Source organism: Streptomyces sp. NPDC044064 (assembly GCF_056434245.1).
Map to the genome: position 1 here is coordinate 1 of NZ_JBWKFN010000051.1, position 47,721 is coordinate 47,721.

Sequence of the window (47,721 nt, forward strand, 5' to 3'; positions counted from 1 at the left end):
CTTCGTGCTGTCTTGATCCTCACCCCGCACTGTCCGCCCCCCCCTCCTCGCCGCCCCCCCCCCCCCCCCCCCCCCCCACCACGGCAACCACCACGAACATCAGCACAAGCACACCGGCCATGATCCGGTTCCGGGTTTTCGGGTCCACGTACCCGAGCCTAACCGGCCCCGCCGAGCGCCCAGCGGGCGACCGCCTCGTAGCGGGGCTGCTCGCCGGGCACCCCGGACCTCGGCAGGTTGCTGCGCACCAGGGCCAGCTCGGCCACGGTCCAGGTGCGGCTCGTGAAGTCGCGGAGGCTCTCGACGTACGGCCGTACGTCCACCGTGTCCCGGCTGCGGGCCACCGTCAGGTGGGCCTTGTAGCGGCGGTGCTCCCCCATCGGCACCCCGGCCTTCCGCGCCGCCGCCTCCGTGCGGTCGGCCAGCAGGCGCAGGGTCTCCAGATCGCCGGAGGCACCCGCCCACAGGGCCCGTCCATGGCCGAACTGGCCGCCGCCGGCCAGCGCCAGCGGGAAGGGCTCCGTGTGGCGGGCCGCGCGCTCCAGCCGGTCCGAGAGGTCCGGTACGAGTTCGTCGTCGACCTCGCCGTAGAAGGCGAGGGTGAAGTGCCAGCCGGGGCGGCCGGTCCAGCGCAGTCCGTCGGCGCCCGGCAGCGCACGCAACACGGCGACCTCGGCGGCGAGTTCGTTGGTCACGTCCTCCGGGGGCAGCACGGCGGCGAAGAGTCTCATGACGTCACCCTCCCAGGGAACGGATCACCGGGCCAGGCGGCTGCCCCCGCACCTCCCGGGCGGGCATGATCAGGTGCATGGAGAAGAACGGGAAGATCAGCATCAGAGCAGGCAGGCCTGACGACATCCCCGTGATCCTCGGCATGTTCGACAGTGCCGTGGAGTGGCTGGTGGCCCAGGGGCGCACCCAGCAGTGGGGCACGACACCCTGGTCGGAGAACCCGAGGGCGGTGGCCATGATCACCCGGTACGTCACCGAGGGCGCCCCGTACGTCGCCGAGTACGACGGTGTCCCGGCGGCCACGCTCACCCTCACCGACGCGCCCGGCGAGTATCTGCGGCCCGCCGACGAGCCCGAGCGCTACATCCACACCTTCGCCTCGGACCGCCGCTTCAAGGGCCGGGGCGTCGGTGCCGCCCTGCTCGCCCACGCGGCCGAGGAGACCCGCCGGGCCGGGGTCTCGCTGCTGCGGGTGGACTGCTACGCGGGCGGCGACGGCAAGCTGGTCTCCTTCTACGAGCGCAACGGCTTCGTGCCGACCGAGTCCTTCAGCGTCACCATGCTCGACGCGGACGACTGGCCGGGGCAGGTGCTGGCCCGGAGGGTCCGCTAGGACCCTCCGGGAGCGGGGACCGCTCAGGCCGCCGTCGCCAGCTGCTCGCGCTCTCTGGGCACGAACCGCACGCGCGGGTGGCCGTGGTGCCAGCCCACGGCCAGGCGCAGACCGCCGATGCGGGCGAGGACCAGGCCGACGGTGGCGGCCGCGGCGGCGGAGATGACGCCGCCGAGGACGAAGCCGACGCGGGGGCCGTAGGTGTCGGTGATCCAGCCGACGACCGGCGCGCCCAGCGGCGTACCGCCCATGAACACCATCATGAACAGGGCCATCACCCGGCCGCGCATGGCCGGGTCGGTGGCCATCTGCACGGCCGTGTTCGCGGTGACGTTGACCGTCAGGCCGAAGACGCCGATCGGGACCATGAGCAGCGCGAAGAGCCAGTACGACGGGGCCAGCGCGGCCACGGTCTCCAGCGTGCCGAAGGCCACCGCGGCGGCGATCAGGACGCGCAGCCGGGCCGTGCCGCGGCGGGCCGCCAGCAGGGCTCCGCCGAGCGAGCCGACGGCCATCAGCGTGTTGAAGAGGCTGTAGGCGCCGGCACCGGCGTGGAAGACGTCGTCGGCGTAGGCCGACAGCCACACCGGGAAGTTGAACCCGAAGGTGCCGATGAAGCCGACCAGGACGATCGGCCAGATCAGCTCCGGGCGCTTCGCCACGTAGCGCAGGCCCTCGCGCAGCTGGCCCTTGCCTCTCGGCGCCCGCTCGACCACGTGCAGCTCACGGGCGCGCATCAGCAGCAGACCGGCGATGGGGGCGACGAAGGACAGGCCGTTGATGAGGAACGCCCAGCCGGTGCCCACACCGGTGATCATCAGGCCGGCGACGGCCGGGCCGACCAGGCGGGCGGACTGGAAGTTGGCGGAGTTCAGGCTGACCGCGTTCTGCAGCTGCTCGGGGCCGACCATCTCGGAGACGAAGGACTGCCGGGCCGGGTTGTCGAGCACCGTGGCGAGGCCGACGGCGAAGGCGGCGACGTAGACGTGCCAGACCTGGACGTGGCCGGTGAGGGTGAGCGCGGCGAGCGCGAGACCCGTGACGGCCATGGCGGTCTGGGTGACGAGCAGCGTGGGGCGCTTGGGGAGGCGGTCGACCAGGACGCCGCCGTAGAGCCCGAACAGCAGCATCGGCAGGAACTGCAGGGCCGTCGTGATGCCGACGGCCGCGGAGGAACCGGTGAGGCTGAGCACGAGCCAGTCCTGGGCGATGCGCTGCATCCAGGTGCCCGTGTTGGAGACGACCTGACCCAGGAAGAACAGGCGGTAGTTCCTGATCCTCAGCGAGCTGAACATCGAGGATCCACGGGGGCCAGGGGTAGTAGGGGTGGTCGGTGCGGGGGCGGAAGGTGCTCCGGATCCCGTACTCAAAAGGGTTCGCCTCCTCGCGATACGTCCTTACAGATGGGCGAGCTTCTCCAGCACGGGGGCGGCGGCGCGCAGTTTCGCCCACTCGTCCTCGTCGAGGCCCTCGACCAGGCCGGCCAGGAACGCGTTGCGCTTGCGGCGGCTCTCCTCGAGCATCGCCTCGGCCTGCTCGGTCTGGGTGACGACCTTCTGGCGCCGGTCCTCGGGGTGCGGCTCCAGCCTGACCAGCCCTTTGGCTTCGAGCAGCGCGACAATGCGGGTCATCGACGGCGGCTGGACGTGCTCCTTGCGGGCCAGCTCGCCCGGCGTCGCCGAGCCGCAGCGGGCCAGGGTGCCGAGCACCGACATCTCGGTGGGGCTCAGCGACTCGTCGACCCGCTGGTGCTTGAGCCGACGGGACAGCCGCATCACGGCGGAGCGGAGAGCGTTCACGGCGGCAGCGTCGTCGCCATGGGTAAGGTCCGGCATGTTCTTTAGCTTAACTCATTACTCTCGCTAAAGACCACCGCGACACGCCCGAATGCCCGTGACGCCCGCCACTGAACCGTCCGCTCACTCGTATGAGTGAGCCAGTTCTGGAAAGTGACGCACCGGGCCGCCCGGTATGGCGACCCTCGTACACATGGGGACCAGTGTGCTCAGCCTGCGCATGGACGGGGAGCTGCTCGAGAGGCTCCGGCACCACGCGGCCAGAAGGGGAATGAGCGTGCAGGACTATGTGGTCCGCACGCTCATCCGGGACGACTTCGACGAGCGGTTCCAGGCCGCCGTCGAGGAGACGGAGAAGTTCTACGCGGGGTCGTCCGACCCCGGGTGATCAGGTCAGGCCGAGGGCCGGCATCAGGTAGTAGAAGAGGAAGACGGCCGAGACGACGTACATCGGCACCGGGATGCCCTTCGCGCGGCCGGCCGCCAGACGCAGCACCACGAAGCTGATGAAGCCCATGCCGATGCCGTTGGTGATCGAGTAGGTGAACGGCATCATCAGCATGGTCACGAAGGCCGGGATCGCGATCGTGTAGTCGGCCCAGTCGATCTCCTTGACGGAGTTCGACAGGATCAGGAAGCCCACCGCGATCAGCGCCGGCGTGGCCGCCTGGGACGGGACCATCGTGGCGACCGGGGTGAGGAAGAGCGCCACCGCGAAGAGGCCGCCCGTGACGACGTTCGCGAGACCCGTGCGCGCACCCTCGCCGACGCCCGCCGTGGACTCCACGAACGCGGTGGTCGCCGAGGAGGAGCTGGCACCGCCCGCCGCGACCGCGAGGCCGTCGACGAAGAGGACCTTGTTGATGCCCGGCATGTAGCCCTGGGCGTCGGTCAGCTTGGCCTCGTCGCTGACGCCCATGATCGTGCCCATGGCGTCGAAGAAGCAGGACAGCAGGACCGTGAAGACGAAGAGGACGCCGGTCAGCACGCCGACCTTGGAGAAGCCGCCGAACAGGCTGAACTGGCCGATCAGACCGAAGTCGGGGGTGGACACCGGGTTGCCCGGCCACTTCGGGACCGTCAGACCCCAGGTCGTCACGTGCGCGACGGAGTTGATGATCAGCGCGAGGACGGTCATGCCGACGATGGAGATCAGGATCGCGCCCGGCACCTTGCGCACGATGAGGGCGAAGGTGAGCAGCGCGCCCAGGATGAAGACCAGTACCGGCCAGCCGTTCAGGTGACCGTCGCTGCCGAGCTGGAGCGGCACGGTGGTCTGGGCGACGTCCGGGATGCGGGTGACGAAACCGGCGTCGACCAGGCCGATCAGCATGATGAACAGGCCGATACCGATGGAGATCGCCTTGCGCAGGCCGAACGGCACGGCGTTCATCACGCGCTCGCGCAGACCCGTGGCGACCAGCAGCATGACCACGAAACCGGCCAGCACGACCATGCCCATGGCGTCCGGCCAGGACATCCGGGGCGCCAGCTGGAGCGCGACGACCGAGTTCACGCCGAGACCGGCGGCGAGCGCGATCGGGACGTTGCCGATGACACCCATGAGGAGGGTGGAGAACGCCGCCGTCAGGGCGGTCGCCGTGACCAGCTGGCCGTTGTCCAGATGGTGCCCGTACATGTCCTTCGCGCTGCCGAGGATGATCGGGTTCAGCACGATGATGTACGCCATCGCGAAGAAGGTGGCGAGACCGCCGCGGATCTCGCGGGCGACGGAGCTGCCGCGCTCGGAGATGCGGAAGTAGCGGTCGAGGGCGCCGAAGGCGGGATGGCCACCCGGCTGTTCGGGGGCGGGGGCCTTGGCGGGTGCCGAGGTGGACATGCGGGACCTCATCACCAACGGGGTTCCCCCGAGCCTCGTTGGAGTTTCATACGAGCAGAAATGGTCAAAGGCAAACGGTTTCAGTATGAACGTATGAGTCTTACATCGCCATCTCCGCGCGTAGACAGTTCAGTCTCGGCATCGCCTCGTAAGCTGTCCCCCATGGCTAAGTGGACCCCCAAGCACGAGGCGCCGGAGCCCCTGGAGGGCCCCGTGGTCGCCACCATCACCGGCGGCACGATCGTGTGGTTCGTCCTCTTCCTGGTCCAGCTCCCCTTCTACGGCTGGTTCGCCGACCACGACCGCACCTGGTGGCTGTGGACCTGCCTGACCGGCGGCGGGCTGGGCCTGATCGGCATCTGGTACGTCCGCAGGCGCGACGCGGCGATCAAGCGGGACGCGGCGCTGAAGGCGGCAGCCGCGGCGGAGTAGCCGGCGGCCCGGCTCTACAACCTGCGCACGACCCGGGTCCTCCCCAGGTCGGAACTTCCGCCCACTCGGCAGGTGAAGGCGCAAAACCGCACGTACCGTCGAATGCATGACCCATATCGACGCGGGCGCCGAAGTCGACCCCGTCCACCCGGTGTCCCCGCCGGGCGCACCCGCGGCCGGTCTGACCGGCGCCCAGGTCGCGGAGCGCGTCGCGCGCGGGCAGGTCAACGACGTGCCGGTACGCAGCAGCCGCTCCATGGGCGAGATCGTCCGGGCGAACGTCTTCACCCGGTTCAACGCCATCATCGGCGTGCTGTGGCTGATCACGCTGTTCGTCGCGCCGATCCAGGACAGCCTCTTCGGCTTCGTCATCCTCGCCAACACCGGGATCGGCATCGTCCAGGAGTGGCGGGCCAAGCAGACCCTGGACTCGCTCGCCGTGATCGGCGAGGCGCGGCCGACCGTCCGCCGGGACGGGGCCGCGGTCGAAGTGGCCACGAACGAGATCGTCCTGGACGACCTCATGGAGATAGGGCCGGGCGACAAGATCGTCGTGGACGGGGTGTGCGCGGAGGCCGACGGTCTGGAGATCGACGAGTCACTGCTCACCGGTGAGGCCGACCCGGTCGTCAAACACCCCGGCGACCAGGTGATGTCCGGCAGTTTCGTGGTGGCGGGCGGCGGCGCCTTCACGGCGACCAAGGTGGGCCGGGAGGCTTACGCGGCCCAGCTCGCCGAGGATGCCTCCCGCTTCACCCTCGTCCACTCGGAGCTGCGCTCGGGCATCTCCACGATCCTCAAGTACGTGACGTGGATGATGATCCCGGCCGCGATCGGGCTCGTCGTCACCCAGCTGGTCGTCAAGAACAACGATCTGAAGGACGCGATCGCCCGCACGGTCGGCGGCATCGTCCCGATGGTCCCGGAGGGGCTGGTGCTGCTCACCTCCGTGGCCTTCGCCATCGGGGTCATCCGGCTCGGCCGCAAGCAGTGTCTGGTGCAGGAGCTGCCCGCCATCGAGGGCCTCGCCCGCGTCGACACCGTCTGCCTGGACAAGACCGGCACCCTCACCGAGGGCGGCATGGACGTCACCGAGCTGAGGACCCTCGACGGCTACGACGAGACGTACGTGCGCAGGGTCCTCGGCGCTCTCGGCGAGTCCGACCCGCGCCCCAACGCCTCCCTCCGGGCGATCATCGACGCCTATCCGGACAGCGAGGAGTGGCGCTGCATCGAGTCGCTGCCGTTCTCCTCCGCCCGCAAGTACAGCGGTGCCGCCTTCAGTGAGGGCGACGGCGAGGCCAGCACCTGGCTGCTCGGCGCCCCCGACGTACTGCTCGCCCAGGGCGACCCGGCCCTGGCCGAGACCGAGCGGCTCAACGAGCAGGGCCTGCGGGTCCTGCTGCTGGCCCGCGCCACCCGCGACCTGGACGATCCCGAGCCGGCCCGGGGCGCCCGCCCCACCGCCCTCGTGGTGCTGGAGCAGCGGCTGCGGCCCGATGCCGCCGACACCCTGCGCTACTTCGCGGAACAGAATGTCCGCGCCAAGGTCATCTCCGGCGACAACGCGGTGTCCGTGGCCGCGGTCGCCGCCAAGCTGGGTCTGTCCGGGTCGACGGTGGACGCGCGCCGGATGCCGGCCGACCCGCAGGGCATGGCCGGGGCGCTGGACGAGGGGACCGTGTTCGGCCGGGTCACCCCGCAGCAGAAGCGGGACATGGTCGGAGCGCTCCAGTCGCACGGGCACACGGTCGCGATGACCGGCGACGGTGTGAACGACGTGCTCGCGCTCAAGGACGCCGACATCGGCGTCTCGATGGGCTCGGGTTCGGAGGCGACCCGGGCGGTCGCCCAGATCGTCCTGCTGAACAACAGCTTCTCGACGCTGCCGTCGGTGGTCGCCGAGGGCCGCCGCGTCATCGGCAACATCACGCGGGTGGCGACCCTGTTCCTGGTCAAGACGGTCTACTCGGTGCTGCTCGCGGTGCTGGTGGTGTGCTGGCAGGTCGAGTACCCGTTCCTGCCCCGCCACCTGACGCTGCTCTCCACCCTCACCATCGGCATCCCGGCCTTCTTCCTGGCACTGGCCCCCAACAAGGAGCGGGCCCGCCCCCACTTCGTCCGCAGAGTCATGCGGTACTCGATTCCCGGCGGGGTGGTGGCCGGAACGGCGACCTTCGTGACGTATCTGATCGCCCGCCACCACTACACCGGCCCCGGCGCCCTGGACGCGGAGACCAGCGCGGCGACCCTGACCCTGTTCCTGGTCTCCATGTGGGTCCTGGCGATCATCGCCCGCCCCTACACCTGGTGGCGGGTCGTCCTGGTGGCGTCGATGGGCGTGGCGTTCCTGTTCGTGCTCGTCGTCCCGGCCCTGCAGAGCTTCTTCGCCCTGAAGCTGGTGGGCATGGCGATGCCGTGGACGGCTGTCGCGGTGGCGGTGGTGGCGGCGGCCGCCCTGGAGTTCCTGTGGAAGTGGGTCGACCGCCGCTTTCCCGGGTGAGCGTCAGACCGTGGGCCACATGCTCTTGCCGGGGGCCAGTCCGCCCTTGCCGTTTCCGGCGAACCAGCTCAGCTGCCCGTTGACCTCCATGTAGGCGATGTCGTCCTTGCCGTCGCCGTTGAAGTCGCCTGCCAGCAGGGGACGGAAGCTCGTCCAGTCCTTGCCGGACCACATCGAGCGGGCCTTGTCGAAGGTGCCGTCGGCCTTGGCCGGGTAGAGGCTCAGGGACCCGTCCGAGGCGGCAGCGGCGATGTCGTCCCGGCCGTCGCCGTTGAAGTCACCGGTCGCGATGTGCTCCTTCTTCCACGTCTTGTCCGGCCACATCGACTTCTTCTGGTTGACCAGGTTGCCGTCGGCGTCCCTCTTGTAGGTGTAGAGGGAACCGTCGGCCCACTGGAAGACCGGGGTGTCGCGGCCCGGGGTGGCGCTGTGCAGTACGGCGGCCGGCAGCGGCTCCTTCCAGGCGGCGTCCGTCCAGAGCTTCTTCCTGGTCCACAGGGGCAGCGGCAGCCGCCTCTGCCCCAGGAACAGGTCACCGCTGTCCGAGATGGTGATCATCTCGAGTCCCGCCGTCTCGTCGAAGTCACCCGCGAGGATCACCCCCGTTCCCGGGCGGCCGAGGGCGCTCAGGTAGGCGCCGTACTCCAGCGTGCCGTCGGGGCGGCTGTAGAAGACCTGGATCGAGTCGTCCTGCATGAGGGCCACGACGTCGGAGCGGCCGTCGCCGTTGAAGTCGGCGGTCGACATGGCGTCCTTGATGTACTTCTGCCGGTTGACCATGCGCACGCGCTGCACCCAGTCCGCGATGTCGTCCACGCGGGTGGCGACGGCCCCGGTACGGGTCTCGTCGGAGTTGAGGCAGCCGCCGCCCCAGGACGCGGTGACCACTGCGGTCAGGTTGCCGCGTGCGTTGAGCACCGGGCCGCCGGCGTCCCCGGCGCACAGGGCGCCGCCGGAGGCGGGCGAGATCGCCAGTGTCGTGGCGTCGACGGAGTCCACGCCGAACGCGCCGGTGTGCGCCTTGCCCGGAGCCCACTCGGTCTTGGTGCGGCCGTAGCCGACGGCCCTGAGCTGGTCGCCCTGGGCCGGTGCCGTCGAGTCGAGCTTGGCCGCGGCGATGTCCGGGAACGGACCGTCCAGCCGGTCCTCGATGCTCGGGTCGTCGATGCGCGCCATGACCAGGTCACGGTCGGGGTGCGGGACCAGCTGCAGCACCGTCAGCTTCTCCGGCGCCGTGGCGGGCCGGTTGCCGTCGGCGGTGACCACGGTCGGGAACTGCGGCTTGCCCGCCGGGATCTTCGTGGCGTGCTGGGGGTCGGCCGCGAAGCAGCTGGCCGAGGTGAGCACCCACTGGGGGTCGACCAGGGTGCCGGAGCAGGCGCGTTCGTTGTCCTTGCCGAAGGCGATGTGCAGCTTGACGGTGAACTGGTCGGCGTCGGTCGCGACCTGGTCACCGACGACGGACTGGGCCGGCGCCGCGCCCATGAGTCCGGCCGCGAGACCGGCCGCCAGGACCCCGGCGGTCCACGCCGTGCGCTTCCCGCGCGAACGGGGGTGTGTCACGTTTCCTCGCATCACAAGACGTGCTCTGCTCACGCAGAGGCCATTCGGGTCCGTGCGGGGTGTCGCGCACGGACGGGGAGGTCGGCGGATCAGCCGGTCACGCGGAGTTCGACCAGCACCGACCTGGCGCCGCCGACGGTGCCCTCACCGACGGACTCGAAGCCGCCCTGGGGCACGTTGACCGTCGTGGTCCTGCCGTCGGCGGTGAGGTCGGCGCTGACCGGATGGTCGGCGGCCTCGACCGCGAAGACACGCGGGAGTTCGAGCGTGAGGCGGCCGGACTTGGCCGTGGCCCGGAAGCAGTACGTGCCCTGACGGCCCACGGAGTCGTCCTTGACGGTGAGCACGCGGATCTGCTGGGCGGCCTGGTCGCAGTCGGCGAGCAGGATGTGGCCGTCGCCCTTCTTCAGCTTGATCCCCTTCTCGGCCAGGATGCGGTCGGCTCCGGGATACCCGTAGTCCTCGACCGCGACGGGCGGGGCCGAGGGGGACGGAGCGGGGGGCGGGTCGTCGGCCGAGGCCACGGAAACGCCCGCGAGTGTGGCGACCCCGGCCACGAATACGGACACCGCTGTTTTTCGGGCATGGAAAAGCACTGAGGAGTCCCTTCAGGAAGGAATTCTCGAAAGAGAGATGACCTCAATTGCAGGCATGCCGACAGCACTGAAGACGTCGCAAAATAACCCCCGCAATTAAAAGAAATGGGGCAGAAGAGGGCCCCGACAAGAGACACCGCTGGTCAGGCAGTGGCAAAGACAGGCCATAGGTTAGTCAAAGATCAGCCACGCGTCAACGCGCAACCTTCACACCTTCACCAAGCAACTCCCATGACGCGTAGGCCAGTTGCCGCCATAAAGCGACAAAGAGGACATCCTGTCGGCCGGTACTCCGGCGCACGGATTCGGCGAGGAAATCCGATTCGATTTGCAAAGATGATGGGCGCTACGCTGCCTTCTCCATTATTCGGCGACTCGCATTCGGGGGCGTCGCCGATCACCGAGACAGGTGTTCAGTGAATCGAAGAACTGACCAGCTCGATAGCGCCGGAAAAGCGGCGCGTCTGATACGCCGAACGGCATTCACCCTGCTCCCCCTGGCCCTCACCGCCGGCCTGCTGGGCGCGGCGCCCGCCGCGGGAGCCCAACCGTCCGTGACGAGCGTCCGGACCGTCGCCCAGGCGCAGACCACCGCCGAACAGCGCGGCCGGGTCGTGGACTACTGGCAGGAGGGCGGCCCGGGCGTCAGGGCGGCGGCCGAGGCGGCACTCACCGGAAGCGACGCCGACGTCCAGGCGTTCCTGGCCGGGGTGGACGACCTGTCCTTCCAGGACGAACGGGTCTCCGCCGCCCAGCTCGCCTCCGTCGGCGGCCCGGAGCTGCTGACCGCCGCCCGCCAGGCACTCGCCGGAACACCGGACCAGCTGCACGAGTTCCTGGACGACGGCTGGGAAGACCCCATGGAGCAGGACAACCGCGTCCGGGTCGCCCAGATCATCGACACCGCCGGCCCCAACGTGCAGAACGCCGGCCGGACCGCCCTCGCGGGCAGCGCCGAGGATGTCCGGAAGTTCCTCGACGAGGGCCAGTACACCCAGCAGGAGGAGGACGAGCGGGTCCAGCTCGTCCAGATCATCAGCGTGGGCGGCACCAACGTGAAGGCAGCCGGACGCCTCGCGCTGGGCGGCAGCGCCGCGGACGTCCGCGAGTTCCTGCGGGTCGGCCAGTTCGTCGCCCGGGACAAGGACGAGGAGCACGCCTCGGTCGCCGAACTCGCCGAACAGGCGAAGGAAGCGGGCCGGCAGGCAGCCAAGGAGACCGCGGCCGCCAAGACCGAGTCCGCCAAGGCGGTCAAGGCCGCCGAGCTGGCCAAGGACGCCGCCCTGGAGGCCCAGGCGGAGGCCAAGGCCGCCAAGAACGACACGGACCGTGCCGCGCGCGCCGCCAAGCGGGCCGCCACGGCCGCGTCCGAGGCCGCGTCCGCCGCACAGCGGGCGATCGACGCGGCCAACGCCGCGAACAACTCGGCACGCGTCGCCGCGAACGCGGCCGCGCAGGCGGCCGCCGCGGCGGCCGGTGCCTCGCAGGCCGCCTCCCGGGCGCGCAACTCCGCCGCCGACGCCGCGGTCGACGCCAAGAAGGCGGACGCGGCGCGCAAGGCGGCCGAGGACGCCGACAAGGCCGCCAAGGGAGCCGAGCTGGCCGCCGACGCCGCCGACCAGGCGGCCAAGGCCGCCGACGCGGCCGGGGACGCCGCCCACTCGGCGGCGAGCGCCGGAGCCAACGCCAAGGCCGCCGCCGACGCGGCCGACGAGGCCGGCAACTACGCGGGCCAGTCGAGCGCCGAGGCCGCCGAGGCGCGCTCCGCCGCGGCCGCCGCGAGGCGCCACGCCGGTGAGGCCAACCGTGCCGCCGGCGAGGCCGAGTCACTGGCGCGCAAGGCGGGCAAGGCCGCACGCGAGGCCCGGGACGCCGCGACGTCCGCGGCCACCCATGCCCGGAACGCCGGCAAGGCGGCCCGGGAAGCGGCCGAGCACGCCGGCGAGTCCGCGAAGGCCGCCACCAGGTCGACGGAACACGCCAACGCCGCGACCGAGGCGGCCAACGCGGCCAACGCCGCCGTGTCCAAGGCCCAGGAGATCTACACGCTCGCCCGCCAGGTCGAGGCCGAGGAACTGCAGGGCCGCACGAACGCCGGCATCGAACGCGCCCGGGACGACAAGGACCAGGACGACGCCCGTACGGCCGCGCAGGCCGCGCTGGAGAAGGCCGCCAAGGACCGGCAGGCCGAGCGGGACCGCCTGGTCGCCGAGGCGGCCGGGCCCGACGCCGACCTCGCCGCCGTCGCCAAGCAGGGCCGCACCCTGGCCGTGCGCGTGATGAAGGGCGGTACGGCCTGGCGACGCGGCGCGGCCGAGGCCGCGCTCGGCGGAACCGACGAGGTCGTCGTCGACTACCTGCGCAACGGCTGGAAGACCGCCGAGCAGCAGGACCAGCGGTCCTACGTGGAGCGCCTCGCCGAGGAGAGCGAGAACAAGGCGGTACGGGACGCGGCCGAGACCGCTCTCGACGGGGACGCCGCCGCCATCGGCGAGTTCGTGGCCAACGGCCAGTACCAGGTGGCCGCCGAGGCCATGCGGGTCGCCGTCGCCCAGGTGCTCGACGGGGCCGGTCCCGTGGTCACCGACGCGGGCCGCAAGGCCCTCGCCACCGGCGAACCGAAGAAGTTCAGCGAGTTCCTGCTCACCACGCAGCACAGCGCGCGGACGCAGGACGAGCGGGTCCGGGCGGCGCAGCTGGTCGACAGCGGCACCCCCGAGGTGAAGTCCGCCGCGCGGATCGCCCTGGAGGGCTCGCCGCAGGCCTTGCACGCCTTCATCGTCTCCGGCCAGTACAAGGCGCTGCGCAAGGACTACCTGTCCGCCACCCACGTGGCCCGGGTGCAGAAGCTGATCGCGGACGCGGCGAAGGTCGCCGCCACCGCACGGCAGAACGCCGCCACGGCCCAGAAGGTGGCCGCGACCGCCCGCAAGGCGTCGACCGAGGCCAACGACTGGGCGAAGAAGGCGAACGCGGCCTACGCCGACGCGCAGGAGTACGCCAAGAAGGCCGACCAGTACGCCAAGGACGCCGAGACGTCGGCGGCCCAGGCGGCGGCGTCCGCCAGGACGGCCCGCGATGCCGCGAACCGCGCCGATCGCGATGCCGCCGACGCGGCCAGGTCGGCGGCGGACGCCACGCTCTCCTCGGAGACCGCCCAGACGGCCGCTTCGAGCGCCTCGTACTACGCCGACCAGGCGTGGAAGTCCGCGGTCGCGGCGGGCAAGGACGCCGACGCCGCGATGAAGGCGGCGACGGACGCGTTCAAGGTCTCGGTGCAGAAGTACCGGGAGGAGGCGGAAGCACGGCGCAAGGCCGCCGTGGAGGCCAAGGAGAAGGCCAAGAACGACGCCGGGGCGCGCGCCCGCGAGCTGTACCGCTGCGGGCAGGCCATCGTCCCCTGCGACCCGGTGGACTTCGCCCGCTGGTGCCAGCACCAGGAGATCTACTGCGACATCCTGGCGCACGGCAAGGAGTTCGGCGATGCCATGGAGCAGCTCTGGAACGTGGAGAAGGAGCTGCTGGGCCTCGGCCAGTACGAGGCCTGCATGGAGAAGAAGGACTTCGAGTCCTGCGGCAGTCTCGCGGTGGACGCGCTGCTCAGCAGCAAGTTCAAGGCCCTGGACCGGATCTACGACAAACTGAAGCTGCTGAAGCGCGGGTGCAAGATCCTGTCCGCCGCCTCGGGCATGGTGCGTACGGCGGCGGTGGCGAAGGCCGGGGCCGGGAAGGGCTGCCTCGAGGGCAAGGAGAACTACGAGGTCTTCGACCCCGTCACGGGCAACTTGATCACCGACATCGACCACTTCGACGATGACGTGCTCTGGGAGCTGAAGGACACCTTCTACGCGGACGACGGGTGGATCCTCAAGAACATCGACGGAAAGTTCGAGAAGTACTTGCGGGCGCGCAAGCAGTTGCCCGAGTACTACCGGAACTCCCCGATCGGGTTCCGGTACACGCACCCGAACATCGATCCGCGGTTCAGGGCAGCGGTCGAGGCCCGTGTGCAGCATCTGCGGGAGCTGTATCCCCACGAGGACATCAGGATCAGGTGGGACCACTGAGCTACGAATTCGAGACGCCCGACCACACCAGGACCCTCTGGGATCCCGCGCTCCGGGTGGGCAAGCTGTACGTGGCCCTCGCCCAGGGCGTCGGCGAAGTCCTGGACCTGCCCACGGGCCTGACGCCCAACGCGCGCGGCGGCGCCTACGTGGATCTGGGGACGTTCCAGGCGTTCACCCAGGGCATGTACGACTCCTACTGCTCCACCACGCACTTCATCCTGCGCGATCAGCTGCGGGGGCTGTTGCTCTCCTCGATCGTGATGCTGGGGAACGGTGGCCGCGCGATCGTCCGTGATCCTGAGCGGGAGGAGGGGCTGCTGGCAGAGCACGACACCTACGTGCGCGGCATGTGGGTGGAGGACTGACCGCACAGTCCCCCGAGGACGGCCGCCCCACCGGCGAGACACCGGTGGGGCGGCCGGTCCCATATGTGCGACCGGAGAGTTACTTCACGTCGACGTAGTCGCCGGTGGCGCTGACCGCCGGGGTCGTCGAGGTGCCCGCGAAGCTGAAGCGCCAGTAGCCGTCGTAGTTCGCGGTGGTGGTGGTCTTCAGGTTGCCGGAGGAGTCCGTGTACACCGTCTTGACGGTGGTGTACGTGCTCGTGCCCGCCTTGCGGAACTGCAGCTTGACCGGCTGGTTGGTGTAGCCGTGGTACAGGTTGTCGTCCCAGTTGGCGCGGGACAGCTTGCCCGTCACCGTGAGGGTCTTGCCCTTGGTGACCGGCTCCGGGCCGGCGTCGACCGTGAGCTTGGAGTAGCGCTGCACCAGGGTGCTGCCGAGGCCGCCATGGTCGTTGTAGCCGACCTTGCTCAGGTCCGGGTTGCTCTGGGACTGACCGTTGAAGGCGACCGCCTCGGCTGCCACACCCCAGGTGCCGGCGTCCGCGCTCTTCGGGTCGGGGTCGGTCGGGTAGATGTCGACCGTGCCGGTGCAGGTGGCGGTGGTCGACGAGGTGGGCGTGCAGGTCGCCGGGTTGTCGCCGTACAGCTCACTGGTCTCGGTGTCGTAGGAGCCCTTGTAGAGGAAGGCGTCCGTGTAGAAGTCGCTCTTGGTGATGTCCACGTCCGCGCCGTGCGTCAGCGTGTACGAGTACGTCGTGCTGACCTTGTTGGTGGAACCGACCTTGATCGCCTTGGCGATCGTGACGTTCGAGAAGCTCACGTTCAGCGTGTAGGGCGTTCCGCTGGTCGGAGCGGCCTGCGCGGCCGGCACGGCGAGAGCGGAGAGGGCCAGGGCGCCGGAGACGGCGGCCACGGTGGCACGAATGCGCATGTGCGTTCCCCTGGGGGAGAAGTGATCGTGGAGTCGGTTGACTCGAGCGATCAGATCCATGAGCGGTGCAACTGGTTGTACGGCAAGAGCGCTTCCCGGCCAGATTTGGGCCGCGCATTGCCAGGCCATGGCACAAGTGAGAGGAAACGTTCCGGCTCCGGAGGCGCAGGGCTCCGGAGCCGGAACGGCAGCGCTTACTTCACGTCGACGAAGTCACCCGTGGCGTTGACCGCCGGGGTGGTCGAGGTGCCCGCGAAGGCGAAGCGGTAGTAACCGTCGGCCGACGCGGTGGTGGTCGTCCTCAGGTCACCCGTGGAGTTGGACTTGACGGTCTTCAGCGTGGTGTAGGTGCTGGAGCCCTTCTTGCGGAACTGCAGCTTCACCGACTGGTCGGTGTAGCCGGCGTACTTGTGCGTCTCCCAGTTGGCCCGGGACAGCTTGCCCGTGACCGTGAGGGTCCTGCCCTTCTTCACCGGCTCGGGCGCGGCGTTGACCGTCAGCTTGGAGTTGCGCTGGACGAGGGTGGTGGCGAGGTCGAACTGGGCGGCGCTCTTCTCGGACTTGAAGTCCAGGGCGAACGCGGCGCCGTGCCAGGTGCCCGCCTGGGAGTTCTTCAGCCGCGAGCTGTCGGAGCCCGACGGGTAGATGTCGATCTGGGACTTGCAGACGGCGGTGGTCGCCGAGGTGTCGACGCAGGTCGCGGGATCGTCGGTACCCAGGTCGTTGTCCGGGGTGTCGGAGGAGCCGCGGTAGAGCGCGGGCAGGGTGAAGAAGTTCTCGGAGGTGACGTCGACGTCGGCACCGTGGGTCACCGTGTAGCTGACCACGGAGGAGACGTGGGCGGTCGTGCCGACCTTGATCGCCTTGGCGATCTTGAAGCCGGAGAAGGAGACGTCCAGGTCGCCCACCGGACCGGATCCGGCGGTCCTGCCGGACGCCTGCTGCGACAGGACCTTCGCGAATTCGGAGCGGGACGGGCCGTCGGCGGCGTGCGCGGCCGGCACGACGAGGGCGGAGAGGGCCAGGGCGCCGGCAGCGGCGGCAACAGTGGCACGAATGCGCATGTGTTTCCTCGGAAGAGTGGATGTACGGGTGTTCCGGTGGATCCGGACTACGGCACTGCGGGCCTACCGGACGTCGACGAGGTCACCGGCGGCGCTGACCGCGGCGGTGGACGAGTTGCCCGCGAAGGAGAAGCGGTAGTAGCCGTCGGCCGTGGCGGTGGTCGTGGTCTTCAGGTTGCCCTTGGTGTCCGCCTTGACGGTCTTCAGCGTGGTGTAGGTGCTGGAGCCCTTCTTGCGGAACTGCAGCTTCACCGACTGGGAGCCGTAGCCGCTGTACTTCAGCGTCTCCCAGTTGGCCCGGGTGAGGGCACCGGTGACCGTGAGGGTCTTGCCCTTCTTCACCGGCTCGGGCGTGGCATTGGCGGTGAGCTTCGCGGCGCGCTGGAAGGAGAACGAGCCGGCCTTGTCCTGCTGGATGAAGTCGTCGTCGTTGCCGTTGACCCACGCGTCGACGTACCAGGTGCCGGCGTTCTTGTTCCTGAAGTAGTCCGTCCTCGGGTCGATGGTCACCGAGGCGGTGCAGGTGGAGGTGGTGGCGTTGACGACGGCGCAGGTGGGCTTGCCGGTCGTCTCGAAGCCGTAGTCGGGACCCTTCAGCGAGAACTCGTCGGCATCCTTGATGCCCGAGTTGTCCGTGGCGGTCACACTCACCTTGACCGTCACCGGGCTGGAGGTGCCCATGGACACCTTGTTGTCGCCGTCCACGACCACCTTGGTGATCTTGGTGTCGCCGTAGCCGCCGTCGGCCTGCGCGGCCGGAACGGCTAGGGCGGACAGGGCCAGAGCGCCGCTGACGGCGGCGACCGAGACGCGAACGCGCATGTGTTTTCCCCACGTTGGTTGTCTGTGGAGTCACGCGACTCCACAGACAGGACGTGGGACAGAAGTGAAAGGTTGTACTACTGGTAAGGAATTGGTGTGAGAGTTGCGGAGGTCAGTCGAACCACCGGTCCCGCGCCAGCTCCTCCGTCCGCGACGGATCCTCCAGCAGGGCCGCCACCTCGAAGCGGCGCGGCCACTGGCCCGCCGCCCAGGCGAGGCCCGCGGCGACGCCCTCCAGGGTGGCCGCGTGCAGGACGCCGTCGCCGGTCATCCGCCAGTCGATCTCCACGCCGTCCACGACCAGTTCCTCGTGCTCGACGTAGGTGCCGGGCGTGCGCGGACCGAGCAGCACCCGCACCGGGTCCGGTACGTCGTGCTCGGTGCCCTCGGAGGTCACCTCGCCGGTGACGGACTCGCTCAGCCGCCGCACCTGGAACAGCTCGGCCAGCTCGGCGGCCCGGGCCGGGCGGACCGGCAGCAGCGGGACACCGGAGGTGAAGGGCAGCAGGTCGGGCGAGTCGACCACGACCGCGTCGGCCGCGTCCACCACCGTCACCCGTCCGTCGGTCACGGCCCGCAGTTCGTCCGGCAGGGTCACCTGCTCCGGGTCCAGCTCGGCCAGAGCGCCGTACAGGGCGTGCAGTTGGGCCGCGGTGACCGGCCGCTCCGGGTCGGCGAGGCGGTCCAGCAGTTCGACGGCGCCGCCGGGCTCGTCCAGCAGGGCGGCCACGGAGGTCCGCACGCCCAGCGCGCGCAGCACCTGCTCGTCGCCGAAGCCGGTCGCGTCGGCCTCGTCGTACAGGCCGCGCAGCAGCGGGTCCCCGCCGGCCGCGAGCAGACCGGCGGGCCGGCGTCCGTCAAGGACCGGGTGCCCGCGCAGCCACCACGCCGTGTACGGGCGGACGACCTCGTGGGTGCCGTCGGGCAGCAGGATCCGCACCGGCTGCGTGAGGGCGTCGCGCAGCGGCGGCCGGGCGAGCAGGGAGAGTGCCTCGGGCCAGTGGTCGTCGTCGACCAGGTCGAGGTCCCGTACGGCGACGAGTTCGGTGGCGACCGGGGGCACCGGGCTGTCGGGGAAGCGGTCGAGGATGTCCTCGCACCACACGTCCACGGCGTCCAGCAGACCGGCGTCGTCCGGCTCGGCGAAGTCTCCCTCGCGGGGCTCCAGTTCGTCCGGGTCGAGGACCACGTCCGAGGCACGCACCAGAGCGAAGTCCGCGAGGACACCACAGGCGGTGAGGGGCTGTTCGCCCCACTTCGCCGCCAGCTCGGCGTCCACCGAGGCCAGTTCGTCCTCGCGGATCACGCGGGCGAAGGGGCTGCCGGGGAAGACGAGTTCGCCCGCCGGGGCAAGTTCGCCGTCCTCGTCGGGCAGCGCGAGGGCCCCCAGCCAGGGCTCGTCACCGGGATCCAGGCCCGCGTCGCGCACCAGGGCGAGGACGGTGTCGGCCAGCTCCTCGGCGTCGGGAGCGTCCTCCTCCCACAGCGCCCCGCCCTCGTCGTCCAGGGAGTTCGCCACGGCGGCCCGCACCTGCGGGGTGGTCAGCACCGCGCGCGGGGAGGCGGGCAGCGCGCCCAGCTTCTCCAGCAGCGGGTGCGCGGCGTCCTCGTGGGCGAGCTTGAGGCCCAGCCGGCCGAGGACGTCCGGGTCGAGGGGCGCGGCGTCCGGGGCGGGGAGCAGGACCTGCCGGGGCCCGATGGTCGTACGGCCGTCCGCGAGGGGCACCGGAAGTCCCGAGAGCCGGTCGGGGTCGACCCCGGCGAGGCTGTCGTAGAGCCGCCACCACCAGTCGGGGTCCTTCTCCAGGCCGGCGAGGCGGTCGACGGCGTCGGCGAGCGGGAGCCGGGCGACCCCGAGGGTGCGCAGCTCGACGCGGCGCTCGAGGCCCGCGGGAAGGAGCGTCGGCAGCACCTCGGCGAGGACCCGTACGGTGTCCGCCCCGGCGCCCTCCACCACCTCCGCGTCCCGTGGCCGCAGTGCCTCCGGAAGCTCTTCGTCGCTCCCGGGGGCGACGGCCGGAGGCAGGAACGCGGTGCGCGGCAGCCGCTCCAGGACCGCCTGTCGCAGCGCGCCGTCCAGCTCGCCCTTGCCCAGCGGCCCGGGTACGAGGTCGATCACGCCCTCCGTCACCGGCCGCCACTCGGCGAGCAGTTCGGTGTAGGAGTCCGCCGCCCGCTGCACCAGGAAGTCGGTCAGCGGACCGGGGGCCGCGTGCCGGCGGGTGGTGTCCAGCGGGAAGGAGGCGATCAGCAAGGCGGGGACGCCGAGAGGCTCGTCGCTGGGGGTGGGAGCGTGCACGACCGGGGTGGTGCGCGGCCGTACCGGGCGGCCGCCGGCGTCGGTCGGCACGGCCCAGGTCACCGACCAGTGCGGGCGCAGGCGCTCCTCCACCGGGCGGTCGGCGAGCAGGTCCGGGGTGAGCGGCCCGTGCGCGGAGACCGTACGCCAGCTGGTGGTCCCCTCCCGCGAGTCCTCCACGACGGTGACGGCGCCCTCGGTACGGCGGCGCAGGGTGCGCGGGGCGTCCTCGCCGACCTCCACCACCACTTCCTCCAGCCCGGGCAGGGCGAGGAGCAGGGCGTCGTCGACGGCGTCGAGGAGGCGTTCGGCGAGGTCGGCCGCGGCGGCGTCCCGCAGGGGCAGAATGACGGCGGTGTCGTACGGCTCCGGGGCGGAGCCCTCGGCGGCGAACGGGAGGCGGAGGAGCGGGACATGTCCGTCGCGGCGGCGGACCTCGTCACCGAGGCCGGGGCTGTGCCGGGCCGTGCCGGCGGCCAGCTCGCGCGCCTCCGCCAGGGCCCAGCGGACACCGCCGTGCCGGCCGACGATCGCGGGCTCGTCGGTGACGGAGAGTACGGCGGCGAAGCCGACACCGAACCGGCCGACGGCGCCGTGGGGGTCGTCCTGCGCGTCACGCTTGGCGGAGGCCCGCAAGGTGGACAGCGACTCGACACCGGTCGCGTCCAGGGGGGCGCCGGTGTTCGCCGCGACCAGGACGCCGTCACGGAGGGTGAGACGCAACCGGCCCGGTGTCCGCGCACGGGCGGCGGCGTCGGCGGCGTTCTGGGCCAGCTCCACCACGAGCCGGTCCCGGTAGCCGCCGAGGACCAGGTCCTCCTCGGCGTTGGCGTCCTCGCGGAACCGGGCGGGGCTGGTGGCCCAGGCGTCGAGCACACCACGGCGCAGACGGGCGGTGCCGAAGGGGTCGGCGCCCTCGGCCGCCGGCCGCACGAACTTGCTCACGTTCACTCTCCTCATCGACGTGAGGACGAAGGTACAGCGAGTGCGGCGGGGAGACCGAAGGCACAGGTCAGGCCTCGGAGACGGGCAAAAAAGGCTCCTGGGCCCTTCGGCCTACGAGTGGCCGAGTTCCGCCGTCGCCTCGTCGCCCGCCTCCGGGACCGAGCCCGAGTCGCGGGCCGGGCGGAGCGGGAAGACGTCGACCTTCATCTCGTCGATCACCGGGGCCGGGGGCTGGGGCGGCTTCGGCATGACCGCGGCCTCCGAGTGGCCGCCACAGCCGTACGCCAGCGAGACCACACGGCCGTCGGCCGGGGAGAACTCGTTCGCGCAGACGCCGAAGGCCTGGCCCAGGGAGCCGCCGATCGGGCTGAGGAAGCCACAGGTCAGACAGGTCGCCGGGGCCGCCTGGGCCATCGGGGTCTTGGGGCCGAAGCCCTCCTCCCAGCGGTCGGCCGCGGTGTGCAGGCCATAGCGGGACAGGACGCGGGCGCGGCGCAGGCCCAGCTCCTGGGCCACCGAGGCGATCGAGCCACGGGCCGGGACCGTCGGCTGGCTGGCGGGCGTACCGGGCGTCACGTCGGCGTCCTCGGCGTCCGCCAGCTCGACCATCTCGTCCGAGACCACGGAGTTCGGCGGGGGCTGCTCCTCGCCCGTGTAGCCGGGCTCCAGGCGGAGGTCCTCCTGGTCGGTCGGGAGCAGGTCGCCCGGGCCGAGGTCGCCGGGGCGCAGGCGCTCGCTCCACGGAACCCACTCGGGGGCGAGCAGGGCGTCGGGGCCGGGGAGGAGGACCACCTCGTCCAGGGTCACGATCTTCGCGCGGGAGGCACGGGCCACGGTCGCCGCCCAGCGCCAGCCGCGGTAGCCCATCTCCTTGCACTCGAAGAAGTGCGTGACGACCCGGTCGCCCTCCGACACCAGGCCGACATGCTCACCGACAACTCCGGGCGCGGCTGCCTCCTCGGCGGCGGCACGGGCGAGGTCGATGGCCTCGGCGCACAGACGGTCGGGGGTGCGGCTTCGCGTTGTCGCTGCGCTCACAGGTATCGCTTCTCTCCTACGCCGTCTGCAATGAGTGCGGCTGCCTCCGGCGGTCAGGCGGACGGAGCGGACCGGGGGACCGCATCGACGTCTGCTTCCGACGCGCGCTCGGGCGCACCTCTGCCATCCATTCTGCGTTATGGCTGAGATACGCACGCTACCCCGTCGTCGGTGGTCGGGGACAGTCCGCCGCTGCGCGGCGATGTTTCCCACCCACCCACCCGCCCCGGCCGACCACGAAGTCACCCCCCGACTTCCACCCCGAACGACGGCGGCACAACCCCACCGTTCCACCCCGACAACCCCGCAAAGCCACCCCGCCATCCAGCCCCGCCCGACCGCGAAGCCACCCCGCCGTCCAGCCCCGCCCAACCGCGAAGCCACCCCGCCGTCCAGCCCCGCCCAACCGCGAAGCCACCCCGCCGTCCAGCCCCACCCGACCGCGAAGCCACCCCGCCGTCCAGCCCCACCCGACCGCGAAGCCACCCCGCATCCCACCCCGGCCCACCACGAAGTCTCCCCGGCATCCCACCTGGGCCCGCCGCAGAACCGCCCCGGCATCCCACCCCGGCCCGACACGAAGCCGCCCCGGCATCCCACCCCGGCCCGACACGAAGCCGCACCGCCACACCTCCGCGGCCGAGCCCGGCCCGGCCCGCCACAAAACCGCCCCCGGCAACAGACCCCAGTCCGCCGTGAAGCACCCCCGCCGTCCCATCCCGGCCCGCCACAAAACCGCCGAGAAACCACGCCCGCGTCCGACTCGCTTGGGTTCAAACCGCACTATCGGGCGGTGTCTCGGGGCACTATGAAGCACGTGGCAGCCGCGGACAGGGGGAGCGTTCGAGGTGGCGGTTCGGGCCGGGTCGGCGGTGCCGTCCGCGCGGTGGGGCGTGCCTTGCACTTCCCGGTGACCGGTACCGCGCGCGGTATCCGGAAGGCCACGCACGCCCATGGTGCGGGCGAGTCGGGGCTGGGCAAGCTGATCGAGCTGCACGCGGTGAACGGCGCCGGCGATGTCATGATCACCCTCGCGCTGGCCTCGACCGTGTTCTTCTCCGTGCCGACCGACGAGGCGCGCGGGCGCGTCGCGCTCTATCTCGCCATCACCATGGCCCCCTTCACCGTGCTCGCCCCCGTCATCGGGCCGCTCCTCGACCGGCTGCCGCACGGGCGGCGGGCCGCGATGGCCGCGGCGATGCTGGCCCGGGCGCTGCTCGCGCTGATCATCTCGGGGGCCGTGGCCAGCGGGAGTCTGCAGCTGTATCCCGCCGCGCTGGGGGTGCTCGTGGCCTCCAAGGCGTACGGGGTGGTCCGCAGCGCCGTCGTGCCGCGGCTGCTGCCGCCCGCCTTCTCGCTCGTGAAGGCCAACTCCCGGGTCACCCTCGCCGGCCTCCTGGCCACCGGCGTGGCCGCGCCGATCGGGGCGGGGCTGCATGCCATCGGGGACGCCTGGCCGCTGTACGGCGCCTTCGTGATCTTCGTTGCAGGGACGTTCCTGTCGTTCTCGCTGCCGCCCAAGGTGGACTCCGCCAAGGGCGAGGACGTGGCCCTGCTCGCCGCCGACGAGGAGCATCTGCACGGGCCGCACCGCAAGCAGACCATCAAGCGACGGCCGGGGCTGCGCACGGTCGGGCCCGCCGTCACCCATGCCCTCGGCGCCAACGCCTCGCTGCGCTGCCTGTCCGGCTTCCTGATCTTCTTCCTCGCGTTCCTGCTGCGCGAGCAGCCGCTGACCGGGGAGAGCGCGGCGGTCTCGCTGGGGATCGTGGGCGTCGCGGCGGGGGCGGGGAACGCGCTGGGTACGGCTGTGGGGGCCTGGCTGAGGTCCAGGGCCCCGGAGATCATCATCGTGACCGTCGTGGCCGTGGCGCTGGGGACGGCGATCGTGGCCGCCCTGTTCTTCGGGGCCTTCCTGGTGGCCTGCCTGGCCGCCGTCGCCGGGTTCGCGCAGGCGCTGGCCAAGCTGTCCCTGGACGCGCTGATCCAGCGGGACGTGCCCGAGCTGGTGCGGACGTCGGCGTTCGCACGGTCGGAGACCCTGCTCCAAGTGGCCTGGGTCTTCGGCGGCGCCATCGGCATCGTGATGCCCCTCAACGGCACCCTCGGCCTCATGGTCGCCGCCGCCATCGTGGCCGCCGGATGGCTGGCCACGCTGCGCGGACTGCTCTCCTCGGCACGCCACGGAAGCAGGCCGCGGGCGCGAGTGGCGTAACGAACCGGGCACGCCGCACCCCACATGGGCGGTGGGCTCCGGGTGCCCGATAGCCTTCGGCCATGACCACGCTGCAATCCGTTGTGCGACGCCGCCGCGCCGTCGCCGCCGCCGGCGCCGTTTCCGCCGGACTGCTCGTCCTGTCCGCCTGCGAGAAGCCGACTCCCGTCGCGACGGTCACCGTAGGCCGGGACTCGGTCAACTCCGAGGCCCTCTGCTACAACGACGGCAATCCCCTGGACGCCAAGTCGCTGGCGAAGTGCGCCAAGAAGGCCGGCGACATCGAATCGATCAAGGTGGACCCGGACCAGACCATCCGCTTCGGCGTCGACCCGAAGATCGCGGACGCCGGCTGGATCCTCCTGGTGAACGGCCGCCAGTTCACCGACGTGAGCAAGAAGACCTACACCACCATCCCGGGCAGCGCGTTCTTCAACGCCCAGTACGGCACCCAGGGCAACAGCAACACCGTCTCCATCCAGATGGGCCAGCAGCCGGCCAAGGGCCTGTGGTCCTTCAAGCTGAAGAAGGCCTGACCACGCCCTCCGTACGCGTCCTCGTAGCCACCGCGGTCCCGGCCGAACGGGAAGCGGTGGCCCGGGCGTTCCCGGAGGCGGGTGCGCAGGTACGGCTGCCGGGGGTCTCCCTCGTTCGGACCAGTGCCGGGCACGACCTGCTGGCCGGCGGTGTCGGGCCCGCCCTCGCCGCCGCCTCCACCGCCACCGCGCTCACCGCCGCCGCCCTCGACGGCAGCCCCTACGGTCTCGTCGTCTCGGCCGGGATCGGCGGTGGTTTCCTGCCCGAGGCCCCGGTCGGCTCGCTCGTCGTCGCCGACGCGATCACCGTGGCCGATCTGGGCGCCGAGACCGCCGACGGCTTCCTCCCGGTCACCGAGCTGGGCTTCGGGACCGTCACCCACCGGCCGCCGCCCTCGCTCGTGCGAGGCGTGTCCGCGGCCACCGGCGCCCGTCCCGGCACCGTCCTCACCGTCTCCACGGTCACCGGCACCGCCGCCCGCGCCACGGAGCTGCGCGCCCGCCACCCGCAGGCCCTCGCCGAGGGCATGGAGGGGTTCGGCGTCGCCGAGGCGGCCGCCGCGCACGGGGTACCCGTGCTGGAGATCCGGGCGGTGTCCAACCCGGTCGGCCCGCGCGACCGCGCCGCCTGGCGCATCGGCGACGCGCTCGCCGCCCTCACCGAGGGCTTCGGGAAGCTCGCGCCCGCATTGGAGAGTTGGAACCCGCATGACCAGTGATGCGATGCAGATCGCGTACTCGCCCTGTCCGAACGACACCTTCGTCTTCGACGCCCTCGCCCACGGCCGCGTCCCCGGCGCCCCCGCGCTGGACGTGACCTTCGCCGACATCGACATCACCAACGGCATGGCCGAGCGCGGTGAGTTCGACGTGCTGAAGGTGTCGTACGCCGTGCTGCCCTACGTCCTGGACGAGTACGCGCTGCTGCCCTGCGGCGGTGCGCTGGGGCGGGGCTGCGGGCCGCTGGTGCTGACCCGGGAGGCGGGAAGCGACCTGACGGGCCGTACGGTGGCGGTGCCGAGCGAGAAGTCGACCGCCTACCTGCTGTTCCGGCTCTGGGCGGCGGACACGCTGCCGGACGGGGTCGGCGAGATCGTCGTCCTGCCGTTCCACGAGATCATGCCGGCCGTGCGGGACGGCAAGGTGGACGCCGGGCTCGTCATCCACGAGGCACGCTTCACGTACCGCAACTACGGGCTGCACAAACTCGCCGACATGGGCGAGCACTGGGAGCGCAGCACCGGGCTGCCGATCCCGCTCGGCGCGATCATCGCCAAGCGGTCGCTGGGGGCCGAGACCCTCGGCCGGCTCGCCGACTCCATCAAGGCGTCCGTCCGGGCCGCCTGGGACGACCCCGAGGCCTCCCGGCCGTACGTGATGGAGCACGCCCAGGAGATGGACCCGGCCGTCGCCGACCAGCACATCGGGCTGTACGTCAACGAGTTCACCGCCGACCTCGGCGAGGACGGCTACGCGGCGATCCGCGGGCTGCTCACCCGCGCGGCGGCCGAGGGGCTGCTGCCGCCCCTCGGTCCGGATGCGCTCGCTTTCCCCTGAGGGTCACACGTCCAACTGGTCGGCGACCGCGCGCAGGAGGCCGGCGATCTTCTTGCCGGAGGCCTTCTCCGGGTAGCGGCCCTTCTCGAGCATCGGCGTGATGTTCTCGAGGAGGGTCGTCAGGTCCTGCACGATCGAGGCCAGCTCGTCCGGCTTCTTGCGCTGCGCGGCCGCGACGGACGGCGTCGGGTCGAGCACGGTCACGGAGAGAGCCTGGTCACCGCGCTGACCGGCGACGACGCCGAACTCCACGCGCTGTCCCGGCTTGAGTGCGTCGACCCCGTCGGGGAGAACCGAGGAATGGACGAAGACGTCACCGCCGTCGTCGCGGGAGAGAAAGCCGAAGCCCTTCTCGCTGTTGAACCACTTGACCTTGCCGGTAGGCACGTCTGTCCTCGTCCTCGTACTTGTCGGGAAAACTACTTCGGAAACGGCTCTGGATAGCACTAGAGCGGGTCGACCATGACCCGCCGACACCAAGGCTAATGGTCTTCGGGCGGGTGACAAGACGTCCCCCGGTTGTTCTCTTGCGCTGGGAACTACCCTGGTCCGGTGCGTGACAAAACCCAAGCGAATTCCGCCGAGCCCGGTGACCGACTGATCCGTGCCGGTGCCGTGGTGTTCTTCATCGGGGCCGTGGCCACCCTTGTCACGGTGGCCCCGCTGTTCCTCGGTGCGAAGCCTTTTCCGACGTACATGTTCGGACTGAGCATGTTCATGGCCGTCGGCTTCCTGGTGGCCGGGGCCGGTGTACTGCGTTCCGTCGCCGCCGGGCGGCGTCAGGCGCGGGGCGCCTCGCGGTAGGCGGACAGCCAGGCGGGGAAGGCGGACAGGTCGTCGAGCACGACGTCCGCCCCCGCGGCGCGCAGTTCGCCACCGTCGCACGGTCCGGTGACCACGGCGACGGACAGCGCGCCCGCCGTACGGGCCCCGCGGACGTCTCCGACGTGGTCACCGACGTACACGGCCGCGCCGTACTCGCGCAGGGCCTCCGCCTTCTGCTCGGCCCACAGGTCGCCCACGAGCACGTCGGGTGCTATGCCCAGGTGGTCGAGGTGCAGCTTGGCGTTCGGCTCGTACTTCGCCGTGACCACCATCGTCCGGCCGCCGACGGCCCGCACCGCGTCCATCGCCTCCCGGGCGCCCGCCATCGCGGGTGTCGCGGCGATGGCGATCGAGGGGTACATCTCGCGGTACAGATCGGCCATGGCGGCGACCTCCTCCGCGGGGAACCAGTTGACCAGCTCCTCCGCGAGCGGCGGCCCCAGCCGGGTCACCGCCAGATCGGCGTCGATGAACGTCCCGGTCCGCTCCGCCAGCGCCCGGTAGCAGGCGTGGATGCCCGGCCGGGAGTCGATGAGCGTCATGTCGAGGTCGAAGCCGACGGTGAGGGCGGGGGCCTGGGTGACGGTCATGGGGGACATTCTGCCGGGTGCCGATGACAGCGGGTCCGGAGGGCTGGGGAGTTCGTTCGGACCCGGGCTGATCCGAACGCCCCCCCTAGCGCCTTCTCTGTGACCGCCAGACCAGGAACAGGGCCGAGGCGACCGCCGCGCCGCGCACCACCCAGGGCCAGGTCTGGGCCACGGCGTCGTTCATGTGGCCCTGGGCGATGGGGGCGCCCCAGCGGCCGGTGCTGCGGCCCCACAGCCAGAGCAGCCCGGACGCGAGGGCCAGGCCGGGGGCGCCCAGTACGGCCCACTTGGTCTCCGCGGGGGTGAGCCGGCGGGAGCCGTAGGCGATCAGCCAGCCGAGCAGCAGCGCGAACCAGTTGCCGAGCACGGCTCCGGCGACCAGCGCGGCGGCGGCCAGCAGGAGGAGGGGGTTGCTCCAGCCGGCGGCGGGGCCCGGGAGCAGCCGGCGGGCGGCCGCCGCGGGCGCGGGCGGCCTGCGGGCGAACAGCCGGCGGCGCGGGGCGGCCGCCTGTTCCGTCGCCTCCGGCGGCTCCTCCAGCCGGGGCTCCGGCTCCTTCTCCTCCGTCTCCTTCTGCGGGCGTCTGAGCAGGTCCGGGATCTCCACCCCGCCCACGAACCCCGGGACGACGTCACCGGCGGGCGTACCGAACGGGCTGCCCTCCACCCGCCACCAGTCGGGGTTCGTCGCGCTGTCCCCCAGCTCGTCCGGGGCGGCGAGATGCGGCGGGGACGGGGCGTCGCGCGGCTCCGGCTTCGGTACCGGCCCGGCGGCACGCGGCCGGGGCACGACCCTGCGCAGTCCCTTGGGCCGTTCCTTCGGCTCCGGCTCCCGCTGTACGGGCACGGCGGCGGGCGCCGACCGCGGCGCCCCCGCGCTGCCGCCCGCGGCCTCGACGACCTCGTCCGGGGTGCCCAGCCCGTCCAGGATGCGCCGCACGGCGGCAGGGCTGTCCACCGCCGCCCTGGCCCGGTGCCGGTCGATCTCGTTGCGCAGCTCGGACACCAGCCGCATCCGCGCGGACGACGGCAACTGCCGCTGCTGAGCGATGTCTCCGACGCGGCTCAGATACTCGTAGACGACCTGATCGCTTTCGATCCCCACGGAAAACCCCTCCGGGGCAACGGCGATGACACCCCGTTGGACGACGGTACCGCGTGGGTGCGGGTGCCCGGCGCCATGACCTCTCATCCTGAGCCTGACCTGCTCACCGGCCGCCGTGGCTGCGAAGCGGAGAGAGGAGACCCGTGTTGACGACCGGACGGAGAGTGCGCCGCGTCGTGCCGGCCCTGCTGACCGCGCTCGCGCTCGCGCTGAGCCTGGGCACGGCTCGGGCGAACCTGGCGGCCGCCCGCCCCGAGGCGGAGGGGAAGCCGCTCCCGGCGCCCCGCGAGGTCCACCTGACCCGACCGAAGTCGATCGACCCGCACGGGCACGCCGAGCCGAAGAAGGTCCACAAGGACCTGGGCCCCCTGCCCACCGTTCCCCGCAGGAAGCTCGCCGAGCTGAAGGCCGCTGCCGCGAGGCACGCCGAGGCGCACCGGCCCGAAGCGACCGGCGGGAACAGCGCCAGGATGCTGGACCAGCCGTCCCAGGGCAGCTTCGAGGGGCTCGGCAGGTCCAACCCCAACAGCCTGCGTCCTGACACGCACGGCGCCGTCGGCAAGGGCCACTTCGTCGAGGTCACGAACGACGGCATCGGTGTGTTCAGCAAGTCGGACGGCACCCTGGTGAAGAAGGTGTCGTTGACAAGCTTCTTCGGCTACGACGCCACGGACGTCTACGAACCCCGGGTCCTCTACGACAAGAGGTGGAACCGCTGGGCCTTCTCGGCGGTGACGTTCCCGTACGAGGCAACGGTCCAGAAGCTGCTCTACGCGGTGTCCGTGACCTCGAACCCGGCCGGCTCGTACTACGTCTACTCGTTCGACGCACCGAAGGACGCGGGCGACTTCTACGACTTCGCGCAGCTGGGACTCGACCAGGACGCCCTGATCGCCACGGCGAACCTCTTCCATGCCTCGGAAACCGGGACGGACTACATCGGCTCCCGCGCCTTCGGCCTGGCCAAGGGCGACCTCTACAACGGCCGCGACACCACCTTCCGGTACTGGGACCTGGGCACGCCCGGCACGATCGCACCCCCCGTCGTGGAGGACGACAACTCGAGCGCCTTCCTGGTGGCGGCCGCTCCGTCGGACAACAGGCTGAGCCTGTTCAAGGCGACGGGCCTGGGCCGCAGCGACGAGACCGTCGAGCAGCGGCCCGACGTGCCGGTGCCGGCCTACACGGTGCCGCCGAGCGCCCGCCAGCCCGGTACGGACGGCCTGCTGGACAGCGGGGACTCCCGGTTCGTGAGCAACAGCACGCAGATCGGCAACCAGCTGCTCAACGTCCACACCGTCGACAACTCGGGATTCCCGACGCCGAGGTGGTACCAGATCGGCACCGACACCGGCACGCTCACCACCGGCGGTGAGGTCTACGAGTCCCCCGACTCGGACGACTTCAACGTGTCGGTGGCCGGCTCCCCCGTGGGCGGCACCATGGACAACCCGATCGGCCGGATGTTCTTCGGCTGGTCCTCGACCAACGCGCTGAGCACCCCCCACCAGGTGCGGGTCAAGAGCGGCGGCCGCCTCGCCACCGACAGCGCGAACGTCATCGGGGGCAACACCCACAGCACGGCCTCGACGTTCTACGACCCGGTGCCGAGCGACCTCGTCGAGTACTGGGGCCTCTACTCGTCCGTCACCATCAACCCCTCCGCGACCGGCACCTGCCCCGTCGGCAGCCGTGCCTATGTCGTGAACGAGCGTCAGACCAGCACCACCGACTGGGGATCGCGCATCGGCAGGCTCGGCTCCTGCTAGCCGGCAGGACCGGCAGCCGCCCAACGGCCGTTCAGGTGGACTTGGGTGAAATGTTCGTTAGGTCGCCAAGTTTCCGAATGTTCTTTCCAACATGCTGAGGACGACCTTTCAGCCGGCCACCCAGGCCGCGAAGGTGAAGAGAGGAAATCTGTCTTGACGATCAGACGGAGGGCGCGCCGCGTCGTGCCGGCCATGCTGGCCGCGCTCGCGCTGAGCCTGGGCATGGCCCAGGCGAACGTGGCGGCCGCTCAGCCCAAGGCGGAGGGGAAGCCGCTCCCGGCGTCCCACATGGTTCACGTGGGCAAACCGAAGTTGGTCAACCCGAGCGGGCACGCCCAGCCGAAGGTCCGCAAGGACCAGGGCCCCCTGCCCACCCTTTCCCGCAAGAAGCTCGCCGAGCTGAAGGCCGACTCCACGAAGCACGGCGCGAAGCACCGGCCCAATGTGGCCGGCGGGAACAGCGCCAGGACGGCGAAGCAGCCGTCCCAGGGCAGCTTCGAGGGGCTCAGCCAGCCCTGCTGCCTCCGGCCGCCGGACACGACCGGCGCCGTCGGCAAGGGCCAGTTCGTCGAGACCGTGAACGGCGCCGGCTTCGGCGTGTTCAGCAAGTCGGACGGCAGCCTGCTCAAGAACGTCTCGTTCGCCAGCTTCTTCGGCTACAGCGCACAGTCGATCTTCGACCCCCGGGTCCTCTACGACAAGCGGTGGAACCGCTGGGTCATCTCGGCCGAGGCGTTCCCGGAGAGCAGCACGGTCCAGAAGGTGTTCTACGCGGTGTCCACCAGCTCGGACGCCACCGGCTCGTTCTTCCTCTACACGTTCGACCCGCCGGAGAACCCCGGGGACTTCTACGACTTCCCGCAGCTGGGGCTCGACCAGGACGCCGTGATCGTCACGGCGAACATCTTCAACTCCTCGCTCAACTACGTCCGTTCGCGCGCCTTCGGCATCGCCAAGGCCGACATCTACAACGGCAACGGCTTCGGCTTCCTGTACTTCGACCTGGGCACGCCGGGCACGGTCGCGCCTCCCGTCGTGGAGGACAACAACGCGAACGACTTCCTGGTGGCGGCCAAAACCGCGGACAACCATCTGAGCCTGTTCAAGGCCACCGGCCTGGGCCGCAGCAACGAAGACATCGTGCAGCTGCCCGACGTGCCGGTGACCGCCTACACGGTGCCGCCGGCCGCCCGCCAGCCCGGTACGAGCAGCCTGCTGGACAGTTCGGACTCCCGGTTCTCGCAGAACAGCACGCAGATCGGCAACCAGCTGCTCAACGTCCACACCATCGGCCTCGGAGGGTTGCCGACGCCGAGGTGGTACCAGATCAACACCACCACCAGCGCGCTCACCACCTCCGGCCTGGTGTTCGAGTCGGCCAACTCGGACGACTTCAACGCATCGGTGGCCGGCTCCCCCGTGGGCGGCACCGGGAGCAACCCGATCGGCCGGATGTTCTTCACCTGGACCTCGACCAACGTCAACACCGGCGTCTCGCACCAGGTGCGGGTGAAGAGCGGCGGCCGCCTGGCCTCCGACCCGGTCAACGTCGTCGGGGGCAACACCCACAGCACGGCCTCGACGTTCTACGACCCGTCGGGCGACTCCGTCGAGCGCTGGGGCGACTACTCCGCCGTCACCATCAACCCGTCCTCGACCGGCACCTGCGCCGTCGGCAACCGCGCCTACGTCGTGAACGAGCGCCAGATCAGCACCACCTCGTGGGGCTCGCGCATCGGCAAGCTCGGCTTCTGCAGCTAGTCGGCAGGACCGAACACCGCTGACACATCCCAGGGCGGAGGGGGTGGCCACCGTGCCACCCCCTCCGCCCTTTCGCGCTGTCCGGGCCCACGCCCCGCTGCCTACAGTGGAAGCGTGCTCCCGCAACGCCGCCGCATCGCCCGGCGGCCGCCGGCCGGCCTGCTCCTCGCGCTCGTGGCGCTGACCGTGCCGGTGGCGCTCGCCGCGTGCTCCGAAGCGGCCTCGAACGGGCCGGGCAGCGCCCAGGAGACCGCCCGCTCCGGGGTGAGGGGCGTCGTCGTCCGGTGGCCGGTCTGCCCGGTGGAGGGCGCTCCCGAGAGCCGGGACTGCCACGGCAGGCCCGCCGAGGCGACCGTGCTCGTGCGGGACCGGTCCTCGGACACCGAGGTGGCGACCGTGCACACCGGTCCGGACGGCCGCTTCCGGGTGCCGCTGCGGGCCGGCGCATACGAGGTACGGGCCCGGACCTCCGGTACCGCGCACTGCGCCCCGGTGGAGTTCACCGTCCGCCCCGACGCGTACACGGAGATCACGATCAGGTGCGACACCGGTCTGCGCTGACCGCTTGACGACGGACCATGTCCTGCACCGCTGCGTCCGGCCGCCCTCCGGGTACCGTGGGCGGGATGAGCGCCCACACGCCCCCGTCGGCTCCACGCTCGCTCGCGGAAGCGCTCCGCTCGCGCGACGACGCTTCCCTGGCCGCGCTCCTGCGCAGCCGGCCCGATCTCATCACGCCGGTTCCCACCGATCTCACGCAGCTCGCCACCCGCGCCGGCACCCGCGCCTCGGTCCTGCGTGCCCTGGAGCGGCTGGACCGGTTCGCGCTGCAGACCGCCGAGGCCCTCGCCGTGGCCCCGGAACCGGCGTCGTACGACGTCCTGCTCGGCCTGATGGCCGGGTACGCCCGGGACGAGACCGTCGCCGCCGCGCTGCCCCGCGCGGTGGCCACCCTGCGCGAACAGGCCCTGGTGTGGGGCGACGACGAACGGCTGCGGCTGGTGCGGACCGCACGGGAACTGCTCGCGCCGTCCGCGCAGCACCCCTCGCCGACCGGTCTCGGCCCGAGCGTGCAGGAGGCCACCGCGGGCATGTCCCCTGGGCGGATCCAGGAGATCGTCGGCACCGCCGGGCTGGCCTCGACGCACGACTCGGTCTCCGCCGTGGCCGCGCTCACCGCCCTGTTCACCCACCGGAAGCAGATGGCCGCCCTGCTCGCGAAGGCCCCGGAGGCCGCCCGCGAGGTGCTGTCCCGGCTGGTGTGGGGGCCGCCGTACGGACAGGTCACCGCCGACCCGGCCGCCCATCTGCGCTGGCTGCTGGACCGCGGCCTGCTGCTGCCCACCGCGCCAGGCACGGTCGTCCTGCCCCGCGAGGTCGCCCTGCATCTGCGCGAGGGCCGCGCCCACCGGGCACCCGAGCCGCTGCCACCGGCAGTCGAGCCGGCCGCGACCCACGGTCCGCAGATCGTGGACGCCACCGCGGCCGGGCAGGCGTACACCGCGCTCGCCACCGTCGAGGAGCTGCTGAAGGACTGGGACGAGGGCGGCCCGGCCGTGCTGCGGGCCGGCGGGCTGAGCGTGCGGGACCTGAAGCGGACCGCCGTCGCCCTCGACGTACCCGAGCCGGTCGCCGCCTTCTGGGTCGAGCTGGCGTACGCGGCCGGCCTGCTCGCCTCCGACGGCGAGGCCGACGAGCGGTACGCGGCCACCCCCGCCTACGACGAGTGGCTGGAGCGGCCGCCCGCCGAGCGCTGGGCCCGGCTCGCCGAGGCCTGGCTGCTGGCCACCCGGACATCGGGGCTGGTCGGCGGGCGGGACGCGAAGGACCGTACGTTGTCCACGCTGGGGCCGGGACTCGACCGGTCCGCCGCGCCCGAGGTACGGCAGCGGGTGCTGACCCTGCTGGCCGGGCTTCCGCAGGGCGCCGCCCCCGGCGCCGAGTCGGTGCTGGCCCGGCTGCTCTGGGAGCGGCCGCTGCGCGGTCCCCAGCGGGACGGCGACGGCGGCGACGACCTGCGCTCCCGGCTCGCCCGCTGGACCCTCTCGGAGGCGGAGCTGCTCGGCGTCACCGGGCGCGGGGCGCTGTCGTCGCAGGGGCGGGCGCTGCTCGGCGCACCGGCGGCCGCGCACCCCTCGGCCGCAGCGGAACCCTCCGGGCCCGGCGACAAGCTCCCCGTCCATCACCGTCCGGGCGCCCTGCCCGAGCCCCTCTCCCCGACCGAGCAGACGGTCGCCACCGCCGCCGCGGCCCGGCTCCTCGCGCCTCTGCTGCCCGAGCCCCTGGACCACGTCCTGCTCCAGGCGGACCTCACGGCGGTGGCCCCCGGCCCGCTGCGGCGTCCGCTCGCCGACATGCTCGGGATCCTCGCGGACGTCGAGTCCAAGGGCGGGGCGACCGTCTACCGCTTCACACCGGCCTCGGTCCGCCGCGCCCTGGACGCCGGCCGGGCCGCCGCCGACCTGCACGCCTTCCTCACCTCGCACTCCCGTACGCCGGTCCCGCAGCCGCTGGCCTATCTGATCGACGACGTGGCACGCAAGCACGGCCATCTGCGGGTGGGCGCGGCCTCGGCGTACGTCCGCTGCGACGACGACGCCCTGCTGAACGAGATCCTCGCCGACAAGCGGGCGGCCGCCCTGCGCCTGCGCCGGCTGGCCCCGACCGTCCTGGCCGCCCCGACGGACCCGGCCACGCTGCTGGAGGGCCTGCGCGCGATGGGCTACGCGCCCGCCGCCGAGTCCGCCGAGGGCGACGTCCTGATCACCCGCGCCGACGCCCACCGCACCCCGCCGCGCACCGCGCCCGAGCCGGTGCCGGACGGGCCGCCGCCGCCCGACGCCACGCTGCTGACGGCCGCGATCCGGGCGATCCGGGCGGGCGACCTGGCCGCCACCGCCCCGCGCAAACCGTCGGCCGGCGCGCTCACGGGCGGCGAACTGCCCCGCACCAGCTCCGCCGAGACCCTGGCCACCATGCAGGCCGCCGTCCTGACCGGCGAGTCCCTGTGGATCGGCTACGTCAACGCCGAGGGCACCGCCAGCCAGCGCGTGATCGCCCCGATCCGGGTCGAGGGCGGTTTCGTGACGGCGTACGACCACACGGCCGACGAGGTGCGGACGTATCCGCTGCACCGGGTCACCGGGGTCGCGGAGCTGGCGGAGGGCTAAGGGCCTGTTCAGCAGTCCTTGACCGGGGCGTCCGCGGGCAGGCCGAAGTGTTCGCGGGCGGCGGCCTCCAGGCCGGTCGACGGCACGTCGTCCGCGGGGCCGGGCTCCGCGAAGAGGCTGAAGTGCTCTTCCACCCACTTCCCGTGCCCCGCGCCGTCCGGCGGCTCCTCCCGGGACAGGACGCGGTAGCCGCCGGCCGCGCCCGGATCCCGCTTCAGCCGCAGGACCTGCGGGCCGGCGCCGCCGGAGCACTCCACAAGAGCGCCCTTCCGCTCCCCGTACTCCTCGCACAACGTGGTCACGCCCGCCCGGACGACGCCGTCCTTCTCGTCGAGGACCCGTGCCTTCGCCCCGCAGAACCACCGCGCCCGCAGACCGGGCTGCGTCTCCCCGTACCCGTCGCCCTTCGAGTCCGCCACCAGCCGCGCCTCGATCACCGGCCGCACCTCGCCCCACAGGCGCTGATCGACACCCGGCGGCCACACCGCCCACGCCCCAGCTGCCACCAGCACCACCGTGGCTGCCAGGCCGGTCACCCACCTGCGTACCGACATCGCGCCCCCGTTCCTCCCCGGACCGCGCCCGACGCCGGTCCCGCGGTAGGAGACCCGTGCCGGGGGCCCATGGTTGCGGCGCCCCGCCGCGATCATCCGCTGATAGGGCACACTGGACGTTTGGCCGCGCAGAAGGGAAGTGCGTAGGTGAACGGACCGCTGATCGTCCAGTCGGACAAGACCCTGCTCCTGGAAGTCGACCACGAGCGGGCCGACGACTGCCGGCGTGCCATCGCGCCGTTCGCCGAGCTGGAGCGGGCGCCGGAGCACATCCACACCTACCGGGTCACCCCGCTGGGCCTGTGGAACGCGCGGGCCGCCGGGCACGACGCCGAGCAGGTCGTGGACGCGCTGGTGCAGTACAGCCGCTACCCGGTGCCGCACGCGCTGCTCGTGGACATCGCCGAGACGATGGACCGGTACGGGCGGCTCACCCTGAGCAAGCACCCGGCGCACGGACTCGTCCTCACCACCACCGACCGGCCGGTGCTGGAGGAGGTGCTGAAGTCCAAGCGGATCGCCCCGCTGGTCGGGGCGCGGCTCGACCCGGACACCGTGGTCGTGCACCCCTCCGAGCGGGGGCAGATCAAGCAGACGCTGCTGAAGCTGGGCTGGCCGGCCGAGGACCTCGCCGGGTACGTGGACGGCGAGGCGCATCCGATCGAGCTGCTCGAGGACGGCTGGGCGCTGCGTCCGTACCAGAAGCAGGCCGTGGAGAACTTCTGGCACGGCGGCAGCGGCGTGGTCGTGCTCCCCTGCGGCGCCGGGAAGACGCTGGTCGGCGCCGGGTCGATGGCGCAGGCGAAGTCCACCACCCTCATCCTGGTCACCAACACCGTCTCGGCCCGGCAGTGGAAGCACGAGCTGGTGAAGCGGACCACGCTGACCGAGGACGAGATCGGCGAGTACAGCGGGACCCGCAAGGAGATCCGCCCGGTCACCATCGCCACGTACCAGGTGCTGACGACCAGACGGAAGGGCGTCTACCCGCACCTGGAGCTGTTCGACTCCCGCGACTGGGGTCTGATCGTCTACGACGAGGTGCACCTGCTGCCCGCGCCGGTCTTCAAGTTCACCGCGGACCTCCAGGCGCGCCGCCGCCTCGGTCTGACCGCGACCCTCGTGCGCGAGGACGGCCGCGAGTCCGACGTCTTCTCCCTCATCGGGCCGAAGCGGTTCGACGCGCCCTGGAAGGAGATCGAGGCGCAGGGCTACATCGCGCCCGCCGACTGCGTCGAGGTCCGGGTGAATCTCACCGACTCCGAGCGGCTCGCCTACGCCACCGCCGAGACCGAGGAGAAGTACCGCTTCTGCGCGACCACCGAGACCAAGCGGAAGGTCACGGAGGCGATCGTGCGCCGGTTCGCCGGGCAGCAGATCCTCGTCATCGGCCAGTACATCGACCAGCTCGACGAGCTGGGTGAGCATCTGAACGCCCCGGTGATCAAGGGCGAGACGTCCAACGCGCAGCGCGAGAAACTCTTCGACGCGTTCCGCGAGGGAGAGATCAGCGTGCTCGTGGTGTCGAAGGTCGCCAACTTCTCCATCGATCTGCCCGAGGCCACGGTCGCCGTCCAGGTGTCCGGCACCTTCGGCTCCCGCCAGGAGGAGGCCCAGCGACTGGGCCGCGTGCTGCGCCCCAAGGCCGACGGCCACCAGGCCCACTTCTACTCGGTCGTCGCCCGCGACACCATCGACCAGGACTTCGCCGCCCACCGCCAGCGCTTCCTGGCGGAGCAGGGGTACTCGTACCGGATCGTGGACGCGGACGAGATCCTGGCGGAGGGCTAGGCGGGGCGGCGAAGAGCCGGGGTGTGGAGGGGCACGGCCTAGAAGAAGGCGTGCTCCTCCATCCAGCCGTAGGTCTTGCCGAACTTGCCGTAGTACCAGGAGCCGCCCTTGGCGGTGCAGTACACGCGGACCTTGTTGCCCATGTACACGGACTTCTTGACCCGGTACCCGTTGCCGGGGCCGGTGTGCATGTCGGCGTGGTCGTACAGGACGACCGTGTAGGTCGCGTCCTTGATGTTCTTGGTGCAGCCGGAGGAGCCGACCGCCGAGGCGCTGGGAGCGGCCATGAGGGTGGCGCCGACGGCGAGCGCGGTGGCGGCGGTCAGTCCGCTCACCGCCCTGCGGAACGGAAGCTTCGAGAAGGGCATGCCTGTTTCCCCGTTTGCTCGGTCGAATGGATCGGACAACGGCTGATCATGTTGGCACACGCCCCCGACAGCCCGAGCGCCAGGATCGGGTAAGGGGCCGCCAACAGCTGCTGCCACCAAGGCAGTTCGAGGTCGAGTGGGCCCTCGTGGGGCACCAGCCACATCGTGCGGGCGGTGAAGACGAGGGTCACGAGCCCGGCGGTGAGCGTGCGGCCCTCGGCCAGCAGCACCGCGAGGAGCGGCACGCACCACACCCAGTGGTGCGACCAGCTGATCGGGCAGACCAGCAGGCCCGCGCAGGCGGCCAGCAGGATGCCGTGGCTCTCCCGGCAGGCACGGGCGGCCAGCCGCAGGACGATCACCGCCACCAGCGCCGCCGGGAGCGCCCAGGCGAGGCCCGGCGCGGGGGCGCCCAGGGCCCGGGCGACCAGCCCCCTTAAGGACTGGTTGTCCACGATCCACGCCTTGCCCACCCGGCCGGTCTCGTACAGGCGCCGGCCCCAGAAGTCGGCGCTCGCGGCGGGCAGCAGCAGGAACCCGAGCAGGGCCGTGGCCGCGAAGCCGGTCACGGCCCTGGCCGCCTCGCGTTTGCGTCCGCGCAGGAACAGATGGACCACGAACACGGCGGGTGTGAGCTTCACGCCGGTCGCGAGGCCGAGGGCGAGACCTTTGGCACGGGCGCCCGGGGGCCGGGTGAGGTCCCACAGGACGAGGCAGGCCACGGCGAGGTTGACCTGGCCGAACAGGAGCGTCTGGAAGACCGGCTCCAGCCAGAGGGCGAGGGCCGCGCATGTGCAGAGGAGGGGCTTGGACGGGGGGCGGCCGGCCAGGCGGGCCGAGAGGGTGACCAGACCGGCGAGCAGGAGCGCGTTGCCCGCCAGGAAGGCCGCCTTCAGCGCCGGGACGGGGAGCCAGGCGGCCGGGACGAAGAGGATCGCCGCGAAGGGCGGGTAGGTCGCCGGGAGCCGCCACTCGGTGACCGTGAAGCCGTACAGGTCGCCGCCGTGGGCCGCGGCAGCGCCCTCGGCCCGGTAGACCAGCAGGTCGGCCATCGGGGCCCGCTGCAGGACGCACAGGGCGGTGAAGGAGCAGAGAGAGACCGCGAGCAGGATCAGGGACAACAGGGCAGGGCGGGACGCCACCGTCCGTTTCGGCACGGAGGTGACACTATGCCGCTACTTACGGTGTATGCCCGCTTCCTCGCCGTACTCGCCGAGGATCACCACGCCGAACGCGGCCTCGACGAACACCTTGACGGCACGCAGGGCGTTGCCCAGGGGGTGGCGATGAGGGCCGTCCATGGCCGTGGCACCGGACGGGGGGCGGTCAGAGGCTGGATGGATGGTTGCTGCGCTCATGTCTCCATGGTGGAACCTCGACCCCAGGTCACGCATCGGTCTCGAGAGCCAGTCCCGGAGGCCTCCGCGTAGGTCTCCGGGTGGACCCCCACCCCTACGCCGGACGGCCCACGTCCCCTAGGGGGCACGACCTCCGGAGGACGCCACACGGAAATTCGTTGGCCTCCTCCCGGCCACCCCACCTACAATCTCCGCTCTTGCCCGCCTCCCTACGGAGTGCCGCCGCCCGGACGGAAACCGGGCGGCCCCCAGTCGCGCCACGAGCAGATCCGGAGGCACCCCCTTGTCCACGCCCGCCCACGAACCGCTCGACGACCCGCTCGCCCGGGAGCGCGGCCACCTCTCCTCCTCCCGGTCCGCACTGCGCGCCATGCGCGAGGACGTCGAGGCGCTGGACATCCGCGACGTCACCGCGAACTGGGTCAACGCCGAGGTGCTCGCCCGCCAGATCGACGACCGCATCAAGGCGCTCGCCGACCTCAGCGACACCCCCCTCTTCTTCGGGCGGCTCGACTACCTGCACGCCCCGGGCGCCGACCAGGCGGAAGGGGCCGAGGGCGAGAGGTTCTACATCGGGCGGCGGCATGTGCACGACGGCGACGGCGACCCCATGGTCATCGACTGGCGCGCCCCGGTCTCGCAGCCGTTCTACCGCGCGTCCAAGAAGGACCCGATGGACGTCGGGCTGCGCCGCCGCTTCGGCTACACCGGCGGCGACCTGACCGCGTACGAGGACGAGCACCTGTCCGACCCGGCCGAGGCGGCCGCCACCAGCAAGCTGCTCCAGCAGGAGATCGAGCGGCCCCGCGTCGGCCCCATGCGGGACATCGTGGCGACGATCCAGCCCGAGCAGGACGAGATCGTCCGCAGCGGGCTCGGCGGGACCGTGTGTGTGCAGGGCGGCCCGGGCACCGGGAAGACCGCCGTCGGCCTGCACCGGGTCGCCTACCTCCTCTACGCCCACCGGGAGCGGCTCGCCCGCACCGGCACGCTCGTCATCGGCCCGAACAAGTCCTTCCTGCACTACATCGAGCAGGTGCTCCCGGCGCTCGGCGAGCTGAGCGTGCAGCAGGCGACCGTGGACGACCTGGTCGCCCATGTGGAGGTGCGCGGCACGGACGACGCGGTCGCCGCCGTCGTCAAGGGCGACGCCCGGATGGCCGAGGTGCTGCGCCGGGCCCTGTACTCCCACGTGACCATGCCCACCGAGCCGGTCGTCGTGGTGCGCGGCTCGCGGCGCTGGCGGGTTCCGGCGTACGAACTGGAGGAGCTCGTCCGTGAGCTGCTCGACCGGGACATCCGCTACGGCGCCGCCCGCGAGGCCCTGCCGCAGCGGATCGCGCACGCCGTGCTGGTACAGATGGAGCGGGCCGGCGAGGCGCCGGACGACCGGGTGCAGGACGCGGTCGCCCGCAACAGCGCGGTGAAGGCGGCCGTGAAGGCGCTCTGGCCGGCCGTGGACCCGGCGAAACTGGTCCTGCGCCTGCTGACGGAGGCCGACTTCCTCGCCGAGCACGCCGGGGGAGTCCTGGACGAGGACGAGCAGAAGACGATCCTGTGGGCGAAGCCCGTGCGCAGCGTGAAGTCGGCCAGGTGGTCGGCGGCGGACGCGGTGCTGATCGACGAGGCGGCCGACCTGACCCGGCGCACGCACTCGCTCGGGCACGTCGTCCTGGACGAGGCGCAGGACCTGTCCCCCATGCAGTACCGGGCCGTCGGCCGCCGCTGCACCACCGGCAGCGCGACCGTCCTGGGCGACCTGGCGCAGGGCACGACCCCCTGGGCGACCCGGAGTTGGGACGAGGCGCTGGCCCACCTGGGCAAGCGGGAGGGGGTCATCGAGGAGCTGACGGCGGGTTTCCGCGTCCCCACGGACGTCATCACCTACGCCTCCCGCCTCCTCCCCCACATCGCCCCCGGCCTCACCCCGGTCGCCTCGGTCCGTGAGAACCCGGGCTTCTTCGAGGTCCGTACCGCGACGGAGACGGCCGAAGTGATCGCCGCCTGCACGGAGTTGCTGGGCAACGAGGGCTCGACCGGCCTGATCGCGGCCGACGCGCGCATCCCGGCGCTCGCCGAGGCCCTGACCGCGGCCGGGATCACCTACCTGGCCCCGGGCGAGGAGACCACCCGCGAGACCCGGCTGACCCTGGTCCCGGCCTCCCTCGCCAAGGGTCTGGAGTACGACTACGTGGTGCTGGACGAGCCCCAGGCCGTGGTGGACGGCGAGCCGGACGAACGCACAGGCCTGCGGCGCCTGTACGTGGCCCTGACCCGAGCGGTGTCGGGCCTGATCGTGACGCACGCGGCACCGCTGCCTGCACAGTTGGTCTGAGCCGTGGCCAGGCGGGGTGGGTTTCACTCACCCGCGCCGGCGGGGCGCCCCAAAGGGGCGCGGGGCCGCATCGATGTGCGGCTCCGCCGCGTGGGCGCGGCCAGCCACAACGCACCTGCACCCGGCGCTCGACCTGCCCCCGAACGGCGCTACTCCCCGTCCAGCACCCTCCGCCAGTCCCGCACGGCCCCTTCGACAACCGGTCCTGCCCACCCCGCGGAGCGAGCCGCGCCCCCGATGTGGAAGGCGTCGATGCCGGCGTGGCGGAGGGCCGGGACGTGCTCCAGGCGGAGGCCGCCGCCGACGAGGATCGTCTGGTCGTAGCCGGGCTCGCCCCGTCGGCACACCTCGGCGACCAGGGTCGGCAGGCCCTCGTCGACGCCGGCGGCGGAGCCTGCGGTGAGGTAGGTGTCCAGGCCGGGCAGGTCGGCGAGCTGCTTGCGCAGGGCGTCGCGGTCGGCGGCGCGGTCGACGGCCCGGTGGAAGGTCCAGCTGCAGCCGTCCAGCGCGGCGACGACCCGCTCCACCGCGTCCAGATCGACGCCCCCGTCCGCGTCGAGGAACCCGAGCACGAACTGGTCGGCGCCGGCCTCCCGCAGCTCGCCCGCCACCCGGACCAGACGCTCGACGCCCTCGGGGCCTCCGGCCGCGAACCCGTCCGCCAGCCGCAGCATCACGCGCAGGTCGATGTCGACGGCGGCCCGGATCCCGGCGACGGTGGCCGCCGACGGGGTGAGCCCGTCGGCCGCCATCTCGGTGACCAGCTCCAGACGATCCGCGCCTCCGGCCTGGGCGGCGACCGCGTCCTCGACGTCGAGGGCGATCACCTCCAGGACTGCACGCTTGCTCATGGCACCCCATTCATCGGCGACTACAGGTCTAGTCCAATTCAAGACTACGCCGGGTTCCGTACCCGCCCGGACCGCCCCTCATCCGAAGATGTTCAGTTCTTCCTCAACCGCACCCGCCAGCGTCCGCCCGCGAGCACAGCAGCGGTGTCAGTGCGTCCCGCTCGGCCTCCGGCAGCCGGCCGGGGAGTTCGGGATCCCGTGCTTCCTCTGTGCGAGTCATGGGCCCACGCCAGGGGCGCCGTCCGCCGCGCGTCACGGAAGAATGAGCACATGGCCGACCTCGACGCCCTGCGCCTCCGCTTCGCCCGCGCCCTGGAGGGAGCCCGCGCCCCCGGCGACGGCCCCGACCCCGCGCCCTACGCGGACAACCTCCTCACCCGCTGGCAGGAGCCCCAGCGCCACTACCACACGCTCGACCACCTCACGGCGGTCCTGGACCATATCGACGTGCTGGAGAAGTACGCGGACGACCCGGACGTGGTCCGGCTGGCCGCCTGGTTCCACGACGCGGTGTACCTGCCGGACCGCTCCGAGAACGAGGAGCGCTCCGCGCACCTGGCCGAGCGCGCCCTGCACGAGGCGGGGCTGCCGGAGGCGAAGACGGCCGAGGCGGCCCGGCTCGTCCGCCTCACCGTCACCCACGACCCCACCGACGACGACCGCAACGGCCAGGTCCTCTGCGACGCCGACCTCGGCGTCCTCGCCGCGCCCCCGACGAGGTACGCCGCCTACACCGCCGAGGTCCGCGAGGAGTACCACTTCGTCCCCAACGACGCCTTCCGCGAGGGACGTTCGGGAATCCTGCGCCAACTCCTCGATCTGCCGGGCCTGTTCCGCACGCCGTACGGGCGGGAGCACTGGGAGGCGACGGCGCGCTACAACCTGGCGGGCGAGCTGGAAATGCTGTCGACCTGACGGAGGCCGCACCCTAGGGTTCGCCCATGCGACCGATAAACGGGGATGACGTGACCGCTGCCGTCGAGGGCGCCGTGGCGGTGCTCGGCACGGCGGTGGAGCGGGACTGGAAGGCTGTCCGGGCCGGAGGGCTGGAGTGGAGCTGCCGGGAGACGGCCGACCACCTCGTGGATGCCCTGCTGGGCTACGCGAGCCGGCTGGTCGTGGGCGCCCAGGACTGGCTTCCCTTCGAGGTCACCGTGGACGAGGACGCCCACAACGCCGGTGTGCTGGACGTGATCCGGTCGACCGGCGCCCTGCTCGCCGCCACCGTGCGCACCACCCCGCGCGAGGTCCGTGCCGTCCATCCCTTCCCCTTCGGCAGCGCCGACCGCGAGGGCTTCGCCGCGATGGGTGTCACCGAGGTGCTGCTGCACACGTATGACATCGCCGAGGGACTCGGGGTCGCCTACGAGCCGGCCGAGGAGCTCGCCGAGGCCGTCTTGACCTGGCTCTTCCCGCATGTCCAGCCCGGCCCTGCGCCCTGGCCGACCCTGCTGTGGGCGACCGGCCGCGGTGAACTGCCCGGCCGTGCCCCGGTCACCGAGTGGCGCTGGCGGAACAACCTCGTCATCCCCGCCGAGCGCCTGACCCTGGTCGGGGTCCGCCCGGCCGCCGCCCGCGACCTCCGCCTCGGCGGCGACGGCGGCTTCGAGTGGATCGAGGGCGGGCCCTTCGAGGGCACCCGGGAGGCCTCGACCCACCTGGTGAAGGCGTATGAATCGGGCGTGCACCGGCCCGAGTTCGGCGTCTTCGCCCTCGTGCGCCACGAGGACGGCCGCGCCATCGGCGGCATGGGCTTCCACGGCGTCCCGGACGAGGAGGGCCGGGTGGAGGTCGGCTACGACCTGGTCGAGGGCGCCCGCGGCCAGGGCTATGCCACCGAGGCCCTGCGCACGCTGACGGAGTGGGCGCTGGCCCGGGACGACGTCGACACGGTGTTCGCGACCATCGACGGGGACAACCTCCCCTCGCAGCGCGTGGTGTCCCGGGCGGGTTTCGTCCGGGCCACCGTGGAGGAGGAGCGGACGGCGCAGCAGGAGAACGACGGGGACAGCGCGCTGCAGCTCCACATCCGGCGGCGGTGAGCGCCACGCGCGTCCCGTGACCCGGTTCAGTCCCGCACCGAGGGAGCCGGCCGCCCCTTGGGGCGGCGCAGCCCCGCCTCGGTGATCCTGCGGACCAGTTCCTTGGAGCCGATCTCCACCGCCCCGGCGGCCACCACGTCCGCGTAGCGGTGCGACGGGATGTCGTAGTGGTCGCGTTCGAAGGCCCGCCGGGGTACGCCCAACTCCGCCGCGAACACGTGCAGTTCCTGGAAGGACACATCGCTCACCAGGTGCGACCACATGCGTCCGTGGCCGGGCCAGGACGGCGGGTCGATGTACAGCGTCACGGGAGCCTCACGAGGACCGCGTCCCGCCCGTGGCCCGTCCCAGCGAGCCCACCGCGGCCACCTTCACGCCCGCCTTGCTGCACACCCAGTGCGGGTCGGGCCCCAGTTCCGGCTCCACGTCCAGCGCGTGCGGATCGCCCGAGCCGCACACCGGGCACAGCGGCCAGCGGCCGTACCGCTCCAGGAGCGCGTCCTGGACGTCCTGCGCGATCAGCCCGGCCACGTACTCGACTCCGTCCGGCCACTGCTCGACCCACCAGCGGCGCTGTGTGACGGAGTCCTCGACCAGGGAGACCACGTCGGCCTCGGCGACGTCGCCCGCGACCAGGTCGGCGAGCACCAGCGCGCGGGCGGCGTGCAGCGCCTGCTCGAGCGGGGACAGCGGGGACAGAGACTCCATGGTCCCATTGTGCGCACTCTTGACCGGGAGACTGAAACGAAAATATCTTTCATTGGTGACCCAGGACGTGAAGGAAATTTTCGGAAGTCCGGGCGGCTCCCTCGCCGCCAAGGTGCGCACCCTCGCCCCTTCCATGACCCGGTCCATGCAGCGCGTCGCCGAGGCGGTCGCGGGCGACCCGGCGGGATGCGCGGCCCTCACGGTCACCGGCCTGGCCGAACTGACCGGCACCAGCGAGGCGACGGTCGTGCGCACCGCCCGGCTGCTCGGCTATCCCGGTTACCGCGATCTGCGCCTCGCCCTGGCCGGGCTAGCCGCGCAGCTGCAGTCCGGCCGGGCGCCCGCGATCACGACGGACATCGCGGTGGACGACCCCATCGCCGACGTCGTCGCCAAGCTCGCCTACGAGGAGCAGCAGACCCTCGCCGACACCGCCGCCGGGCTCGACACCGCCCAGCTGGGCGCGGCCGTCACCGCGCTCGCCGGCGCCCGCCGCACCGATGTGTACGGCATAGGCGCGTCCGGCCTGGTCGCGCAGGACCTCACGCAGAAGCTGCTGCGGATCGGGCTCATAGCCCACGCGCACAGCGATCCCCATCTGGCCGTGACCAACGCGGTGCAGCTGCGTTCTGGTGATGTGGCCATAGCGATCACCCACTCCGGGTCGACCGGGGACGTCATCGAACCGCTCCGGGTCGCCTTCGAGCACGGGGCGACGACGGTGGCCATCACCGGCCGCCCGAACTCGCCGGTCACCCAGTACGCCGACCACGTCCTGGCCACGTCGACCTCCCGGGAGACCGAGCTGCGGCCGGCCGCGATGTCCTCGCGGACGAGTCAACTGCTGGTGGTGGACTGCCTGTTCATAGGGGTGGCGCAGCGGACGTACGAGAGTGCGGCGCCCGCGCTGGCCGCGTCCTACGAGGCGCTGGCGCACCGGCACCGCACCCATCCCAGGTGAGTGAAGAGCACGCGAATCGGAGAGAGCCACCCCCCATGACCTCCCATGACCTGCGCAACGAGCTGGAGTCCCTCACCACGGAGGCCTTCCGGCCGGAACTCGCCGAGATCGACCGGCTGCCCACCCTCGACATCGCCCGCCTGATGAACCGCGAGGACACCGGCGTGCCCGACGCCGTCGGTGCGCGGCTGCCGGAGATCGCCGCCGCCGTCGACGCCGTGGCCGAGCGGATGGCCCGGGGCGGACGTCTGGTCTACGCCGGCGCGGGCACCGCCGGACGCCTCGGCGTGCTGGACGCCTCCGAGTGCCCGCCCACCTTCAACACCGACCCCGCCCAGGTCGTCGGTCTGATCGCGGGCGGCCCCGAGGCCCTGGTCACCTCGATCGAGGGCGCCGAGGACTCCAAGGAGCTGGCCCGCAGGGACCTGGACGCGCTGAAGATCGGTGCGGACGACACCGTCGTCGGCATCTCGGCCTCCGGCCGTACCCCGTACGCCATCGGCGCCGTCGAGCACGCCCGTGCGCTCGGCGCGCTGACCGTCGGGCTGGCCTGCAACGAGCACAGTGCGCTCGCGGCCGCCGCCGAGCACGGCATCGAGGTCGTCGTCGGGCCCGAGCTGATCACCGGCTCGACGCGGCTGAAGGCGGGCACGGCCCAGAAGCTGGTGCTCAACATGCTGTCGACGATCACGATGATCCGCCTGGGCAAGACCTACGGGAACCTGATGGTCGACGTGCGCGCCTCCAACGACAAGCTCCGGGCCCGTTCCCGCCGTATCGTCGCGCTGGCCACGGGAGCCTCGGCGGAGGAGATCGAGAAGGCGCTCACCGAGTCGGGCGGCGAGGTGAAGAACGCCGTCCTGACCATCCTCGCCGGCGTCGACGGCCCGACGGCCGCCCGCCTTCTGGAGGAGTCCGGCGGTCATCTGCGTGCCGCGCTGGCGGTCACGGGCACCTGAGCCGCACGCTCGGGGCGTGCGCAACGACCCCGCCTCCATCGCAGCCGCCGTCCTCTCCCGGGTCGGCGGCCCCGCCAACGTCACCTCCGTCGCCCACTGCATGACCCGGCTCCGGCTGGACGTCGCCGATCCGGCGGCGGTCGACGGGGAGGGGCTGCGGGGGCTGCCCGCAGTGCTGGGGGTCGTCGCGGACGGGGATTCCTCCCTGCAGGTCGTGCTGGGACCGGGGGTCGTCGTCGAGGTCACGGCGGCCGTGCGGATCCAGGTCGACGAGGTCACCGCGACGGCCATGGCCACCGCGCCCCCACGTGCCGCGGCCGTGCGGACCCCGGCCGGCGAGGGCACCGCGGTCGTGCGGCCCACGGCCGGTGAGCCACCGGCCGGTGTCGCCGACCAGCTGAAGGAGCGGCTGCGGCAGCGCAACGCCACCCCCTTCAAGACCGCTCTGCGCCGCATCGCCGCCGTCTTCGTGCCGCTCATCCCCGCCCTGATCGGCTGCGGCATCCTCGCCGGGATCAACGGGCTGCTGGTGAACGCCGGATGGCTGCCCGGCCTGACCCCCGCCCTGGCCGCCGTCGCCTCCGCCTTCATGGCGCTGATCGCGGTGTTCGTCGGATACAACACCGCGAAGGAGTTCGGCGGCACGCCGGTGCTGGGCGGTGCCGTGGCCGCCGTGGTCGT

Annotated in this window: 43 protein-coding genes; 22 read left to right on the forward strand and 21 right to left on the reverse strand. The window is 71.9% G+C overall.

Translation table 11 applies throughout. From position 1 onward, the window contains the following. Window positions 1–158: 158 nt before the first annotated feature. Complete coding sequence (thpR, locus tag AC07DS_RS44355; protein WP_479154405.1) at window positions 159–731, reverse strand: RNA 2',3'-cyclic phosphodiesterase; 573 nt, start codon at window positions 729–731, stop codon at window positions 159–161. Between the two features lie 77 nt (window positions 732–808). On the opposite strand from thpR, the gene AC07DS_RS44360 reads away from it, so the two are divergent. After that, window positions 809–1,345, forward strand: a complete 537-nt coding sequence (locus AC07DS_RS44360; RefSeq protein WP_479154406.1) for a GNAT family N-acetyltransferase — start codon at window positions 809–811, stop codon at window positions 1,343–1,345. 23 nt (window positions 1,346–1,368) lie between these two features. On the opposite strand, the gene AC07DS_RS44365 is transcribed toward AC07DS_RS44360, so the two are convergent. Next, complete coding sequence (locus AC07DS_RS44365) at window positions 1,369–2,640, reverse strand: MFS transporter (RefSeq protein ID WP_479154407.1); 1,272 nt, start codon at window positions 2,638–2,640, stop codon at window positions 1,369–1,371. Between the two features lie 102 nt (window positions 2,641–2,742). Further along, window positions 2,743–3,180, reverse strand: coding sequence for a MarR family winged helix-turn-helix transcriptional regulator (locus tag AC07DS_RS44370; protein ID WP_055708584.1), 438 nt, complete (start codon window positions 3,178–3,180; stop codon window positions 2,743–2,745). Window positions 3,181–3,334: 154 nt separating this feature from the next. Between AC07DS_RS44370 and AC07DS_RS44375 the strand changes: the two genes are divergently transcribed. Beyond that, window positions 3,335–3,529, forward strand: a complete 195-nt coding sequence (locus AC07DS_RS44375) for a ribbon-helix-helix protein, CopG family (RefSeq protein WP_468813409.1) — start codon at window positions 3,335–3,337, stop codon at window positions 3,527–3,529. Here the strand turns inward: AC07DS_RS44375 and AC07DS_RS44380 are convergent, their stop codons facing one another. Next, entirely contained in the window at window positions 3,530–4,981 is a 1,452-nt protein-coding gene (locus AC07DS_RS44380; protein WP_479154408.1) for an NCS2 family permease, read from the reverse strand. A 162-nt stretch (window positions 4,982–5,143) separates the two neighbouring features. Here AC07DS_RS44380 and AC07DS_RS44385 point away from each other — a divergent pair, with 162 nt between their 5' ends. After that, the gene (locus AC07DS_RS44385) at window positions 5,144–5,413 is read left to right on the forward strand and encodes a DUF2530 domain-containing protein (RefSeq protein ID WP_479154409.1); all 270 of its coding nucleotides are present in this window, start codon (window positions 5,144–5,146) and stop codon (window positions 5,411–5,413) included. Window positions 5,414–5,519: 106 nt separating this feature from the next. Further along, on the forward strand, window positions 5,520–7,916 hold the full coding sequence (locus AC07DS_RS44390) for an HAD-IC family P-type ATPase (RefSeq protein ID WP_479154410.1): 2,397 nt from the start codon (window positions 5,520–5,522) through the stop codon (window positions 7,914–7,916). A 3-nt stretch (window positions 7,917–7,919) separates the two neighbouring features. Here AC07DS_RS44390 and AC07DS_RS44395 read toward each other — a convergent pair whose 3' ends face one another. After that, window positions 7,920–9,479 carry an FG-GAP-like repeat-containing protein gene (locus tag AC07DS_RS44395; protein ID WP_479154411.1) on the reverse strand — a complete coding sequence of 520 codons (1,560 nt, stop codon included), beginning with the start codon at window positions 9,477–9,479 and terminating at the stop codon, window positions 7,920–7,922. An 89-nt stretch (window positions 9,480–9,568) separates the two neighbouring features. Next, window positions 9,569–10,048, reverse strand: coding sequence for a hypothetical protein (locus AC07DS_RS44400; RefSeq protein WP_479154412.1), 480 nt, complete (start codon window positions 10,046–10,048; stop codon window positions 9,569–9,571). A 581-nt stretch (window positions 10,049–10,629) separates the two neighbouring features. Between AC07DS_RS44400 and AC07DS_RS44405 the strand changes: the two genes are divergently transcribed. Both AC07DS_RS44405 and AC07DS_RS44410 read left to right on the forward strand, forming a co-directional pair. After that, window positions 10,630–14,142, forward strand: coding sequence for an ALF repeat-containing protein (locus AC07DS_RS44405; protein ID WP_479154413.1), 3,513 nt, complete (start codon window positions 10,630–10,632; stop codon window positions 14,140–14,142). Beyond that, a complete protein-coding gene (locus AC07DS_RS44410; RefSeq protein WP_479154414.1) occupies window positions 14,130–14,510 on the forward strand; it encodes a DUF6086 family protein in 381 nt (126 codons plus the stop codon). The genes AC07DS_RS44405 and AC07DS_RS44410 overlap by 13 nt, the downstream gene beginning before the upstream one ends. Window positions 14,511–14,589: 79 nt before the next feature. Here the strand turns inward: AC07DS_RS44410 and AC07DS_RS44415 are convergent, their stop codons facing one another. From AC07DS_RS44415 to AC07DS_RS44435, 5 genes are all read right to left on the reverse strand, one after another. Further along, on the reverse strand, window positions 14,590–15,420 hold the full coding sequence (locus AC07DS_RS44415) for a hypothetical protein (RefSeq protein WP_479154415.1): 831 nt from the start codon (window positions 15,418–15,420) through the stop codon (window positions 14,590–14,592). Window positions 15,421–15,614: 194 nt separating this feature from the next. After that, window positions 15,615–16,484 (reverse strand): hypothetical protein, encoded by an 870-nt coding sequence (locus tag AC07DS_RS44420; RefSeq protein ID WP_479154416.1) that lies wholly within the window; start codon window positions 16,482–16,484, stop codon window positions 15,615–15,617. A gap of 63 nt (window positions 16,485–16,547) precedes the next feature. Further along, complete coding sequence (locus tag AC07DS_RS44425) at window positions 16,548–17,306, reverse strand: calcium-binding protein (protein WP_479154417.1); 759 nt, start codon at window positions 17,304–17,306, stop codon at window positions 16,548–16,550. Between the two features lie 112 nt (window positions 17,307–17,418). Continuing rightward, window positions 17,419–20,550 (reverse strand): sacsin N-terminal ATP-binding-like domain-containing protein, encoded by a 3,132-nt coding sequence (locus tag AC07DS_RS44430; RefSeq protein WP_479154418.1) that lies wholly within the window; start codon window positions 20,548–20,550, stop codon window positions 17,419–17,421. Window positions 20,551–20,661: 111 nt separating this feature from the next. After that, window positions 20,662–21,588, reverse strand: a complete 927-nt coding sequence (locus tag AC07DS_RS44435) for a DUF3027 domain-containing protein (protein ID WP_479154419.1) — start codon at window positions 21,586–21,588, stop codon at window positions 20,662–20,664. A gap of 808 nt (window positions 21,589–22,396) precedes the next feature. Between AC07DS_RS44435 and AC07DS_RS44440 the strand changes: the two genes are divergently transcribed. From AC07DS_RS44440 to AC07DS_RS44455, 4 genes are all read left to right on the forward strand, one after another. Next, on the forward strand, window positions 22,397–23,803 hold the full coding sequence (locus tag AC07DS_RS44440) for an MFS transporter (RefSeq protein ID WP_479154420.1): 1,407 nt from the start codon (window positions 22,397–22,399) through the stop codon (window positions 23,801–23,803). A gap of 62 nt (window positions 23,804–23,865) precedes the next feature. Beyond that, a complete protein-coding gene (locus AC07DS_RS44445; RefSeq protein WP_479154421.1) occupies window positions 23,866–24,339 on the forward strand; it encodes a DUF2771 domain-containing protein in 474 nt (157 codons plus the stop codon). After that, window positions 24,312–25,058, forward strand: a complete 747-nt coding sequence (locus AC07DS_RS44450) for a futalosine hydrolase (RefSeq protein ID WP_479154422.1) — start codon at window positions 24,312–24,314, stop codon at window positions 25,056–25,058. The genes AC07DS_RS44445 and AC07DS_RS44450 overlap by 28 nt, the downstream gene beginning before the upstream one ends. Beyond that, window positions 25,048–25,896 carry a 1,4-dihydroxy-6-naphthoate synthase gene (locus AC07DS_RS44455; protein WP_479154423.1) on the forward strand — a complete coding sequence of 283 codons (849 nt, stop codon included), beginning with the start codon at window positions 25,048–25,050 and terminating at the stop codon, window positions 25,894–25,896. The genes AC07DS_RS44450 and AC07DS_RS44455 overlap by 11 nt, the downstream gene beginning before the upstream one ends. Window positions 25,897–25,899: 3 nt before the next feature. On the opposite strand, the gene AC07DS_RS44460 is transcribed toward AC07DS_RS44455, so the two are convergent. Further along, window positions 25,900–26,283 (reverse strand): cold-shock protein, encoded by a 384-nt coding sequence (locus AC07DS_RS44460; protein ID WP_472084904.1) that lies wholly within the window; start codon window positions 26,281–26,283, stop codon window positions 25,900–25,902. 165 nt (window positions 26,284–26,448) lie between these two features. Here AC07DS_RS44460 and AC07DS_RS44465 point away from each other — a divergent pair, with 165 nt between their 5' ends. Continuing rightward, window positions 26,449–26,700, forward strand: a complete 252-nt coding sequence (locus tag AC07DS_RS44465) for a hypothetical protein (protein ID WP_145876090.1) — start codon at window positions 26,449–26,451, stop codon at window positions 26,698–26,700. On the opposite strand, the gene AC07DS_RS44470 is transcribed toward AC07DS_RS44465, so the two are convergent. Both AC07DS_RS44470 and AC07DS_RS44475 read right to left on the reverse strand, forming a co-directional pair. Beyond that, entirely contained in the window at window positions 26,676–27,311 is a 636-nt protein-coding gene (locus tag AC07DS_RS44470) for an HAD family hydrolase (protein ID WP_479154424.1), read from the reverse strand. The two genes, AC07DS_RS44465 and AC07DS_RS44470, sit on opposite strands and share 25 nt — an antisense overlap. 85 nt (window positions 27,312–27,396) lie before the next feature. Then, entirely contained in the window at window positions 27,397–28,413 is a 1,017-nt protein-coding gene (locus AC07DS_RS44475; RefSeq protein ID WP_479154425.1) for a hypothetical protein, read from the reverse strand. A 146-nt stretch (window positions 28,414–28,559) separates the two neighbouring features. On the opposite strand from AC07DS_RS44475, the gene AC07DS_RS44480 reads away from it, so the two are divergent. The 4 genes from AC07DS_RS44480 to AC07DS_RS44495 all read left to right on the forward strand — a co-directional run bounded on the left by AC07DS_RS44480 (window position 28,560) and on the right by AC07DS_RS44495 (window position 35,113). Beyond that, window positions 28,560–30,182: a hypothetical protein gene (locus AC07DS_RS44480; RefSeq protein ID WP_479154426.1), complete on the forward strand. Its 1,623-nt coding sequence runs from the start codon at window positions 28,560–28,562 to the stop codon at window positions 30,180–30,182. Between the two features lie 153 nt (window positions 30,183–30,335). After that, a complete protein-coding gene (locus AC07DS_RS44485) occupies window positions 30,336–31,943 on the forward strand; it encodes a hypothetical protein (protein ID WP_479154427.1) in 1,608 nt (535 codons plus the stop codon). 114 nt (window positions 31,944–32,057) lie between these two features. Continuing rightward, entirely contained in the window at window positions 32,058–32,504 is a 447-nt protein-coding gene (locus tag AC07DS_RS44490) for a carboxypeptidase-like regulatory domain-containing protein (RefSeq protein WP_479154428.1), read from the forward strand. 65 nt (window positions 32,505–32,569) lie between these two features. After that, window positions 32,570–35,113: a helicase-associated domain-containing protein gene (locus tag AC07DS_RS44495; RefSeq protein ID WP_479154429.1), complete on the forward strand. Its 2,544-nt coding sequence runs from the start codon at window positions 32,570–32,572 to the stop codon at window positions 35,111–35,113. An 8-nt stretch (window positions 35,114–35,121) separates the two neighbouring features. Here AC07DS_RS44495 and AC07DS_RS44500 read toward each other — a convergent pair whose 3' ends face one another. Further along, window positions 35,122–35,667 carry a hypothetical protein gene (locus tag AC07DS_RS44500; protein WP_479154430.1) on the reverse strand — a complete coding sequence of 182 codons (546 nt, stop codon included), beginning with the start codon at window positions 35,665–35,667 and terminating at the stop codon, window positions 35,122–35,124. A gap of 147 nt (window positions 35,668–35,814) precedes the next feature. Between AC07DS_RS44500 and AC07DS_RS44505 the strand changes: the two genes are divergently transcribed. After that, the gene (locus tag AC07DS_RS44505) at window positions 35,815–37,458 is read left to right on the forward strand and encodes a DNA repair helicase XPB (RefSeq protein WP_479154431.1); all 1,644 of its coding nucleotides are present in this window, start codon (window positions 35,815–35,817) and stop codon (window positions 37,456–37,458) included. A 38-nt stretch (window positions 37,459–37,496) separates the two neighbouring features. Here the strand turns inward: AC07DS_RS44505 and AC07DS_RS44510 are convergent, their stop codons facing one another. The 3 genes from AC07DS_RS44510 to AC07DS_RS44520 all read right to left on the reverse strand — a co-directional run bounded on the left by AC07DS_RS44510 (window position 37,497) and on the right by AC07DS_RS44520 (window position 39,184). Next, window positions 37,497–37,826 carry an SH3 domain-containing protein gene (locus AC07DS_RS44510; RefSeq protein ID WP_479154432.1) on the reverse strand — a complete coding sequence of 110 codons (330 nt, stop codon included), beginning with the start codon at window positions 37,824–37,826 and terminating at the stop codon, window positions 37,497–37,499. Then, the gene (locus tag AC07DS_RS44515; RefSeq protein WP_479154442.1) at window positions 37,790–38,935 is read right to left on the reverse strand and encodes a glycosyltransferase 87 family protein; all 1,146 of its coding nucleotides are present in this window, start codon (window positions 38,933–38,935) and stop codon (window positions 37,790–37,792) included. Before AC07DS_RS44515 ends, AC07DS_RS44510 begins: the two co-directional genes overlap by 37 nt. A gap of 66 nt (window positions 38,936–39,001) precedes the next feature. After that, entirely contained in the window at window positions 39,002–39,184 is a 183-nt protein-coding gene (locus tag AC07DS_RS44520) for a hypothetical protein (protein ID WP_479154433.1), read from the reverse strand. Between the two features lie 283 nt (window positions 39,185–39,467). Between AC07DS_RS44520 and AC07DS_RS44525 the strand changes: the two genes are divergently transcribed. Beyond that, window positions 39,468–41,519: a HelD family protein gene (locus AC07DS_RS44525; RefSeq protein WP_479154434.1), complete on the forward strand. Its 2,052-nt coding sequence runs from the start codon at window positions 39,468–39,470 to the stop codon at window positions 41,517–41,519. 149 nt (window positions 41,520–41,668) lie between these two features. On the opposite strand, the gene AC07DS_RS44530 is transcribed toward AC07DS_RS44525, so the two are convergent. Further along, complete coding sequence (locus AC07DS_RS44530) at window positions 41,669–42,370, reverse strand: copper homeostasis protein CutC (RefSeq protein WP_479154435.1); 702 nt, start codon at window positions 42,368–42,370, stop codon at window positions 41,669–41,671. Between the two features lie 270 nt (window positions 42,371–42,640). Here AC07DS_RS44530 and AC07DS_RS44535 point away from each other — a divergent pair, with 270 nt between their 5' ends. Both AC07DS_RS44535 and AC07DS_RS44540 read left to right on the forward strand, forming a co-directional pair. Then, complete coding sequence (locus AC07DS_RS44535) at window positions 42,641–43,285, forward strand: HD domain-containing protein (protein WP_479154436.1); 645 nt, start codon at window positions 42,641–42,643, stop codon at window positions 43,283–43,285. Window positions 43,286–43,311: 26 nt separating this feature from the next. Further along, on the forward strand, window positions 43,312–44,412 hold the full coding sequence (locus AC07DS_RS44540) for a GNAT family N-acetyltransferase (protein ID WP_479154437.1): 1,101 nt from the start codon (window positions 43,312–43,314) through the stop codon (window positions 44,410–44,412). Between the two features lie 26 nt (window positions 44,413–44,438). On the opposite strand, the gene AC07DS_RS44545 is transcribed toward AC07DS_RS44540, so the two are convergent. After that, entirely contained in the window at window positions 44,439–44,720 is a 282-nt protein-coding gene (locus tag AC07DS_RS44545; RefSeq protein WP_479154438.1) for a DUF4031 domain-containing protein, read from the reverse strand. A 7-nt stretch (window positions 44,721–44,727) separates the two neighbouring features. After that, the gene (locus AC07DS_RS44550) at window positions 44,728–45,111 is read right to left on the reverse strand and encodes a hypothetical protein (protein WP_479154443.1); all 384 of its coding nucleotides are present in this window, start codon (window positions 45,109–45,111) and stop codon (window positions 44,728–44,730) included. A gap of 64 nt (window positions 45,112–45,175) precedes the next feature. Between AC07DS_RS44550 and AC07DS_RS44555 the strand changes: the two genes are divergently transcribed. The 3 genes from AC07DS_RS44555 to AC07DS_RS44565 form a co-directional block, all read left to right on the forward strand. Further along, the gene (locus AC07DS_RS44555) at window positions 45,176–46,081 is read left to right on the forward strand and encodes a MurR/RpiR family transcriptional regulator (RefSeq protein WP_479154439.1); all 906 of its coding nucleotides are present in this window, start codon (window positions 45,176–45,178) and stop codon (window positions 46,079–46,081) included. 35 nt (window positions 46,082–46,116) lie between these two features. After that, on the forward strand, window positions 46,117–47,040 hold the full coding sequence (gene murQ / locus AC07DS_RS44560; protein WP_479154440.1) for an N-acetylmuramic acid 6-phosphate etherase: 924 nt from the start codon (window positions 46,117–46,119) through the stop codon (window positions 47,038–47,040). Between the two features lie 16 nt (window positions 47,041–47,056). Further along, window positions 47,057–47,721: PTS transporter subunit EIIB (locus AC07DS_RS44565; protein ID WP_479154441.1), on the forward strand; the 665-nt coding region annotated here is incomplete at its 3' end.

Coding starts and splice junctions, on each gene's coding strand:
- AC07DS_RS44455 (WP_479154423.1), top strand. CDS start 25,048: ATGACCAGTGATGCGATGCAGATCGCGTACTCGCCCTGTCCGAACGAC.
- AC07DS_RS44420 (WP_479154416.1), bottom strand. CDS start 16,484: ATGCGCATTCGTGCCACTGTTGCCGCCGCTGCCGGCGCCCTGGCCCTC.
- AC07DS_RS44415 (WP_479154415.1), bottom strand. CDS start 15,420: ATGCGCATTCGTGCCACCGTGGCCGCCGTCTCCGGCGCCCTGGCCCTC.
- AC07DS_RS44445 (WP_479154421.1), top strand. CDS start 23,866: ATGACCACGCTGCAATCCGTTGTGCGACGCCGCCGCGCCGTCGCCGCC.
- AC07DS_RS44425 (WP_479154417.1), bottom strand. CDS start 17,306: ATGCGCGTTCGCGTCTCGGTCGCCGCCGTCAGCGGCGCTCTGGCCCTG.
- AC07DS_RS44495 (WP_479154429.1), top strand. CDS start 32,570: ATGAGCGCCCACACGCCCCCGTCGGCTCCACGCTCGCTCGCGGAAGCG.
- AC07DS_RS44365 (WP_479154407.1), bottom strand. CDS start 2,640: ATGTTCAGCTCGCTGAGGATCAGGAACTACCGCCTGTTCTTCCTGGGT.
- AC07DS_RS44510 (WP_479154432.1), bottom strand. CDS start 37,826: ATGCCCTTCTCGAAGCTTCCGTTCCGCAGGGCGGTGAGCGGACTGACC.
- AC07DS_RS44520 (WP_479154433.1), bottom strand. CDS start 39,184: ATGAGCGCAGCAACCATCCATCCAGCCTCTGACCGCCCCCCGTCCGGT.
- AC07DS_RS44540 (WP_479154437.1), top strand. CDS start 43,312: ATGCGACCGATAAACGGGGATGACGTGACCGCTGCCGTCGAGGGCGCC.
- AC07DS_RS44535 (WP_479154436.1), top strand. CDS start 42,641: ATGGCCGACCTCGACGCCCTGCGCCTCCGCTTCGCCCGCGCCCTGGAG.
- thpR (WP_479154405.1), bottom strand. CDS start 731: ATGAGACTCTTCGCCGCCGTGCTGCCCCCGGAGGACGTGACCAACGAA.
- AC07DS_RS44500 (WP_479154430.1), bottom strand. CDS start 35,667: ATGTCGGTACGCAGGTGGGTGACCGGCCTGGCAGCCACGGTGGTGCTG.
- AC07DS_RS44470 (WP_479154424.1), bottom strand. CDS start 27,311: ATGACCGTCACCCAGGCCCCCGCCCTCACCGTCGGCTTCGACCTCGAC.
- AC07DS_RS44385 (WP_479154409.1), top strand. CDS start 5,144: ATGGCTAAGTGGACCCCCAAGCACGAGGCGCCGGAGCCCCTGGAGGGC.
- AC07DS_RS44370 (WP_055708584.1), bottom strand. CDS start 3,180: ATGCCGGACCTTACCCATGGCGACGACGCTGCCGCCGTGAACGCTCTC.
- AC07DS_RS44380 (WP_479154408.1), bottom strand. CDS start 4,981: ATGTCCACCTCGGCACCCGCCAAGGCCCCCGCCCCCGAACAGCCGGGT.
- AC07DS_RS44530 (WP_479154435.1), bottom strand. CDS start 42,370: ATGAGCAAGCGTGCAGTCCTGGAGGTGATCGCCCTCGACGTCGAGGAC.
- AC07DS_RS44360 (WP_479154406.1), top strand. CDS start 809: ATGGAGAAGAACGGGAAGATCAGCATCAGAGCAGGCAGGCCTGACGAC.
- AC07DS_RS44390 (WP_479154410.1), top strand. CDS start 5,520: ATGACCCATATCGACGCGGGCGCCGAAGTCGACCCCGTCCACCCGGTG.
- AC07DS_RS44440 (WP_479154420.1), top strand. CDS start 22,397: ATGAAGCACGTGGCAGCCGCGGACAGGGGGAGCGTTCGAGGTGGCGGT.
- murQ (WP_479154440.1), top strand. CDS start 46,117: ATGACCTCCCATGACCTGCGCAACGAGCTGGAGTCCCTCACCACGGAG.
- AC07DS_RS44375 (WP_468813409.1), top strand. CDS start 3,335: ATGGGGACCAGTGTGCTCAGCCTGCGCATGGACGGGGAGCTGCTCGAG.